We start from the raw sequence: 55,958 nt of genomic DNA, 5'->3' as shown, positions 1-55,958 counted from the left end.
CTCAACCTGAACATCAACGCCGCCTTCCGCTCGGTGCATGCCGTTCTGCCGCACATGGTCGAGCGCAAGACCGGAGACATCGTCCTGACGAGTTCCGTCGCCGGCATGGTCCCCGTCGTCTGGGAGCCGGTCTACACCGCCTCCAAACATGCGGTCCAGGCCTTCGTCCACACGCTCAGGCGGCAGGTGGCCAAACACGGTCTGCGCGTCGGCGCCGTCGCGCCGGGGCCCGTCGTCACTGCGCTTCTCAGCGATTGGCCGCAGGAAAAGCTGGATGAGGCGCTCGCCGCCGGCGGCCTGATGGAGCCGAAGGAAGTGGCCGAGGCCGTGCTCTTCATGCTGACGCGCCCGCGCAACGTCACCATCCGCGATCTCGTCATCCTGCCGCAGAGCACCGATATCTGAGAGGGATTTGCCAGCCCCCGCAACCGGACAAAGGAAACGGCCATGATCTTCGATAGATTTCGTCTGAACGGACAGGTGGCGCTGGTGACCGGCGGCACGCGCGGCATCGGGCTGGCGATCGCCGAAGCGCTCGGCGAGGCGGGCGCCAAGGTCGTCATCGCGGGACGAACACGCAATGAAGCCGCGGAGGAACGGCTCTCCAAGGCCGGAGTCGATTTCGAGTTCATCGCCGCGGATCTGGCAAAGGAGCGCGCTGCCGACGAACTCGTGGCTGAAACCCTTTCACGGGCCGGCCGGCTCGACATTCTCGTCAACAATGCCGGCATCGCCATTCATGGCGACAGCGGCGAATTCTCGGATGCCATCTGGCGCGAGATCATGACCGTCAATGTCGACGCCGTCTTCCGCGCCTGCCGGGCCGCACTCGCGCCCATGCGGCGACAGGGCGGCGGCGTCATTCTGAATATCGGCTCGATGTCCGGCATCGTTTCCAACATTCCGCAGAACCAGGTCGCCTACAACACCTCCAAGGCGGCGGTCCACATGATGACGAAGAGCCTCGCCAGCGAAGTCGCCGCCGAAAACATTCGCGTCAACGCCATTGCGCCGGGCTATATCGAGACCGATCTGTCGCGCGGCGGCATCGACAATCCCGACTGGTTTCCGACCTGGCGCAGCATGACGCCGATGGGCCGCGTCGGACAGCCGGAGGAGGTGGCGGGTGCTGCCCTGTTTCTCTGCTCGGCGGCGGCAAGTTACGTCACCGGCGAAGTGCTTGTCATCGACGGTGGTTATACGACGCGGTAAGGCTCGGAGAGGGGAGGGCGGGTTCCGCCCGAAGGCCAAGCCGGTCCTTCCCGTGGCATTCAAGGCGTCGTGCCGCAGGCGCTCTGGTAGTCGGCAAGCACGCGGTCGACTGCGGCAATCACTATAGTCTCGGGATCGCCGGCTTCGGCTGGCGAAAGCTGCGGCAGGAACTGATGCAGCAGCGTCTCCGGAATCGTCTTTCCGCGCAGGGTGGCGAGCAATCTCTCGAACGCCTTCTCCGCATCAGGCCTGTTCCAGTAATAGCGGATGCGATCGCTGTAGCTGTAGTGCCGCTGCAGGCGCAGGGCCGTCTCATCGCCGTGATAATGCGCCTGCCAGTCGCAGGGCGCTGATGACATCACCGCCTCCATCGTGGCTGCCAGCGGCCTGTCGCCGTAGCCGGGAACCATCTCGCTGGCGATCATGTCAAGCGCATAGGCGGCCTCGCGCAGCGCGAAGGTCAGGCCGGGGCCGACCTTGAGGATCGGGAAGCCATCCTGCACCAACCGCGTCAGGGCCTCCCGCGTCTGATAGTCGGTGGAATGGGCCTCGAAGACGAATTGCGGTTCCTCGTCGAGAAGCGCGGTCAATTCAGTCGCAAGCTCGGGCCTGTAGCCGATGACGTTCTCGCTGCCGAATTCGACGCCCGGCTGGACGACGAAGGCGATGACGCGGGAAAAGGCGTCCTGCAATCCCGCCCGCGAGAAGATTTCGCGATGAATGGCGATCGTTGCGCGAGCGGCCTCCGGCGCGGTCGGCCGGAGTTCTTCGAGCACATGATCGGCGCCGCCCGGCACCGGAACCTCGGTGCCGAGAATATAAAGCGGCATCGGCGCGCCGATCGCCTGCGCCGTCCTTTCGCTGATCTCTGCCAATCTCGCGGCGCGCTCAGCAATCGTCCGGTCGTCGAGCGCGGCCGGCTCGCCGGCGCAGCCCATCGAGGCGTCGAGATGGATCTTGCCGAACCCGGCCCTGACATAGGCTTCGACCATGAGCTCTGCCTGCTTGAGCGCGGTTACCGGCATCTCCTTGCGCCAGGGGTTGGGGCCGAGATGATCGCCGCCGAAAATCATCCGCGCGCGGTCGAGCCCTTCCTCGGCGGCAATGCGCTCGGCGAAGCGGATGAAGTCTTCCGGCGTCATGCCGGTATAACCGCCCAGATGGTTGACCTGGTTGCAGGTCGCTTCGATCAGGACCGATCCGCCTTCGCGCACCGCCCGCCGGATGGCGGCCCTGAGAACGAGGGGATGGGCGGAGCAGACCGAGGTGATGCCGAAGGGTCTGCCTTCACGCCGGGCGGCGGCAAGACGGGTCAATATCCGGTCCATCGTCTATCTCCTCGGGGTTTCGGCAATAAAAGCTTCGAGTTCGGCAAGGGTGGAGACGCCTTCCATGGGGCCAAGCCGGGTCACGTTGCGAGCACCGGCCGCATTGGCGTGGAGCAGGGCGGCATCCGGCGCCATGCCCTTGCGGCGGCAGGTGAGATAGGCCGCGCCGAAACAATCTCCGGCGCCGGTCGGATCGACCTCGTCAACCGCAAAGGCGGCGCAATCAATGCGCGGAAAGCCGCGGCCAAAGAAGGACGCGCCCTGTTCACCCCGCTTCAGCACGATCTCGCCGATGCCGCCCTCCAAAAGCTTGGCGACAGCCGCGGCTTCGTCCGTCCGGCCGGCGACGGTGAAAAGCTCCTCGCCGGAGGGCAGCAGCAGATCGGCTGTGGCAAGCACCTGGTTGAAGCTTTCCAGTGCACCGTCATCCGTCAGCAGTTCCTTACGGAGGTTGGGGTCCAGCGACACCGAACCGCCGCGGGCCTGCACCGTCTCGACGGCATAGAGGATCACCTCGCGGGCACCGGGAATGGTAAGAGCCGTTCCCATGACATGCACATGGCCGGCACGCCGGACGAGAGCCTCGGCGGCAGAGGTCAAGCCGATCTGGCCGGCCGCGGATCTGGCGATGTTGAAGACGAAATCACGGGCGCCATTCGGCCGGTAGCGAACGAAAGCACTGCCTGTCGGCCAGTCTTCGTGGATTGCGATGGCGGATACGTCGACGCCGTCGTGGCGCAGGCGATCGACGTTCAAGTGGCCGAAATCGTCATTGCCGACGGCGGCGATGATGCCGGCCGTTCCGCCCATGCGCGCAACCTGGTCGATGAAGATGGCCGGCGCACCGCTCGGATAAGGCCCCGTCAGGGATTGCGGCTCGAGGAAGCCCGCGCCGACCGTCGTCGCCATGATCTCCACCAGGATTTCGCCGACGGTGATCGTCGGCCCGAGCGCTTCCGGCGCAATCGCCCTTTGAGACAACGGCATCTGCAATCTCCTTCATGCGGGAAGCGTCTGCGCTCCGCGCACTCATCAAAAACTTCAATCCGCCCGTAACTTGCTTGCAAAGGCCAGTCAAGAATAATTTTTACGCGCGGTAATTTTAATATTGCGCTGCAACAAACAGGATCTATACGATTTCGCGCTGCAAAACTCAGTTCCGGTTTTCATAAATCCCAATTTCCACGCAAAACGATCGATATCTGGCCGATTGAACCTCCAAAACTTCCTTGACAACATCGGTCAAGATGGCAGATAAAACTTTACGCATGTAATTTTATGCGTGAACATCCGTAAAGGAGGAGCGGAGACCATGAGCAAGATCATTTGCATTCTGTCTGCATCCGTCGCCTGCCTCGCACTGACCGCCGGATTGGCGGGCGCCGAGGAACTGACGATCGCCACCGTCAACAATGGCGACATGATCATCATGCAGAAACTGTCGCCGGAATGGGAGAAGGAGACCGGCAACAAGGTGAACTGGGTGGTGCTCGAAGAAAACGTCCTGCGCCAGAAGGTGACGACCGACATCGCGACGAAGAGCGGCCAGTACGACATCATCACCATCGGCGGCTATGAGGCGCCGATCTGGGGCAAGCAGGGCTGGCTGGCGCCCGTTGACGATCTCGGCGCCGATTACGACTATGACGACCTGCTCGCCCCGATCAAGGCCGGCCTGACCGTCGACGGCAAGCTCTATGCCGTGCCCTTCTATACAGAAAGCTCGTTTACGCTCTACCGCAAGGACCTCTTCGATGCCGCCGGCATCAAGATGCCTGATGAGCCGACCTACGACCAGATCAAGGAATATGCGGCCAAGCTGACCGACAAATCGAAGGAACAGTACGGCCTATGCCTGCGCGGCAAGCCCGGCTGGGGCGAGAACATGGCGTTCCTCGGAACCATGATCAACGCCTATGGCGGGCGCTGGTTCGACATGGACTGGAAGCCGCAGATTAATTCCGAGCCCTGGAAGAAGGCGATTACCGACTATGTCGAGCTGATGACCAAATATGGTCCTCCAGGCGTGACTGCGAACGGCTTCAACGAAAACCAGGCGCTGTTTTCGACAGGCCATTGCGCGATGTGGATCGATGCCACGTCGGCTGCCGGCCGCGTCTACGACCCGAAGCAGAGCAAGGTCGCCGACAAGATCGCTTTCACGCGCGCGCCTATCGCCGTTACGGCGAACGGCTCGAGCTGGTCATGGTCCTGGAACCTGGCGATCCCGGCGACATCGACCAAGCTCGATGCGGCCAAATCCTTCCTGAAATGGGCGACCTCCAAGGAATACGTCAAGAAGGTCGGCGAGACGGAGAGCTGGGTCGCGGTGCCGCCCGGCACCAGAAAATCGACCTACGCCCTGCCGGAATATCAAAAGGCGGCCCCCTTTGCCGATACCGTGCTGAAGGCCATCCTCTCGGCCGACCCGTCCAAGCCGACCAAGGACCCCGTTCCCTATACCGGTGTTCAGTTTGTCGCCATTCCCGAGTTCCAGGGCATCGGCACGCTCGTCGGCCAGCAGATCGCCGCCGCCCTGTCCGGACAGCAATCGGTCGATGCCGCTCTCGACAGTGCCCAGAAGCAGGTCGAACGCGACATGAAGAAGGCCGGCTACCCGAAGTGAGCCTTTTCATCCTCGCGGCCTGCCCGCGAGTTCCTCCCGGAAAGGTCCCGGCAGCACGACTGCCGGGACCTTCTGGTCAGGCGGTTAGCCATCGTTTCGCACTACCGGCGTCTGCGCCGGCTGAACTGGAGAACGACATGAGACTGAAAGACAAGGTTGCCCTGATTACCGGCGGCGCGCGCGGCATCGGCCTCGGCTTTGCCGAGGCCTTCGTCAAGGAAGGCGCCAAGGTCGTCATCGCCGATATCGATATCGAACGGGCAACGAAATCCGCCGCCGCGATCGGCCCGGCGGCCAAGGCGATGAAGCTCGATGTCACCGATCTCACGGCGATCGACACGCTCGTCGCAGAGGTAGACAAGGAGTTCGGCGGGATCGACATCCTCGTCAACAATGCTGCCATTTTCGACATGGCCCCGGTCAATGAGATCAACGAGGCCAGCTACGACAAGGTCTTCTCGATCAACCTGAAGGGGCCGCTCTTCATGATGAAGGCCGTCTCCAACGTCATGATCAACCGGGGCAGGGGCGGCAAGATCATCAATATGGCCAGCCAGGCCGGGCGTCGCGGCGAGGCGCTGGTGCTTTTATACTGCGCTTCCAAGGCGGCTATCATCTCGGCGACGCAGTCGGCAGCGCTGGCCCTCGTCAAATACGGCATCAACGTCAATGCCATCGCCCCCGGCGTCGTCGACGGCGAGCATTGGGATATCGTCGATGCGCATTTTGCCAAATGGGAAGGACTGAAGCCCGGCGAGAAGAAGACCGCCGTCGCCAAATCCGTTCCGATCGGCCGCTTCGCCACACCCGACGACATCAAGGGGCTGGCCGTCTTCCTCGCCTCATCGGACAGCGATTACATCCTCGCCCAGACCTACAATGTCGACGGCGGCAACTGGATGAGCTGATCGCCTTTCCGCAAGAAATCTGGAGCCAGAGAGATGGAAGCCATCTGCTATACCGAGAAGGGCGTCGCGGTCACCAAGCCGCTGCCGCTGCCGGAGCTGCGGCCCGGCCATGCGCTGGTGCGCGTGCGCGCCGCCGGTCTTTGCCACACCGATATCGACGTCCTCCACGGCCGTTACGGCGAGGGCCGCTTCCCGCTCGTCCCCTGCCATGAATATGCCGGCGTGATCGAGGCCGTGGCCGGCGATGTCTCCGGTCTTGCCGTCGGCGCCCGTGTCGTCGTCGATCCCAATCTTCCCTGCGGAGAGTGTAGGGCCTGCCGCAAGGGACTGACCAATCTTTGCCGCGACCTGAAGGCCTATGGGGTCACGGAGAACGGCGGTTTTGCCGAATATAGCCTGGTCAGGACCGATCACCTGCACGAAATCGGCGATCTCGACTTCAATCTCGCCGCGCTCGCCGAGCCGCTCGCCTGCGTTTTGAACGGCCTTGGCAGCGCCGGCCTGCGGGCCGGTCCCGCGGCAACGGAAACGGCGCTCGTCTTCGGCGCCGGACCGATCGGACTGCTGCTCGCCCTCTCCCTGAAGGCCGAAGGCGTTTCGTCGGTGACGGTTGCCGATATCAACGAGGGCCGCCTGGCCTTTGCCGAACGGCTGGGACTGGAGACGGCCGTCTCCGGCTCCGAAGCGCTGGCCGGGCGCCGCCGCAGCTTCGATTTCGTTGCCGACGCAACCGGCATCGCCCGCGTCGTCGAAGGCATGATCGACTTCGCCGCCGATGGCGGCACGGTTCTGGTCTTCGGCGTCTGCGCGCCCGACCAGCGCATTTCCCTGGCGCCCTTCGAGATCTTCCGGCGCCAGATCCGCTTCGCCGGCTCCCACTCGCTGAACCGCAACATTCCTCAGGCGCTCGACATTCTAAGAAGGGATACCGGCGCCATGGCGCAGCTGGTGTCCCACCGGCTACCGCTTGGCGAGGTACTTCCCTTCATCACGAAAAAGTCCGCCGATCCGGCAACGATGAAGGTGCAGTTCTCCATAGACTAAAGCACGTCGCGATCTTTCAGATTCGCTCCCCGTGCTTTAGGTCTTTGTTTTTACGCGTGTCGTTATCGCAAAACCGCGCACACTTTTGCGCGACACGCTCTAGGTTCGGGTGATCGACAGGGCGGCTTTCCGTCCGGCGATGAGTCATCTAGAAACCGTCGGAGACGCCGCGTCAGGAGATCAGATGGTGGGAAAGACGATCAAAACCATGGAGGACTTTTCGGAGTTCGTCGGCCTGTCGCGTCCCACCGTCTCGAAATATTTCAGCGATCCGATGTCGGTGCGCCAGAAGACGCGGGAGACGATCGAGCAGGCCCTGAAGAAATCGGGGTTCCGGCCGAATATCTTCGCCGTCAATCTCAATCGGCGGCGCAGCAACATTCTCGGCGTCATCATCCCCAATTCCACCGACCCGTTCTATATGGCGCTCACCCGCCGCATCGAAATGATCGCCAACGAGACGGGCTTCCTCGCCTTCGTCCTGTCGTCGGACGGCAAGGCTGAAATGGAGGACCGGGCGATCAAGACGCTGAAATCGATGAATGTCGCAGGCGCAATCATCGCGCCGCTCGGCGTGGAATCCCACCACGCCACGCTCGACGAGCTCGGCCGCAGCGTACCGCTCATCTATGTCGATTCGCCGCTCGACGAGACATCCTCCTTCGTCGGCACGAACAATCGCCAGAGTTTCAGCCTGATCGTCGATTATCTCTGCCGCTCGGGCGAACCGCCCTGCTATTTCGGCATGCCGCACGTCAATACCAACGCCTTGACCCGCCAGACGGCCTATCTGGAAGCGATGGAGCAGTTCAAGATGGCGCCCAGCATCGTCGAGCTGACGGACAGCAAGAGCTGGGACTTCGAACGCTTCGGCTTCGAGGAGGCGACCCGCATCCTGACGTCGGGCCAGGGCTTTCCGACGCGCACCCTGCTCTGCGCCAACGACCGCGTCGCCTTCGGCGTCATCGCCGCCGCATTCCAGCTGGGCCTCAAGGTCGGCCATGGCGCCAATTACGACTTGCGGGTCGCGGGACATGACGATCACCCGCTGTCGCGATACGCCTGCCCTCCGATCACGACGGTGGCGCAGAATTATAACGAGATCGGCCGGCTTGCGATCGAAATGTTGCTCGGCAGGCTCGGCGAGGGCGAGGGGCCTGCCGCGACGCCGGCAGCCCGCATTCTTCTCAATGCCGAGCTGATGCTGCGGACCTCGGCGTGATATGGCGTCTCAGGCGCGGGGCAGTCCCGGCGGCCTTAAATGTTTCCTCAGCGCGGCAATCCTGAAGATGGCATTCGCGGCGCCATAGCCGCGATACCCGCGCCGCTCGACGATTTCGAAGAACAGCCCCTCGCCATAGGTTGGGCTGTAGAGCTGGAAATATTCGCCGGCCTCGTCGCGATCATAGAGGATGTTGTTGGCCTTGAGCCGATCGGCGAATTCGGCGTCGAGGCCGAAGCGGGCTTCGAGATCGTCATAATAGTTCGGCGAGATCGAAAGCGAGACGAAGCCGTTTGCGGCAAGGGCGGCGGCGGTCGCGAAGATGTCGTCGGTCCTGAAGGCAAGATGCTGGATGCCGGAACCGAAGGTTTCGGCAATGAAGCGGCCGGCGAGCGTATTGCGGTTTTCCGCGCCGTTCATGGTGATGCGCAAGGACCCTTCCGCATTCTCCACCACCTGGCTGCGGACGATGCCGGAGGGATCGACGATATCGACCATCGGCGTCTTCTCGGCCTCGACGAGCGAGGTGTAGAAGAGCAACCATGTCAGCAACTCCTCATATTTCATCGTCTGCGCCATATGGTCGATCGATTGCAGCCCGGCCGGCCGCGGCGCGGCATCGTCTTCGATCGCATCGAATTCGATCTCCCAGATGCGGGCAAGCTCGCTCTTGCGATCGAGGAAATAGAGGACGCCCCCACCGACGCCGCGCACGGCCGGCATCTCGATCTCGCCGGCATCGAGCGATTGCTCGAAGCGTTCCGCGCCAAGCGCCACGGCGCGCTGCAACGCGGCCTTGGCATCGTCAACCATCAGGCCTGCGGCATAGGCCGAGGTGCCATGGACGGCGTAGGAGGCGCTGGCAAAGCCCTTCTGCTCCGTGTTGATCACGAGATTGATCGCGCCCTGGCGGAAGACCGTCACGCGCTTGCTCTTGTGTCTGGCCGCCTTGCGGAAACCGAGGCTTTTAAACAGCGCTTCGAGCTCGGGCGCTTCGTCTTCATCCGCAGTGAACTCGACGAAGGCGATGCCCTCGACGGCGGCGCGCGGCGGCATGGCCGGCACCGGCAGCGCGCTCTCCGGCTGCTGCCGTTTCACCTGGTCGCCGAGATAGATCAGCGAACGGCGACCATCGACGGCGATCGCGCTCGGCGAACCGCCGCGGAACTGATCGTTGAAGATCTCCAGCGACAGATAGCCGTCATAGCCCGTTGCGGCGACGGCCTTCATGAAGTCGAGCACCGGCAGGTCGCCTTCCCCAGGCATGTTGCGGAAATGCCGGCTCCAATAGAGCAGATCCATGTCGATCAGCGGCGCGTCGGCAAGCTGGATGATGAAGATCTTCTCCTTCGGGATCGACCGGATCGAATTGACGTCGATCTTGCGCGACAGCGTATGAAAACTGTCGAGGATCAGGCCGATATTCGGATGATCGGCCCGCCGGACGATCTCCCAGGCGTCGCGGTGATCGTGAATGTGGCGGCCCCAGGCAAGCGCCTCATAGCCGACGCGCAGACCGCGCTTGGCCGCCCGTTCGCCGAGTTCGTGAAAATCCGCCGCCGCCCGGTCGAGGCCGCCGAGGGCAGCCGGCGAGACGTTCGAGCAGACCAGCACCAGATCGGTGCCCATCTCCTGCATGATGTCGAACTTGCGCTCCGCGCGGTCGAAAGTGCGGCTGCGCAACGGCTCCGGCATGCCTTCGAAATCGCGAAACGGCTGAAAAAGCGTGATCTCCATGCCGAGATCGCGCACCATCCGGCCAACCTCCTTCGGGCTCTCGTCGAAGATCAGGAAATCGTTCTCGAAGATCTCCACCCCGTCGAAGCCGGCCTTGGCGATCGCTTCCAGCTTGTCGCGGAGGTCGCCGCTCAGCGAAACAGTCGCAATCGATGTCTTCATCGGCGTGATCCTTCCTGCGTTGCGGCGTTTACGTCGTCATCGTCTTGAAATGCGCGAGCATGCGGCCGGCATCCGGCTCCCTGCCGGTGATCAGGCGAAAGGCGCCGACCGCCTGAAAGACCGCCATGCCGCCGCCATCGAGCGCCCGGCAGCCGCGCTGTCTCGCCTGCCGCAGAAGTTCGGTCTCCAGGGGGAAGTAGACGATCTCGGCGACCCAATGGCGCTTTTCCAGGAGTTCGGGCGGAAGCGGCGTGCCGGGATATTTGGCCATGCCGGTCGGTGTCGCGTGGACAAGACCCGATGCGCCGTTCATCGCTGCTTCCAGGTCACTTCCCGCAGTGACAGAGGCGCCGGGAAAGAGCGCGGACATCGTTTCGGCCAGATCGACGGCGCGCTCGTGCTCGCGGTCGAAGACCGTCAGCCGCTCGAGACCGAGCGTCAGGATCGCATAGGCGGTCGCCACACCCGCCCCGCCGGCGCCGAGCTGGACGGCGGAGGAAAGGTCTGCCTGCGGCAGCCCGCGCCGAAAACTCTCGGCAAAGCCCCACCAGTCGGTGTTGTGACCGAAGCGCCGGCCGTCCTTCAGGACGACGGTATTGACGGCGCCGAGCGCCCGGGCTTCGGGCGACAAATCGTCGAGCAGGGGGATGACGAGCTGCTTGCAGGGATGAGTGATATTCAGACCGGCAAGTCCACGTGCTTCGGCATCCCCGATCAGACGCGGAAGATCGGCCGGCGACGCATTCAGCTTGACGAGATCGATCAGCTCATAATCATAGTCCAGCCCCTGCGCCGCACCTTCTTTCATGTGCATGGCAGGCGTCAGCGAGGCCTGGATGCCGGAGCCGATCAGCCCGGCCTTCAACGGTTTCAGGAGTGTCTCGGCCATGCGCCAGTTCCTGTCTTGCTCGTGATGGGAAAGGCCCGCAGGGTCGCCCGCGGGCCCGATCTGCTTACTTGCCGCGAACCGTGTCGAGCTCCTTGAAGAGCTGTGTCACGGTCTCTGCACCGATCTGAGCCGCGAACTTGTCGACCAGCGGCTTGACGGCGTCGCGCAGCTTCTGCGTCTCTTCGGGGCTGAGTTCGGCGACTTCCATGCCGGTCTTCTTGATTTCCTCGATCGCCTTGGCGTCCAGCTCCCTGGAAACCTTGCGCTGATAGTCGCGGGCTTCGGTCGCGGCCGCCGCGAAGACTGCCTTTTCCTCGTCGTTCAGACCGTCCCAGAACTTCTTGCTGATCAGCACGATCTGCGGATTGTACTGGTGACGGGTGATCGTCATGTACTTCTGCACTTCGAAGAATTTGGCGTTGAGAATGTTGGCAGCCGGGTTTTCCTGGCCGTCGACGGTGCCGGTTTCGAGCGCCGTGTAGAGTTCCGTATAGGGCAGCGGCACCGCATTGGCGCCCAGGCTGTTGAAGAGCTCGATCGGGATCGGCGACTGGATGGTGCGGATCTTCAGGCCCTTGATGTCCTCAAGCTTGGTGACCGCATGACGGTTGTTGGTGAGGTTGCGGAAACCGAGCTCCCAGTAGGCGAGGCCGACGAGGCCGGTGTCGGGCAGGAGCTTCATCAGGCTGGTGCCGAACGCGCCGTCCATCACCTTGTCCGCCTCTTCGCCGCTGTTGAAGAGGAAGGGCAGGTCGACAGCGCCGAACTGCTTGACGTTGCTCGCGAGAATGCCGGCGTTGAGCACCGTCATCTCGATGACGCCGCCCTGCAGCGCCGACACCGTCTGCACGTCGCCGCCGAGCACGCCGCCCGGAAACAGCTTGACCTCGATCTTGCCGCCGCTCTTTTCCTTCACCAGTTCGGCGAACTTCTCCATGCCCATGACCTGGGGATGGCCCTTATTGTTGGCGGCAGCGAATTTGAGGCTGTGTTCGCGGATTTCGGCCATGGCCGGGCCGCTTGCCAAGAGGGCAATGGGCAGGGCCAGTCCCAGCGCCAGTTTCGTCAATCTATTCAGCATGTTTTCCTCCCAGGATAGAGCCGGCATCTCCCTCCGGCCGCGTTGAAATTCCATCGCCGTCATCGGCGACATCAGTGTCCGAACCAGGCGACCGGAGCGGTCACCAGCGCAGGGAAAAGGACGAGTAGAAGCAGAACGATCAGCTCGGCGATCATGAAGGGAATGACGCCCTTCATCAGATCCTCCATCGACAGCTTCGAAACGCCGCAAATGACGTTGAGCACCGTGCCGACCGGCGGCGTTATCAGCCCGATCGAATTGTTGATGATGAACAGCACGCCGAAATAGACCGGGTCGATCCCCGCCTGCTTGATGATCGGCATCAGCACCGGCGTCATCACCAGGATCGTCGGCGTCATGTCCATGGCGGTGCCGACGATGATGATCAGCAGCATGATGGCAAGCAGCAGCAGCGTCTGATTGTCCATCAGCGGCTCGACGAGGCCCGCAAGCTCGCCGGGCACATCGGCAACGGTGATCAGCCAGGCCGAGACGGCGGCACAGGCGACCAGGAACATCACCACCGAGGTGATCTTCGCGGCAGCGACGAAGACCTCGAACAGCCGCGACGGCGGCAGCTCGCGATAGACGACCATCGACACGAAGAGCGAATAGACCGCCGCGACGACGCCGGCCTCGGTCGGCGTGAACACGCCGAATTTCAGGCCGACGATGATGATGACGGGAAGCATCAGCGCCCAGATGCTTTCGACGAAGGCCTTCATCCGCACGGCGCCGCTCTGTTTCGGCGGCAGGGCGAATTGCTCCTTGCGCGCCACGATCAGCCAGGTGACGCAGAGAGCCGCCGCGATCAGCAGGCCGGGGACGATGCCGGCCAGGAACAGCTTGGTGATCGAAACTCCGCCGATGACGCCGTAGAGAATGAAGCCGATCGAGGGCGGGATGATCGGGCCGATGATCGAGGCCGAGGCGAGCAGGCCGCCGGCGCGGGCCGGATCATGACCCGATTTCAGCATCATCGGAAAAAGCAGGGCGCCAAGGGCGGCCGCATCGGCGACGGCCGATCCCGAAAGGCTGGACAATACGCAGGCCGCGAAGATCGCGACGAAGCCGAGACCGCCCCTGATATGGCCGACCATGGCCATGGCGAGATTGACGATGCGGCGCGAAAGACCGCCTGTGTTCATCACCTCGCCGGCGAGAAGGAAGAAGGGCACGGCCATCAGCGGAAAGCTGTCGGCGCCGTTCAGCACGTTCTGCGCGACGATCTGCGCATCGAACATGCCAAGATACATCATCAGCGCCACGCCGGTGATGATGAGGGCAAAGGCAATCGGCACGCCGAGCGCCATGGGGCCGAGAAGTGCGCCGAGGAAGATGGTGACGGTCATGGCGCGCTCCTCAGTGCTTCGGCTTCAGCACGGGAAAAGCCGTCTGGGCGGGATCTTCGAGTGCGGCCTGTTCCTCGCTGTCGCGCACGAGTGCGGCGGTCGTCACGTCGATGCGGCCGGTCGCGATTGCAAAGGCATCCCACAGAAGGATGAAAAAGGCCGGTACACCGAAGGCAAGGCCGGCGCCGTAGAAGACACCCATCGAAATGCCGGTTGCCGGAGCCGAAACATGCAGATTGATCAGCGTCTGGGCCCAGCTGCCGCTGATCATCAGCCATGTGGCTGCAAGCATCATGCCGTAACCGAGGAGGACAGCGAACTTGGCGACGGGCTTCGGCAGGCGCGTGATCAGGGAATCGACGCCGAGATGTGCGTGCTCGCGCATCGCGACGACGGCGCCGAGAAACGTCAGCCACACGAAAAAGATGCGCGAAAGCTCCTCCGAAGAAGTGATGCCCTGGTTGAAGGCGTAACGCAGCACGACATTGCCGAAAACCAGCACGACCATCGCTGCCAGCAGGAGCGCGATCGTCACCTTCAGCGCGAAGAAATAGAAATCGATGATACGGGTCATTCGCTCCTCCCAAGCGTGGCCTAGCCCCTACCGGCCGACCGTCGTCAGACCCGCCGGAGCGCGTCGTGACCGAGATATTGCCGTCGCGATCAATTCCTCCACTGTTCGCCTCTTCAAAATGTACTAACTAGTTCGTATGTCAAGTGGCATCTATTGAAACATCCGGTCAACGTGAATAAGACTGGCGAATACGGAAACAGAAACGCATGCTTCCAATGAAGCCGACGATCGAAATTCGAGATATAAAACAATAGATTGGAAAGCGCGGTAACGAGGCTCATGGCGGAACGGGGCGAAAACGGCCGGAAGAACGATCCACAGCAGACGAAGGAGGACATTCTCCTCGTCGCGACCGAAGAATTCTCGACCCATGGGCTCGCCGGCGCCCGCGTCGACTCGATCGCCGAGAAGACGCGCACCTCGAAGCGGATGATCTATTATTATTTCGGCAGCAAGGAGGGGCTCTATCTTGCCGTGCTGGAACAGTCCTACCGCAAGATCCGCTCGCTGGAATCCGATCTGCATCTGTCCAACCTCGAGCCGGAAGAGGCGCTGCGGACGCTGATCTCGACGACCTTCGACCATGACGAGGCCAATCCCGATTTCGTCCGGCTCGTCAGCATCGAGAACATTCATCATGCCGCGCACATGCTTCGCTCGGAGGCGATCCGCGATCTCAACGTCTCGGTCATCGAAACCATCGCCGGCATATTGGAGCGCGGCTTCGACCAGGGCGTCTTCCGGCGCAAGGCCGACCCGATCGACATCCATATGATGATCAGCGCCTTCTGCTTCTTTCGGGTGTCGAACCGCTACACCTTCGGCACGATCTTCCGGCGCAATCTCTCGGACGGAGAAACTATCGAACGCCACCGCGGAATGATCGCCGATGCCGTCGTCAGCTATCTGAAAAGCTGAAGGGGCAGGTCCTCGTCAACCGCGCGGGGATGACAAAGGTATCGCAATCTCGAATTCGGCGCCGGCACCTGTCGTCTGCCGAAGGTGGATCGTACCGCCATGGGAACTCAGCATGGCGTGGACGATGCCGAGGCCCATGCCGGTGCCGCCCTCTTCGCGGCGGGTCGAGAAGAACGGCTGAAAAATGCGGTCGCGGTTCGCTTGGGAAATACCGCTGCCGTCGTCACGCACGAGAATGAAGGCGCTTCGGGTATCGGCCGACACCGTGAATTCGAGCAGCGTGGCGCCATGCCGAAAGGCGTTGTCGGCAAGATTGGCGAAGACGATGACGGCCGCTTCCTGGGGAAGCGCGATCGATGTCTCCGCATCTCCCGCGCCTGAAATATCGAGCGCGGGAAACCGCTGGCGCAATGGGCTGATGATGCTCGCGACGCTGCTTCTGCCTTCGGCCATCGGCGTTTCCGCCTGTGCGAGTTCCCTCAGCCGCAGCAGCAAGGCGTCGAGCCGGACAGCGTCGGCAACGATGTTGTCCAGGAAGTGCAGGCGTTGCGCCTTCGTCATCGGCCTCTCGGCATCATCATCGCGCAAAAGCTCCGCCGCGCCGCGAATGGCCGTCAGCGGCGATTTCAATTCATGCGAGACATGCGCGGCAAAAGAGCGGACATATTCGGTGCGGTCGACCAGTTTTCCCGCGAGATCGAGGAAGCTCTGCGACAACACGGCAATCTCCCGCGTCCCATAACTTTCAAGCGGCCGGATCGCCGCCTTGCCGCCGCGGGCGATTTCCTCCGTCCGGGCGATCAGGGCGTCGATGGGACCGGTGATGGTGCGCGTCAGCACATAGGCGACGCCGAGCGTCAGGATCAGCACGACGACGAGGGCGACGATCTCCACCGGCTCCATCCGGTTCGCGCTCGCCTCGGTAGCGCGAAACCAGATGACGATCAGAACAGGCAGCGCCATCACGGTCAAAAGCACGGCATAGACGATCAGCGCCAGCGGCGGCCGCCATTTCGCCCTGATTTTCGGTGCCGGCATCAGGCCTTCCTCCCGATGTCACCGCCGAGCTTGAAGCCGATGCCGTGAACGGTGGCGATGACACCCGAGCCGCCGGCCGCTGCGAACTTCGCCCTTATGTTGCGGATATGGCTGTCGATCGTCCGATCCGAGACATAGGTGCCGGCGCCGTAGGCCGCTTCCATCAATTGTTCGCGGCTGAAGACCATGCCGGGACGCGACAGCAATGCGTCCAGGATTGCGAATTCGAGCGCCGTCGTTGCGATGGCGCTCTCGCCGAACATCACCGTCCTGCCATGGCGATCCAGGCTGATCTCGCCGGCGGCGAGGGTGGAATGGCTCCGGTCGGAGCCCGCTCCATTGCCGCTGCGCTTGAGGATCGCCTTCACCCGCGCGACGAGTTCGCGCGGGCTGAACGGCTTGGTCACATAGTCGTCCCCGCCGATTTCGAGGCCCAACACCCTGTCGATCTCCTCGTCGCGCGCCGAGAGAAACAGGATCGGCAATGCCGATGTCTTGCGGATCTGGCGGCAGACTTCCAGACCATCCATGCCGGGCATGCCGATATCGAGAATGATGAGGTCGATACTGCCGCGTCGGAAAGCCGCCATCGCCTCGGTACCGCTGCGGGCGGCCGTCGATGCCAGGTCGGCGCGCTCCAGGGCAAAGCAGATCACATCGCGAATGTGAGGTTCGTCATCGACGACGAGAATGCGGGGCGCCATCACCGGTCCTGTATCGGTTTGTCGTGCCTGTTGTCACCGTTCTCGTCCGATCTTGCAATGGCTGCGGGAGCCAGGAGATGGGCCTGCAGTCGCGCCGCGCGAAAATTCCAGCTGCGCCAGCCGCGCGGGCGCCACTCGAAATCCCTGACGAGATAAAACCGAATTGACAGCGCCTCATTCCGCTGGCCGACCATATGGTCCGGCAGCTTGGAAAGATAAAGGTCGAGCGCCGGAATGACGGAGGGACCGAGCAAGGAGAGATAAGCAAGGTCGAGCGGCGGGCCTTCCTGACTGATTTCGCGGCTGTGGGCGACATTGAAGCGGGCGATGAACGCCGAAAAATCGATGAAGGCGCTGATATAGAGCACCGCAATCAGGGAAACGAGGTTGGCGGCGATCAGCCACGTGTTGGACCGGTTGAGCAGAATGCGCAGCAGGATCAGAACAAGGCCGATGGCGACGAGGCCCATCCAGATGCCAGCGGCGACGCGCAGTTCCGTCAGCGAATAGACTTCGACATAAAGCCCGAGCCGCAGCATCGACGACAGGCAGAGAAGGACGTTCTGGCCGATCCAGGCGTGAACCAGGCCGCGGATAAGCGGACTATGATCGCCGGGGCCGCCGCGCCGCATGGCAACGAGGACGAAGCCGGCGGCAAGAAGTGCGGTCGCAATCAGCGGATAGGCGCCGCGATGCGCATATTCGGCATGGCTCATGTGAGCAGGCAAGTCCGCGCCGCCCCAGAGATAGACGAGATCGAGAAGCGTCTGCACCGCAAAGACCGCATTGAACAAAGCGAGTGACCGCAAGAGCGAGGCGTGGCCGAGCGGCGCATTCCTGGCGGGCACGATCATGAACGCGCGATCAGGCTGTGGCCGTACAGCACGCCGCTTCAGGCGCGGCCACAGCATCGCCCAGACCACGATGGCGATCATCATCCAGAAGCCGATCCGCCAAGGATCGAGGAGTTGCAGCAGAAGGCCGAAATCAATGCTTCGCAGTGCGATCTCGATAAGCGGGTTTGCGGTCGCAAAAAGAGACACGAAGACCGCGGCGAGGACGAGCGGCATGATCCAAAGGCCGATGCCTTGGCGGATGCCGGTGAAGGAGAACCGTCTGCCCGGTAACGCAAGATATTTCCTGATGCTCTCGGCAAGCCGCAGCGGAATGATGAGAGCGAAACGAACATAGATCAGGGGCAGGGCTGTGAACCGGCGAGGCATGAGCCGGGCGCTGACGAGGGCAACCGCCATCACGGCGCCGAGGCAAAGGGCAACGCCGATGAGCGAGGGCGCTTCCAGCAGCGGGGCTGAAGCCAGAGCCAGAAAGCCCAGCAGAAGAAATGCCTTTGAAGGCGATGGCGGCGTCCGGGCCGAGAACAGAATCCCGATGCAGACGGCCAAAGCAAAGAGGAAGAGATTTATCCCAGGCGCGTAGCCAAAGATCAGAAAGTCGGCAAGCGCCACCAGCGCAAGCAGCGCGGCGACCCGGATGCTGGCGCGCCTGATGGGCATTGGTGTTGTCAGGGTGTCGGTTGTGTCCATTGCTGCTCCTCTCGCAAATGCCGCTTTTCGGTCACGATGAGCCTATTTCCCGATGTCCCCTCGACAGAGAGCCTTTCGGTCAGCCACCACCCGTCCTTGCGGAGGCATTCCGGCACGGCCGGCGGCGTAATGAAGGGCGGGATGTCGTTCTTGCTCATGCCGGCAAGATGCCGCGCCGGATTGCAGATTTTGTGCAGAGAGTGAGGAGCAATTCAGGAAATCGCGCCGATCCGGGAGGTCACGAGGGTTCCCCAACTCGCAGCCGGTGTGACATTCACGAATCCCGCGAAGGGCGCTTCGCTCCGGCAGGCGAGGGGGCTGCGCTTTTTTCGGCAATCGGGGTCGAGGCAATCAGCCTGGCGAATGCTGCCTGTGATCGCACCCCCGTCTTGCCGAAGCATCGGCCGGTATGTGTTTTCACCGTGTTGGCGGAAATTCCAAGGGCCTTGGCGATTTCAGGCAGCGTCATTCCGCTGCCGATCAGCGCGGCCACCCGGGTCTCGGCTTCGGTCAGGCCGAAGATGCGCTGCAGCTGCTGCGCCTGCCGGCGGGCCTTCGCTTCCGGATCGACGATATGGATGAGCAGGCGCGCTCCGCTGTCGACCGCGTCCCATATGGACACCGCCGCCGGTGCAAGCGGCGTGATCATCATCAGATAAGGCGGCAAGCCCGACGGTCGGGAAATCGACAGCACTCCCTCGAAAGGTGTGTCTTCGCCATTGGCAATCAATAAAGCCTGGCGAATGGCGTTCGTCAGACGGATGGAGCTTTCGGAGATGTGGGCTGCAAGCGAAGGTCTCTCGGATCGGCTGAGGAAAATGCCGTCGGCCCGTTTGAACAGCGCTTCGGCCGCCGCATTCACGAGAAGAACCGCGCCTCGGCCGTCAAGCAGCATGGCGGCGTCGGCTATCGCGTCGATCAGCCGTTGCGGCAGTTCGGGAGCGCGGGCGATCCGGTTTACCTGAAAGGAAAGGTCGATTGCGCGCGTCATATGCGGGCTGAGCCGCTTCAGCCGAGCCGCCGCCTCGGCGACGTGCTCGTCCTGCCGCCTGGACAGGAAAAGCGCGACACCGCCAATGCCTCCGCGCTCGTGCAGGCTGGCATGCGGCAGGAAGAGCTGATTGAAAATGTCCTGAGGTTCGCAGATATCGGCATAAAAGGCGGAATGCCGGACAGCCTCGGCGTCGATCATCGTATTGCCGATTGCAATCTCGCCCGGCTTTACCTTCTCGAATGCACGGGCATAGGGATTGTCCGTGTAATGCTGGAGATAGAGCTTGTTCAAATCGTCCCGCATGCGGCCGGGGATCAGGAAGCTTCCGCGGCCATCGGCTGCCTGATAGACGATGTTCCCGCCGGTAGCGCCGACATAATCGGCGATCGAGCACAGCGTATCCGACCATAGTTCGGAGCGGACCGCAGCCTGATAGACGGCATCAATCACATCGACATGATCCATATCAGCGCTTCTCGTTTTCACGATGATGATTCCGCCAGTTGCGCGTCGATCGCCACATTTCGCTCGCTCCATAAATATCTAGGGGGAAGCAGGACGGCGAGCATCACCCGATCAGGTGATTCGCCTGCCGGTCTGGGGAGACCGGCAGGTCGAAATCGACGAAGGAAGCGTGACGTCTCGTCCGATCGGGCGAGTGAGGACATCTATCTGAATCGCGGCGCGCGCCTGGCATTGTGGAGCAGTTCGCAGGCCGTCGCGAATGGCCCGAAGAGCTTGAGCAACAGCGCTTGTTCCTCGGAATCTATCTGATGACGAGCGCAGAATTCGGTTACGGACCAGACTTTCGTCAGATCGTCCGTCTCGATTTGCTTGGGTTCGATGTGTTCGGTCAAGGGCGTGTCCTCCGAACATCGAGACTACGCCCACGCAGCTTTTATAAGAACTAGCTAAAAAGGGTTATATCCGCCGGGCATTGTGTCAGTGGCGGATATACGAAGACGCCCGCCGATTGCGCGGCGGGCGTTGTCTCTCAATGGTCTACTGCTACGGATCAAACGCCGACGCCGTCGGGATGAGCGTCCGTGCCGAGGATGTTGAGCGTCACCTTGGCAGTGTCCGTATGGCCTTCGCCGTCGGAGATCTTGTAGTAGCGCAGAACTTCCGTGTAGGTCACGCCTGCATCCAGATCGGCCGTCAGATCATAGGTGAAGGTGCCGTCGGCCTTGACGTGGAACGTGCCATAGGTGCCCTGAACGTCGGTAACGGCGTCATTGTGGGCGTCTACCTGCGTGCTCAGGAACTGACGCAGGAACATCTTGCCGTTGTCGCCGGCAATGTCGTTGTCGAGAACGTTGCCGCCGATCGGGCTGCCTTCGGTGAAGCTGTAGGTATCGTCGACGGCGATCGGCTTGACCTGGGTGACGCCCTGGATGTTCAGGGTGAACAGGCCGACGTCGGTGTGACCGCTGCCGTCGGAGATCTTGTAGGAGACCTTCTCCTGGTACGATTCGCCATTGGCGAAACCGATCTTGGCAGCGTCGCTCAGAACGTAGGTATAGCTGCCGTCCGGCTTGACGTAGAACGTGCCGTAGTCGCCCTGGATCTCGGTGATCTGGCTGTTGCCGCCCTTGGCGCCAACGGCAGCGCCGTCGAAGGCGCGCAGGAAGAGGTGGCCGTTATCGGAAGAGTCGTTGGAAAGCAGATTTCCGGAAATAACGTCAGTTTCTTGAAATGTTGCACTATCATCAGTTGCGTGTATCGGCGAAGCCATTGCTCTCTCCTTAGATTAATTATCGGCGGGTCATTTTGACCTTAGCGAGCGGCTCCTTTAACAACTTATTAATTGTACAAGTCAATGGGGTATTTAACGCAAGGTTAACATTCGCCTCAAACGTGTGTTATTGCCATTTTATCGACCAATACGTTCTCGACATCAGTCAAATTTGAAGAAATTGCGAATAATTTATGCGCGGTAAACTTGAAGGAACCTCCACGGTGACTATGCCGCCGCGGCGCTTTCATGGCGCCGCTCCATGCTGTCTGCACGCCATTGCAATCCTCGGCACCTGCACCTACCTTAGAACCAACCCGATCGGACCGAACGCTGAGGCAGTGCCCGCGTGTGAACAAACGTCCAAGGATCGGCGGCGCGTGCCGTTCCGGTGCGCAAGGGATGTTCCCAACAACCATCGATGATCCCGGCGACAGCCGGCAAGGATTTCTTTTGAACCATACCAATACCGCGACCGCGACTGCGGTCGTCAACCCGCGTGGGGGCGAACAGGCCACCCGCCAAACTTCCAGGATCTGGAAGCCGTCTCCATGCCTTCTCACCCGCCGCGAATTGCAGGCGCTCATCCTTGAGCAGCTCGGCTAAGGGCGATCAGCAACTAAACAAGGAGAACTCGAATGCAGGTACTCGTCAGAGACAACAACGTCGATCAGGCCCTGAGAGCCTTGAAGAAGAAAATGCAGCGCGAAGGCCTCTTCCGCGAGATGAAGGAACGGCGCGCCTACGAGAAGCCGTCGGAACGCCGCGTCCGGGAAAAAGCGCAGGCAATCAGCCGGCAGCGCAAGGCGGCACGCAAGAAGATGCAGCGCGAAGGCCTGCTTGTCGGGCGCAAGCGGACGGCCGCTCGCTAAAGCATGATGCCGAAAGTGTGAGCGGTTTTCGGGCGACGTCATGCTCTCACTCTTGAATGTAGAACAGGCTTCGGCCGTTACCTGAAAGGATAGACAATGGACGAATTGAATAGCCTCACCGTTTCGGAAGAACGCCTCGAGGATTGCCGTGACGTTGTTGAGCCGGATCTGCAGGACCTGATTCAACGCGCCTTGAAATCGGGCTTTTCCCGTGAGGAGATCCTCATCGCCGTCAGTGAACTGGTGGCCGAGGACTTCGCGATGGCCGTGGAAATCCCAAGCGTTCATTGAGGCGCGGACGCCGCAGCCGTGTCCAACAGCAAGCCCGATATGGGCGACAATGCCGAGGTCAAGCTTTGGCGCGGAGCGGCCCCGGCGGATTGTTCGAAGCCTTGACGAAATCGATGAAGGCGCGGAGCGGGGCGGGCACCAGGCGGCGGCCGGGATAGTAGAGGAACGGGCCGGAAAAGCGCTGCCACCATGGTTCGAGGATCGGCTCGAGCGCGCCGCTTTCGAGATGCGGGCGCAGCCAGTCCTCGAAGACGCAGATGATCCCGATGCCCGATATCGCCGCATCGACGGAAAGGTCGGTCGCCCCGCCGACCCTGACGATCAACGGTCCCGAAGGCTCGACCCGGACCACCTCGCCGTCCCGCTCGAATTCCCACGGCGTCGTCAGCGCGCCGCTGGCGAAGCGGCCCAGCAGGCAGGCATGGCCGAGCAGTTCGCTCGGATGCTGCGGCCGGCCGTGGCGGTCGAGATAATCAGGGGAGGCGGCGGTGGCGAACCGCTGCACGCGCGGTCCGATCGGCACTGCGATCATATCCTGCTCCAGCCGCTCGTCGTAGCGGATGCCGGCATCGCAGCCGGCGGCGAGCACATCGACGAAGCTCTCCTCGGTGACCACCTCCAGCCGGATATCAGGATAGGCGGCCAGGAACCGCGGAATGATGGCCGGCAGCACCAGCCGCGCCGCGCTGACCGGCACATTGAGACGCAGCGAACCGGCCGGCTTGTCGCGAAAACCATTGACGACGTCGAGGGCAGACTCCACCTCCGTCAGGGCAGGGCCGAGCCGTTCCAGCAAGCCTTTGCCCGCCTCGGTCGGAACGACGCTGCGCGTCGTGCGATTGAGCAGCCTGACCCCGAGCTCGGCCTCCAGGCGGCGCACCGCCTCGCTGAGGAAGGAGGCGCTGCTGCCGCTGACGCGCGCGCCCTCGCGAAAACCGCCGGCCCGTGCCACCGCGAGAAAGGCATTCAGATCTCCCAGATCGACCTTCACTGTTCGCCACTCCGCACAACCTGTATGGATTATGCCTCATTTTCATACGGCCGGACAACGCCTAACTTCGTGTCATCTCGCGAAAGGAGTTAGATCATGTCCATTATCGACCAATCCGGAACATTCCCTATCGGCGACCGCCGCGTCAGACGGCTCGGCTACGGCGCCATGCAGCTTGCAGGTCCCGGCGTGTTCGGTCCGCCTCGGGATCATGATGCGGCGCTGTCGGTGCTGCGCGAAGCCGTTGCATCAGGCGTCAACCACATCGACACCAGCGACTTCTACGGCCCGCATGTCACCAACCGGCTCATTCGTGAAGCGCTTCACCCTTATCGCGACGATCTCGTCATCGTCACCAAGATCGGCGCACGGCGCGGCGCGGATGGCTCGTGGATCCCGGCCTTCTCACCGGAGGAACTGACCCAGGCCGTGCACGACAACCTCCGCAATCTCGGCGTCGATGTGCTCGACGTCGTCAATCTCAGGATCGCCTTCGACCTGCATCGTCCTGCGGAAGGATCGATCGAAGCGCCCCTGACGGTGCTTGCCGATCTTCAGCGGCAGGGTCTCGTCCGTCACGTGGGTTTGAGCAACGCCACCGCGAGGCAGATCGCCGAAGGTCGGGGGATCACCGAGATCGTCTGCGTGCAGAACCAGTACAATCTGGCGCATCGGGCCAACGATGCCCTCATCGGTGATCTCGCGCGCGAAGGCACGGCCTATGTCCCGTTCTTTCCGCTCGGCGGATTCACGCCGCTGCAGTCGTCTACGCTCTCCGGCGTCGCTGCGCGCCTTGGAGCCACGCCCATGCAGGTGGCGCTTGCCTGGCTGCTGCGCCGCGCGCCGAATATCCTGCTGATCCCCGGCACTTCGTCCGTCGGTCATCTCAGGGAGAATCTCGCCGCCGCAGGGCTTACGCTGCCAGAGGATGCGATCCGCGAGCTGAACCATATGGCTGACGTAGAAGGCTGAGACCGCGTGGGCCCGCTGCCCCTCATCTTCACGTGGCGCAGCCGCGCCACGTGAAGAGTTGGTTTTCAGCTGTCATCGCTCGATAGGTCCATGCCTTCAATAGCGTTCCGGCACGTGCATTTCGGGCGGAACCGGCGCCCTGTTGTAATCGGCATGGCGGATACGGTCCGGCAGCTGGATTTCCGGCTTCGGAACATCCTCGTACGGAATCTGCTCGAGAAGATGGGCGATGCAGTTCAGCCGCGCCCTTTTCTTGTCCACCGCCTGCACCACCCACCAGGGCGCTTCCTTGGTGTGCGTGCGCGCCAGCATTTCTTCCTTGGCCTTGGTATATTCTTCCCAGTGGATACGGCTTTCCATATCCATCGGCGAAAGCTTCCATTGCTTCAGCGGATCGTGGATGCGCATCTTGAAGCGGAATTCCTGTTCCTCGTCGGTGATCGAAAACCAGTATTTGATCAGGACGATTCCGGAGCGCACGAGCATGCGTTCGAATTCCGGCACCGAGCGGAAGAATTCCTCGAGTTCGTCGGGCGTGCAGAACCCCATCACGCGCTCGACACCGGCGCGGTTGTACCAGCTGCGGTCGAAGAGCACGATCTCGCCAGCGGTTGGAAGATGCGGGACATAGCGCTGGAAATACCATTGATGGCGTTCGCGCTCGGTGGGCGCGGGCAGCGCGACCGTGCGGCAGACGCGCGGATTGAGCCTCTGGGTCACGCGCTTGATCGCGCCGCCCTTGCCGGCGGAATCCCGTCCTTCGAAAAGCACGACCACTTTCAATTGCTTGTGCTGGACCCAATCCTGAAGCCGCACCAGTTCGTGCTGCAGCCGAAAGAGTTCCCGGAAATAGCTCTTTCGCTCGAGCGTCTGCTCGGCCGGTTCCGACATTCCCTCGGCGACCAGATCGTCCAGCCGGTCCTCCTCCATCTGCATTTCCAGCTCCTCATCGAAGCTGTCGGCGATTTCGGCCTTTATCCGGCTGAGCTGGTCCTGATGTGTTTGCGACATGGGTTTTTCCTTCCTGCTTTTGTTGACAGGAGCATGTCAGTGCGAAGCTTATATGACAGCCACTGATCGAAGCTGAAACGGTTACCCCAGCCTGTCGTTCCAAGAGCCTCAGAGCTGCCCCGCCCGGTACTGATCGACGAGGTTGCGGCAGGCGCGGGTGGTCAGCGCCATGACGGTCAGCGTCGTGCCGGCGATGCCGCTGCCGGGAAAGGCGCTGGCGTCGGTGACGATCAGGTTCGGTGCATCCCAGAGCTGATTGTAGGGGTTGAGCACCGAAGCCTCCGGGCTTTCGCCCATGCGCGCACCGCCGGTTTCATGAATGGCCGCGCCCATGCACATGGTCTTGCGGAACCAAGTGCGGAACATGAAGCGGCTGAAGGCATCGGCCTCGGGGAAGGCGCCTCTGCCCATCTCCTTGAGGCCGGTGGGCGAGCCGATGAATTCGAGCTCGCCGCCGACCTCTTTCACCATGGCGATCAGCGTTTCCTCCTGCCGGCGCAAGAGCGCCTGCTCCTCCTGCTGCATGACGCATCGGATATGCGGCACGGGAATGTTCCAGGCGTCCTTGCGCCTGGTATCGAGCGTGATGCGGTTATCGGCATAGGGCAGCATGCGGCCGAAGCCGAAGAAGGCGAGACGCGCGTCGGTGTCGGCGGAGACCGGGGCGCGGCCGATGCTGCCCTGATAGTCAAAATCGCCGCGGGCGGCGTCGCCCTCGCCGAAGCGGGGAATGAAGATCCCGCCGGACGGATTGTAGAACGGGTCGGTCGGGGCGGATTCGTCGGACGCCCAGCCTTTCGCTTTCGAAAAGGAACCGAAGGCGAGGCAGGGAAGCTGGTCCATGAAATAGCGGCCGAGCGCGCCCGAACTGTTGCCGAGCCCATCGGGATGACGTGCCGAAGCAGAATTCAGGAGCAGCCGTACGCTCTCGATCGGCGAGGCCGAGAGGACCACCGTCGCGGCACGCGCCGTCGATACTTGCCCCGTATTGCGATCGATGAATTCCGCGCCGGTGGCGCGGCCGGTTTTTTCATCCGTGGTGATGCGGCGGACGACGGCGTCGTAGCGGACCGTCAGCCGGCCGGTGGCCTTTGCCTCCCTGAGCGGCCGCGGCATGCGGTCGGCATCGGGCGCGATGTAGCGCCAGGAGACGACGCGCCTTTCCGGCCAGCGACTTTCGACAGCCTGCTTGAAGGTCTGTTCGGCGGGCGTCAGGCTTGCCGGTTTGGCATAGATGCCGTCCGGCAGGGTCGGCACGTCGTCCTTGTTGCCGTAGAGCCCGAGATAGGTCTCCACCTCGTCGTAGAACGGCGCAAGCTCGTCATAGGAAACCGGCCAGTCCACACCCTTTCCCGTGCGCGACCGGATCTTGAAATCGTCGTCGGTCCAGCGCAGCAGCACGCGGCCGAAGCTGTGCAGACGCCCGCCGCCCTGGCGGCCGCGAATCCAGAGGAAGGGCTCGCCCCTCGGTGTCGTATAGGGGTTCTTGCGGTCGTTGACGAAGAAGTGGCTGAAGCGCTCGGTAAAAAATGCCGCCCGCGCCTGGATCGGCTGACCCTTGATGGTTGCGCGGGCTCGCTCCCAGATATTGATGCTGCTTGCCGGCGCTTTCTTGCGCGCAGGGTCGAAATCTTTCGGCCCGACGGCGGGGCCGGCTTCGAGAAGCAGCACCGACAGCCCCTGTGCCGTCAGTTCCTTGACCGCGAAGGAACCCGCCGCGCCGGAGCCGATCACCAGCGCATCATAGACGATCTCAGACATGTCTTTCCAAATCCTGTCCTGGGCAATTGCTCAAAACGGCGCGCAGCGCGCCGGCAATCGCGAGAAAACAAAGTGAAGCCGCGTCACAGCCGCGATCCGTCGGCGCCGAAGAGCGACGCCTTGGCGACATTGAGCCCGGGCGCCAGGGCATCGCCGGGCTGCAGGGTGACATCGCCCATCAGTCTCAGCGAGAGGCTTTGATCTGCCCAGTCGAACCAGACCACCGCATCCGAACCCATCGGCTCGACGACGGAAACGCGGCCGGGAATGGTGGGCAGGGCGCTTGCCGCCCCGTCGAACACGAGATGCTCCGGGCGAAAGCCGAGCGTTGCCGGTCCCTCAGCCGCAGCGACGCTGAAGGAATAGCCGGAGAGATCAACGGTAAGCCCCTTGCTCCGGAAGACCGCCGATCCGCCGCTGCGCTCGATCCGCCCCTCGATGAAATTCATCGCCGGCGCACCGATGAAGCCGGCGACGAAGAGATTGGCCGGGCGGCGGTAGATCTCGGCCGGCGAGGCGAGCTGCTGGATCACGCCCTCCCGCATGATGGCGATGCGGTCGGCAAGGGTCAAAGCCTCGACCTGATCGTGGGTCACGTAGATCATCGTGTTGCCGAGGTCCTGATGCAGCTTCTTGATCTCAACCCGCAATTCGTTGCGCAGTTTGGCGTCAAGGTTCGACAGCGGCTCGTCGAAGAGGAAGACATCGACTTCGCGCACCAGCGCCCGGCCGATGGCGACACGCTGGCGTTGGCCGCCGGAAAGCTCCGCGGGGCGCCTGTCGAGCAGCGCGTCGAGATGGAGGAGGGCGGCCGTGCGGGCGACGCGCGTCTCGATCTCGGCCTTCGGCAGGCCGGCAACGCGAAGCCCGAAGGAAAGATTCTTGCGCACCGACATGCGCGGGTAGAGCGCATAGGACTGGAAGACCATGCCGATGCCGCGGTCCTTGGGCTCCTCCCAGCTGACGTTCTTGCCCGATATCCAGACTTCGCCTGATGTGATGTCCTGCAGGCCGGCAATGGCGTTCAGAAGCGTGGACTTACCGCAGCCGGAAGGGCCGAGCAGCACCAGGAATTCGCGGGGCGCGATGTCGATCGACATTTTCTCGATCACCGTATGATCGCCATAGGCGATCTTCAGATCCTTGACGGAAACGGCTGATTGCATGGAAGCGTTACCCCTTGACGGCGCCGGCCGCGATGCCGCGCACGAACCAGCGGCCTGACAGGAAATAGATGGCGAGAGGAACGATGGCGGTCAGGATCGTCGCCGCCATGTTCACATTGTAGGTGCGCTCGCCCATCGTGGTGTTGACAATATTGTTGAGCTGCACGGTCATCGGCAGGTTGTCGCGGCCGGCGAAGACGAGGCCGAGCAGGAAGTCGTTCCAGATGCCGGTGAACTGCAGCATGGAGACCACGACCACCATCGGCACGGCGATCGGCAGCATGATCTCGAAGAAGATGCGCCAGAAGCCGGCGCCATCGACGCGCGCGGCCTTGCAGAGCTCCTCCGGCACGCTGATGAAATAGTTGCGGAAGAGCAGCGTCACCAGCGGCAGGCCGAAGATGACGTGGACGAGAATGATGCCGGCAAGCGAATTATAGAGACCGATATTGGCCATGGCCCGGACCATCGGATAGAGGAAGATCTGGTAGGGGATGAGGCCGCCGGCCATCAGCAGGCCGAAGAGCGCATTTGCCCCGCGCGGCCGCCAGAGCGACAGCGCATAGCCATTGACCGCACCGATGAAGACCGAGAGCGCGACGGCGGGAACGGTGATCGCCACCGAATTCCAGAAGCCGCTGCGGATGCCGACGCAGACAGTTCCCATGCAGGCGCCCGACCAGGCGGTCACCCAGGCGGAAAAGTCGAGCCTTGCCGGCAGAGCGAAGATCTGCCCGAGCCGGATCTCGTCCATCGATTTCAGCGAGGTGACGACCATGGTGTAGAGCGGAAGCAGGAAGAACAGCGCGGCAACGACGAGGAAGGCATAGAGGCCGATGCGCCCTGCCGTGATCCGCGCCGGCTTCGGCCCGTTCGGATGAGGCTTGATCATCACGCCGCTCCCTTTGTCCGGTTGCGCATGTGCATCGCATAACGGAACGGCGCGACTGCGATGATGACCCCGAGGACCAGCACGGTCGCGCCCGCCGTTGCGAGGCCGAGGTTCTGGCGGCCGAAGAGGTTGTCCATGATGAATTTCGCCGGCACCTCGGTCGCGTTGCCAGGGCCGCCATTGGTCATGGCGACGACGATGTCGTAGGTCTTGATGACGCCCATGGCGAGCAGCATGCCGGCCGCCGCCAGCGCCGGCCCAAGCTGCGGCAGGATGATCGAGACATAGATGCGCCAGACGGGGATGCCGTCGATGCGCGCCGCCTTCCATTGCTCGGCTTCGATGCCGCGTATGCCGGCGAGCGCGATGACCATGACCAGCCCCGCACCCTGCCATACGCCGGCGAGCACCAGCGCATAGATCGCCATGTCGCGATTGACGACCCAGTCGAGGACGAAGCTTTCCCATCCGAGCGAACGCACGCTCGCCTGGATGCCGAGCGTCGGATTGAGCATCCATTGCCAGATCAGCCCCGTCACCACGAAGGACATGGCGTAGGGATAGAGGAAGATCGTCCTGAAGGCGCTTTCGAAGCGGATCTTGCGGTCGAGCGCTGCGGCCAGCAGGAAGCCGAGCAGCAGGCAGCCCGCCACGTAGAGGACGCCGAAGATCAGGACGTTCTGCAGGGAGGCAAGCCATTTGGCGGAGGCGAAGAGCTTCGAATACTGCGCGAAGCCGACATAGGTCGAGGATGGAAAGAGCGTCGAATTGGTGAAGGACAGCCGGATCGACCAGGCCATGGTGCCGATGAAGACCACGATCGCGGCAAACCATGTCGGCAGCAGGGCGATGGTCGCGGAGAGATTGCGCTTGCGTTTGACGGACATCGGCCAGCTCTTTGACGGATGGAGACGGAACACGCGCCGCGGCGCCGGATCAGCCCGGCGCCATCGGCACGATCCTACTCGAAGATGGCGAAGAAGTTCTCGGCCGCGGAGCCTGCGTCGCTCGAGCCGCCGCTCCAGTATTCGTCGACGAAATCGTCGAGCGCGCCGACCTGCTGCGGTGTCAGAACGATCGCCTGGTCCGGCACGATCGCGCCGGCGGCCATCAGCTCGACACCCTTCTGGGCACAAACATCGAGCTTCGACTTGTCGACGTCGGAGCGCATCGGGATAGCGCCCTTCTTGAGAGCGAATTCGACCTGGACCGCCGGGTCCATGACGACTTCGGCGAGAAGCTTCTGCGCCTTGTCGGTTCCGGCATTGTTGGTCTTGGGGAACCAGAGGGAGTCGGCGATATAGACCATGCCCTTGGATTCCGGCACGATCATGCAGCCATAATCCTTGCCCGGCTCCTTGCCGGCGACGGTGAATTCGCCCTTGGCCCAGTCGCCCATGAACTGCACGCCGGCCTTGGCAGTGATCAGCATGGCGGTCGCATCGTTCCAGTTGCGGCCGGCAGCTCCGGCATCGACATAGCCGCGCAGCTTGCCGAGGATGTCGAGAGTTTTCTTCACGCCCTCGACGGATGCTTCGCTCTTGTCCTTGTCGACGTAGATCTTCAGGAAACCATCGATCCCGACTTGCGAAAGCAGGATCATGTTGAAGACCTTGGTCTGCTGCCAGGGCTGCCCACCCCAGGCGACCGGCACGAGACCCGCGGCCTTCAGCTTGTCGAGATCGGCAAAGAATTCGTCCCAGCTCTTGGGCTCCTGCGTAATGCCGGCCTTTGCGAAAGCCTCCTTGGAATAGAAGGCCCAGCTTTCGCCATGGGCGCCGGTCGGCGAAAGATAGACCTTACCGTCATAGGAGATGAGGTCATGGATCGATTTCGGCAGGGCATCCGCCCATTTGCCGGCCGCGGCCACGTCGTCGATCGGATTGAACAGGCCCTGGCTGACGAAATCCGCGGCTGCGAGGCCGATGACGCCCTGCTTGGCGCCGGGAGGATCCCCCGCGACCAGACGGTTTTGGAAGGCCGCATCGGCCGCGCCGAAGCCGGCGATCGAGGAATCCTTCCAGACGCCGCCGCGCTTTTCGAATTCGCTCCTGATAACGTTGAGAGCCGCCGCCTCGCCGCCCGACGTCCAGGACGACATGATCTCGATCGTCGGCTTGTCCTCGGCCTCAGCCGAGGCGAACAGGCCGGCGAATGCCGCGCCGGCAAGTAAAAGCTTCATCATGGTCTTCATTGGTTCCACCTCTTGAAAATGCCCTCTTGGCGGGGCGTTTGTCGTCTTCGGAATTGTGTCAGCGATAGATCGGCAGGAGCGCCTGCCGCACGAGCGTCAGCCCGTTGGCGATGTCGCGGACGGGATCCGGCGCGGCATCGAGTTCGAGGATCGCCCAGCCTTCATAGGCCCGGTCGCGCAGCAGCCGGATCCAGGCCGGCCAATCGACCCTTCCGAGGCCGAAGCCGCAGAAATAGGGCTGGTGGCGTTCGTGAATGTGTTTGTCGATCGGGGTGTCGGCAGGCATCGGACCGATCGCATCCTTCCAGTGAGCGATGATCATGCGTTCGTGATGGCGGTCGACAAGCTGGACCGGATCGGAGCCGGCAACGATGATATGGGCCGTATCGGGGCACATGTGGACATAGGCCGGGTCGGTCAGAAGCATCAGCAGATCGACGTCGCGCGCGGCGGCAAAGATCGAATGCGCCTCGGTGTGCAGCGCCAGCCGCACGCCTCTCGCATAAAGGATCGCGCCGAGCCGGTTCAGGAAATCGGCGATCGCCTTCGCACGGTCGAAATCGTGGAACTGCACCGGCTGGGCGCCGAGCGTCTGGCGGAGCGGCGCGCCGATCACCATGATGTCGCTGCCGCAGGCCTTCAGGAAATCGGCATAGCGTTCCGCCTTGTCGATCAGCGCACGCTGCGCCCCGGGCTCGGTGAAGTCCCCCGCCGCTTCCAGCTCCGCGAAGAAGCCGCTGCACAGCGTCAGGCCGCGCCTTGCCAGCTCGGCGGCAAAGGCATCGATCGAACCATAGGTTTTGATCGCGTCCTGCCAGTTGAAGGGAGAGAAGGTCAGCTCGACGCCGGTGACGCCGGAAGCCTGGACGCGGTCGAGGATCTTGTCCCAGAAAGCGCGCGGCGCGGCCCGCGCATGGTCGACGATCGCATCATGGCTGTCGACGCCCCAGAAGCCGGGATGGAAGAATGTCACGAGATCGACGCCGAAGCGGAGCCTGTCGCCAGAAGCCATAAGCTGTCCATTTCTCAAGGCATGGCTTGCCCGCATGCAGAAAGGCAATTTCCACATCCAAAAGCCATGAATTTTCAACACATTATGAAATGGCAATCGTTTGCCATAGAGAGATGATAACCAAGCTGGTTTTTTTGGCAAGCGATTTTTGGCAAACGTTTGCTATAAGGCATCGCCTATCTTAAAGTTGCGGATCGAAGCATCCGAGGAAAGAAGCAAACGTGAACAAAAACAAGGATGTGGCAGGAGAGGAACAATCGGGCGCATTGATGGCCGATGTCGCGCGGCTTGCCGGCGTTGCCATCTCGACCGTCAGCCGAGCGCTTGCCAATCCCGGCCGGGTGAATGAAAAGACGCGCGCCAAGATCAACGCGGCCGCCAAGCAGCTCGGCTACACGCCGAATGCGATGGCGCGCGGCCTCAGGGTCGGCAAATCCAATACGATCATGATCATCTTGCCGGGATCGCCTTACTACGGCGCGTCGCAGATCATCCCGCAGGTCCTGCAGAGCATCAACAAGTCCCTGATCCAGGCGGGATACAACCTGATGATCGCCAATCTCGATCGCGAGGAAGCCTCCGAACGGCACATCCTCAATCTCGCCTTTGGCGGAACGGTCCGGGGCGCTATCATCTTCTCCTCGAAACTTCCGGAAGTCGACGGGCGTTCCCCTGCCGATTCCGGGCTGCCGATCGTCTCGATGCTTTTCGACATGAGTGAAGCCGGGTTGCCGAGCGTCGTGACCAACGACCGCGAGGCGATACGCGACGCGACGGCGGAGCTGATCCGCCTGGGCCACCGGCGGTTCCTCTATATTGCCGGCCCCAGGGGCAACTACCATGACGTCGAGCGCTACGGCGGCGTCCTCGAGGCGCTGCGGGCAACGGGCCTCACCGAGGAGGCCGTCTCGATATCCGGCGGCGACCTCGAATACCAGCACGGTTTCGAAATCGGCATTCGCGCGGTCGACGATTTCATGAGGCTCCCCGCCAGACCGACAGCCGTGATCGCGACGAGCGACGACATGGCGATCTCCTTCATGAGCCGCATTCAGCATGCGGGCCTTGCGGTACCCCGCGACCTCTCCATCGTCTCTTTCGACGGCTCTCCCGTCTGCGAATTCTGCTCTCCACCGCTCTCGACGATCAAGCAGCCGGTGGAAGAGATGGGACGCGCAGCGGTGGATCTGCTGCTCGACGCCACCGCCGGCGCACAAAATGCAGCGGCGACGCGCACCGTCATCCCCAGCAGCCTTATCCTCAGGGAGAGCATCGCTCCTGCGAAGAGCTGACGACAACAGAAACGTTGCGCATCCTCTACGGAAGCGCCGCGCCGTCGTTCCGCGCTATTCCGGAAAGTTCTTGCGGCCAAGAGGGAGATTTTAGTTGTCAGTAATATAATCGTCCGGCAACATTACTGACTGGCTGCTAGAATTGAGAAGTATTGCCACCAGCGCGTTGGGGAGACGGGCATGTGCGCAGAGCTTGTTGAACGTCGGCTGGCGGCCATTCTGGCTGCCGATGTGGTGGGCTACAGCCGCCTGCTGGAAGCCAACGAGGAGGAGACGCTCAACGCTCTCCGTCAGCATCGCCGGGAGCTCTTCGATCCTGCTGTCGCAACCCATGGCGGACATATCATCAAGGTCATGGGCGACGGCTTCCTGGTCGAGTTCGGCAGCGTGCTGAGCGCCGCACGCTGCGCGGTCGAAATCCAGCGCGGCATGCTGGAGCGCAATATCGGGATTCCGGCGGACAGGCATTTTGCGTTCCGGATAGGCCTGAATCTCGGCGACATCGTCTTCGATGAGGACGACTTCCATGGCGACGGCATCAATGTGGCGGTCCGGCTGCAAGCTCTTGCAGCTCCCGGCGGCATTGCCTGTTCGGCGGCCGTGCGCCACGAAGTCGCCAACAAGCTCGGTCTCGATTTCGCAGACCAGGGTGCCATGACCGTCAAGAATATTTCCCGTCCGGTCCATGTCTATTTTGCCGATTGGGGCAATGCCGCCTCCGGCGAGCAGGTTCCGCTTACCGCAGGCGGGCACACGCGGGCACCCGTCAGCAAGCCGTCAGTCGCAATCCTGCCATTCGCTAACATCAGCACCGATCCCGGTCAGGATTTTTTCAGCGACGGCATCACCGAAGATCTCATCACCGACCTGTCGAATGTCTCCGGCCTGTTCGTGCTGAGCCGCAACACCGTCTTCGCCTGGAAAGGCCGGAGCGAAAACCTGCAGCGCATCGCAGGCGAACTCGGCGTCGCCTATATCGTGGAGGGCAGCGTCCGGAAGGCGGGCAACCATGTCAGGATCAATGCCGAATTGATCGAGGCGGCCAATGACGGCCATGTCTGGGCCGCGCGTTACGACCGCGACCTCACCGACATCTTCGAAGTGCAGGACGAGATCGCCAAGGCGATCGTCGAGCAGCTCAAGGTCAAGCTGCTGCCGGAGGAGAAGAAGGCGATCGAGCAGGCGCCGACGGGCAACGTCGAAGCCTATACGCACTTCCTCAGGGGGCGCGAATACTACCATATCGCCTCCCGCTCCAACCATCTCATGGCCAGGCAGAGCTTCGCCAGGGCCATCGAATTGGACCCCGGCTATGCCCGCGCCTATGCCGGTATCGCGGTCTGCGACGCGCGCCTGCGGTCTCAGTTCGGGGCGGAAATTTCGGTGGAGGATATTCTTGCCAACACGGCGAGAGCGCTCGTCATCGATCCCAATCTGGCGGAGGCACATGCGGCCAGGGGTTTTGCATTGGCCGTCGCCGGCAGTCGCGCCGAGGCGGTGTCTGCCTTCGTGCAGGCTTTGTCGCTCGACGCCAATTGCCACGAGGCCAACAGATACTATGCCGAATTCTGCGTCACCGAAGGTCAGTTCGAACTCGCGGCGACGTATTTTCAGCGCGCCATGGAAATCAAGCCTGGCGATTATGGCGCGCCGATCATGCTCGTGAACGTCCTTCGCTCGCTTGGGCAAATAGACAAAGCCAGCAGCTATGCCCGGATCGCATTGAAAAGGGCGGAGGAAGAACTGCGGCTGCATCCGGAAAATGCCAATGTTGCCTGCCTGGGAGCGACCGCGCTCGCTTTTCTCGGTCTCCGCGACATGGCGCTGGAATGGTTGGCGCGTTCCCTGGCGACGGATCCCAGCGACATCAACATTCAATACAATGCCGCCTGCACTTATGCCCTGCTTGGCGAAATCGACCGGGCGATAGACCTGCTCGAGGTCTGGATGCCGCAGGTCGGCATCGAAATGCGGCTGTGGTTCAAGAACGATTCCGACCTCGATCCCATTCGCAGCCACCCCCGCTATCGGAAATTGATTGAACTGTCCGAATAACGCCCGGCCATCCGTCAGCTTGGCACTAATGCTATTTCATTACTTGCTAAACTTCTTCGCGACGCCGAAGATCAACTTAAAATGGCACCATAAAAGTCTTGTGAGGGGGGATGCTGATGGGCACCCGGTTCAGACTTTTTGTACAGCCTCCATTCGAAGATGCTCGGTCCAGTCCCGAGGTCGTTGAAGTATCGTCTCCGTCGGGCAGCCTGGCCGCCGGTCCGGCCGACGACCGCATGTTTGTCGTGGAGCCGGTCGGCAAGACAGGTCCTTACGGCGTGAACCGCGGGCCGCTCGGAACGCCGTATATGCTTCTGCCGCCCTGGACCGGAAAAATTCTAGAGCCGGCCGCCCCCGACGAGCGCGGCAATTTCGACTATCTCCGACCATCGATGCCTGGTTTCGAAGCCGCCCATGTTTTCGGCTGCGTACGCTTCACCCTGGATGTATGGGAGCGCTATCTCGGCCAGCCGCTGACCTGGCATTTTCGCGATCATTATGATCGCTTGGAAATCTCCATTCTGCCGCGATGGAACAATGCTCAGTACGGCTACGGCTTCCTCGAGGTCGGCAGCCAGTTCGAGAAGGATGGACGCATCCTTCCCTTCAGCCTGGATTTCGACGTCATCGCGCATGAGGTGGGGCACGCGATCATCTTCAGCGTCCTCGGCGTGCCGCGCCCTGGAACCGAGTACCCGGAGTATCTTGGTTTCCAGGAGGCTTTCTCCGACTGCGTGTCGCTGATCGCGGCCATGCATTTTCCATCCGTGATCGACAATGTTCTTGCGGAAACACGCGGCAACCTCCACCGCGCAAATCGCCTCTCGCGCTTTTCGGAGTTCTCGCCGCATCGACAGATACGCTCGGCAAACAACAAAAGGACGATGCGCGAGTTCGCGCACGGCTGGAAGGATGAGCATGAGCTCTCCCAGCCGCTCACCGGTGCGATATTCGATATACTCGTCGATATCTTTCATGAGAGTCTGGTGGCGCGCGGCCTGATCTCGCGGGCCGTTGAAGATCTCGCAGATATTGCCGAGTTCGATCCAGCCGCCGAGGCATCCGTACAGCATGCCTTTGACCGCGCTTTTGCACTGAATTCGGATGGATTTGTCGAAGCGCTGCTCGATGCACGGGACATTGCCGGCACATATCTGGCGGAAACCCTGTGGGCTCTCGCTCCTGATTTTCTCGACTATGGCGACGTTGCCGAAACGATGCTTGCCATCGATCGGCATGAAAGCGGCGGCCAGTTCGCGGGCATCATCACCGGAAATTTCAAGCAACGGGCGATCGGCAAGCTACATGCCGGGGCGCACCTCAAGGGCGGCGAGCATCGCAGCCATGTTCACTCTGCGCGGATCCTGCTGCCGATAGATCATCTGGATCTTCCCAAGATGAGCTATCGCGAGAGAGTTCTGCTGTCGAGATCAGGCATCGGTCAATAATCAGCTAGATGGAGGCAGACGTGGCACACCAAGAAAATCTACTCAGTATATCATCTGTGTATTTGTTTGGACGTGAACTTCAAGACGTTCTTCTTAGAGGCGGCACTTCCGGACCTTTAGGCCCACGTCAAGCAGGTGCGAACAATTTCCTGAGGAACCAACTCGCTGAGCCGGGCGCGACGCTCGCGCGAATCTACGCTTTTTCTTTCGAGGGAGCTTTTATTGAACTGGCTAGGCCAGCAATCTTCCTTGTCCACGGCGGCGGCATGGATCCTGACAACTCTCCTCCAAGAAACGCCGACGGTGATATCGAATACGAAAGACTATACCGATCTCCTAGTGCAAGTGCACTAACGGGCCTCGGCTCTCAAATTGGAGCTCTCGCCGAGGACATTAGAGTCTGGATCTATGAGAAGGGCGATCTCTCGATGAGGCTCGATGCCCAAACAGGAACCTTTGAACAAATCCTGCTCTCGGCTGAGGTCTCTGCTGATCCCAGAGGAATGGCAAGTGGAATGTCCAGGTCGGGCGGAGCCTTGTCCCGCTCCGGCGGGGTAATGTCGCGGTCGGGCGGATTCATACCTCGCAGGTCGAGCGATAGTGATTGATTTGCGGATACGGACGAACAAGGAGGTTAACATGCCTGCAAAGTCTGGTGACCAACACGAAATTGACATTAAGTATCTGAGCGACAAGCTTGTGAAAGCTGCAACCGACAAAAGTACTCGTTTTTCACTTGGAGGCACTGGCTTCATTTCGGGTATGGTTGTGTATATAGCGCGCAATTCGGACGGCACGGATGAGGTTGAAGTGGAAATATGCCCTGATACGGATGCTGTAAGTACCAGCAAGTTATGGCCGGTTATTGCCAAACCTGCGCATGGCTTAAAGCCGACCGACCCCGAAAATCCATTATGGGTTGCCATAAAACTGAACAATCAGTTTAAGGACGCCTACCAGGGATTCTTGGTGGTCTGATTTCTCGAAAGATCATATAAATCCGAGCCGGTGATCTACGGCTTGGCCGGCCGCCGTCTTCATGCGCAGTCTGCTATCGGGCGCGCCGTCTGATGGGCGCGCCCGGCAGACTGACCGGTAGAGAAGCGGGTGCGATGAACTCTGTCATTTCAGACCAAGGCGCCGCTTCCAAGGACGCTTTGCTCGTCAGTAAATTCTATTGGTCTCGCCGGCGCGCGGGAGCAAGTCAGTCGCGCACAGCCAAGCGAATTTCCCCTCGGAGCGTTTACCGATGCTTGCTCCAAAGATCGGTCTGGACACTATTATGGACGCGTGTTCTATAAAGTGGACAGACTCGACGGGAGCGCAGCATGCATCTTTCCATGTGGACTTACCCCTGGGACATTCAGGACCAGGGGCTTGAGGCGATTGCAGCCGAGCTCCGGGACCGGGCCGGGCTCAACACCGTCAGCATGGCGACCTCCTACCATGCCGGCCGCTTCCTGCAGCCGCGGAGCCCGAAGCAGAAGGCCTATTTCCCTGAGGACGGGACGGTCTACTTCCGGCCGGACGAAAGCCTCTGGCAGGATAGGGTGATCCGGCCGCTGATGGCCGGCAATGTCGGCGAGCGCGGCGACATGCTGGAGGCGCTCGTCAGCGAACGTGAGAAGACAGGCCTCAAGATTTCCTGCTGGACCGTCTGCCTTCACAATAGCCGCCTCGGCATGCTGCATCCCGATCACGTGACGCGCAACGCCTTCGGCAATGCCAATTATTACAATCTCTGCCCCTCCAGCCCGGCGGCAAGGGACTACGTCGTCACCCTCGTTCGCGACATAACGACGAAATACCGGCCCGACATGGTGGAGCTGGAGAGCCCGAACTTCATGGGCTTCGCGCACGAATATCATCACGAGAAAGACGGCGTCGGCCTGAATGCCGAAGACGACTTCCTGTTGTCCCTGTGTTTCTGCGACCATTGCACGGCGCGCGCCGGAAAGGTCGGGGTGCCAATCGAGGGCGCCCGCCGAACGGTCGCGCACTTCATTGCGGAGCTTTGCGAACGGGCCGTCCCTGAACGGCAGTTCCCGGATTTCCCGGCCGCCGGCATCGATGCCTTCCGCGACCATCCCGAGCTGCATGCCTTTCTCGCATGGCGCAGCGAGCCGGTGACCAGCCTGATCGGCGAGATCACGGCCGCGGCCGATCCGGCGAGCCGCATCGTGCTCATCGACCTGAAGGACGGCTGGCTCGGCGGCGTCGATCTCGCAGCCGCCGGCAAGCTCTGCGACGGGGTGCTCCTCTGCTGCTACGACATGCCGCCGGATGCCGTCGGCGATGTCATCCGCACCGGCCGGGCAGCGATCGGGCCGGAAAAATTCCTCGGGGTCGGGCTTCGCGTCTTCTATCCCGAGGTCGGCGGACCGGCGATCCTTGCGGCGCGCGCCAAGGCGGCCGTCGATGCCGGTGCTGACGGCGTGAACTTCTACAATTACGGGCTCATCCCAGCAAAGCGGCTGGACTGGGTAAGGGCGGCCGTCGATGCGATCGGCTAAGCCGCGATGGGTTCGGCAACCTGGATCAGGCAGTCGCCGGCCTGGCTGTCGCAATGCAGCCTGTGGGAGATGACGATGCCGCTCTCGGCGAAGCGCAATTCTTCCTCGGGTTGCTCCGGGCGTTCCAGATCATGATACCACCCGGCGAGATCGCCGGCGGAAACGGCGGCACCAAGTGCGGCGGCCGGCTCGAACCAGCCTCTGCGGTTTGCATAGATGCCCTGGCTGTGGCGGGACAGCGACAGCAGCTGCGACGGTCTGGGCTCGGAGAGCGGCACGCGCGACAGGACCGGTCGCCCGACGATCCCGAGCGCCAGGAGCAGCCGGTCGATCGCCGCCGCCGTAAACGCCATCGTCTCTGATGTCACCGTGCCGCCGCCGCCGAACTCGCCGGAAAGGCCGATGGTTCCGGACCGCGCAGCGGCGCCCATGGAGGTCGGCGCCGCCGGCCCGTTGTCGGCGATGAAGGCATGCGAGGCGCCGAGCGCGCGCATCAGCGAGACGGACCGCTCGAAACGGGCGGTATCCGCCTGCCGCTCGATCAGCGTGCAGGGCAGGTGGGCCATCGAGGTGCCGCCCGAATGCAGGTCGAGCATGACATCGTGCCGTGGAAAAAGCCCGTGTTCGAGGAAATGCGCCATGCGCGCGGTTGGCGATCCCATGGGATCGCCGGGAAAGGCGCGGTTGAGGTTGCCGCCGTCGAAGGGCGAGCAGCGCCTGGCCGCCATCACCGCCGGGAGGTTCGCCATCGGCAGGATGGTGACGGCGCCGCGGATTTCGTTGACATCAAGCAGGCGCATCAGCCGGGCGAGCTGCAGCTCGCCCTCGTATTCGTCGCCATGATTGCCCGCCATCAGCAGCAGCGACGGCCCTTCGCCATTTTTCAGGCGAAGGATCGGAATGCGGATCTGATAATAGGGCGAACGGTCGATCGAATAGGGAATGGCGAGGTGGCCGGCCTGCCGGCCCTCGCGGGAAAAATCGATCGGATTGACGAGGCCGCTGTGCATGATGTCTCCAATGCGGGCTGTCAGAGGGCCGCGACCGCCGTCATCTCGACGCGCAGATCAGGATCGGCGAGACGGGCTTCGGTGCAGGCGCGAGCCGGCGGGTTTTCGATGTCGATCCAGCTGTCGTAAACGCCGTTCATCGCCTCGAAATCGGTGATGGCAGGCAGGAACACGTTGACGGCGAGGAGGCGGGAACGGTCGGTGCCGGCTTGCTGCAAAAGCGCGTCGATCTTGCCGAGCACGTCGCGGGTCTGCTCCTCGATATCAGCCTTTCGATTTTCCGCCACCTGGCCGGCGATGTAGACGAGCCCGCCATAGCTGACCGCCTGGCTCATGCGCGAGCCTTTCTGGTAACGCTGGATCATGCAGGTTTTCCTTTTCTTAGCTTTGGAGGGAAAGTTCAGCCGAAGCTGGTGAGATAGGCCGCCGTCACCGAATGATCGGGGTCGAGGCCGTAAAGGATGGCATGCCGGTCGAGGCAGGTGCAGGGGTGCGAAATGCCGAACTCGATGACATCGCCGACCGAGACGTCGCTGCCCTCGGCAAGCGCGATAAATGCGTGCTGATCGTTGAGGCGAAAAACCTCGGTGCTATCGAGACCGGCGAGACGGACGCCATTGCGATAGAGCGCCAGGGGCCGCGGCAGGCCCTGGTCCATCGCCACATCGCGCATGCCCATGCCTGCAATCGCAAGCCCCGGTTCCGGCCGGGAGAGAACCTCGGCCCAGAGCCTGAGCGCCGGGCGGAAACCTGATGCGGCGGACACCGTCTTGCCGCCGATGCGCAAACCGCCGCGCGCATCGAGACCGGCAAGGCCGCGCTCGTAAATGCCGTGATCGTGAAAGAAGATCGCGCCGCTGCGCAGCACGAGCCGGCAGGCAGGATCGACCGCGACCACGGCTGAAAGCCGCGCGACAACGATGTCGAAAAACACCGAGCCGCCTGCTGTGACGAGGAGAGGCCGTTCATTGCCGATGCGGGCGCGCACCTTGGGCAGGAAACCTGATGTCATCGCCATCAGCGCGTCGATGCGCAGCCCCGTCTCTTCCGGATCGGCCGTGGCGGCCGCGCCCTCATAGGCGGCGATACCGGTCAGCCGGAAGACCGGCGTCTCCGCGGCAAGGATCGCGTCGAGAATGGCCGCTGCGGCTTCCACGCTGCGCAGACCGGCGCGGCCGGCGCCGAACTCCACCAGCAGGCCGAGAGGCGGCAGGTCTTCGCGTTCCTGCCATGCCGACCGGAGAGCTTCGACGAGCGCCGTCGAATCTACGAAAACATGCAGTTCCGCATCGGGATAATGGCCGACGAGCGCCGCAAGCCGGCGGGCGGCGGCAAGCCCGCCGATCTCGTTGGCAAGGATCAGCCGGCGCTGTCCCGCTTTGAGCAGGACCGCGGCCTGGCGGATATCGGCGACGGTCGTACCCCAGGCGCCGGCCGCCAGCAGCGCGTCCGCCAGCGCCGTCGACATCGGCGTCTTGGCGTGCGGGGCGATTTCGACGCCATGGCTTTTCACATAGGCCATCATCAGCTCGACATTGCCTGCGAAGGCTTGCCGGTCGAGCGAGATCAGCGGCAGCGCCATCCTGCCGTCATAGGGCTTCCATCCCTGCATTCCCACGGCCGCGAGCGGCAGCGGCGGATGGCCCGGCGGAAAGCCGCGTACCCGTTCGTCGATCAATCCATTTTCCGCGACATGAAGGTCAGACATGGCGGCCTCTCAGATCCTCGACCGCGTCTGTGATGGCGAGGCGATAAGTGTCGTTGGCGGTGGCAAAGAAGAGCGCTCGCTGCTCGTCGTAAGAGAGCTCAGCGGCGACGGTGCGAAAAACCTGATAGATCTCGTCGAAGGAGGCGTGCAGGCCGGCGACCGGAAAATCGCTCGCGAACATGGCGCGCGCCGGGCCGAAACAATCGAGGCAATGGTCGATCACCGGCCGCAGGCTTTCGAGCGTCCAGTCGTTGTCATAGGCGACCAGGTCGGAAATCTTCAGCCGCACATTCGGCTCGCCGCCGAGCGCCCGCAGGCCGCGGCGCCAGAGGGCCATGCCGTCCTCGGTGCGTTCGGCGGGGCTGCCGCCGTGATTGAGCACGAAAAGCGTTTGCGGAAAGGCGCGCACGAGGTCGAGCGCCTCGTCCATCTGCCAGGGATAGAGCATCAGATCGAAGACCAGCCCGAGCCGCGCGACCTCGGCGAGGCCCGCCCGCCAGGCAGGATCGTCTATCCGGCCGGCGCGCGCCGCGAAGCTCTTCGCCGGTTCGGGGTGCCAGCTGACGATATCGCGGATACCGACGACGTTGGGATTTTCTGCTTCCGCCTCGAGCAGATTCATGGCCTCCGGTCCGTCGAGAGGAACGCGCGCGATATACCGGTGCGCCACGCCGGACGTGCGGTCGAGGCCATCCAGCCAACGGCTCTCTTCGAGCGGATGCGCATCGGACCAGCCGGCCTCCACATGCACGGTCGCAACCACGTTCTGACGCGCGGCATCGGCACGATAGTCGTCAATGCCGTAGTCGCGCAGGATCGGCGCCAAGCTTCCGAACACCATCTCCTCGCCTGAAGCCCGTGCTTTCTGAAGCCAGGGATGGCGCTGCAGGCTGAGGTCCCAGAGATGGTGATGCGGGTCGATCACCGGCCCGTCATAGCGCTCCGTCATCTTCGCGCCTCGCGGCCGGATACGAGCAGGAGCGCAAGGATCAGCGTGCCGAACATGATCGACCGCCAGCCAGGCGAGGCGTTGACGACGGTGATCAGCGCCGTCGTCGTCACGAGCAGGATCGCCCCCGGGATGGTTCCGGCATAGGTGCCGCGACCGCCGAGGATCGAGGTGCCGCCGAGCACGACGGCGGCAATCGACGTCAGCAGATAGGGGTCGCCGATGCCGACATAACCTTGCCGGTTCATCCCCAGCACGAGAATGCCGGTAAGCCCGGCAAAAAAGCCGGACAGCGTATGGACGATCAGCGTGTTGCGCGTGACGCTGACGCCGGAAAGCCGGGCGGCGAGCGGGTTCGCGCCGAGCGCCAGGAAGCGCGCGCCAATCGGCATGCGGTGGACGAGCAGCAGGACGACGGCCGAGACGACGAGCCAGAGGATGATGCCGGCCGGGATGCCGAGCGGCCGCGACTGTCCGAGCAGAATGACCGCCGGATTGCTGACGGTGACCGCGCTGCCGCCGGCGACGATGACGAGCAGGCCCTGCAGGAAGGTCGCCATGGCGAGCGTCATGATGATCGGCGGGACGCGGAGATAGGCGGCCCCCGCACCGTTCAGGAACCCGATGCCGGTGGCGATGGCAAGGGCCGCCGCGATGCCGGTGAGGCCGGTCGGGTCCCATGCGGGCGAAATCAGCGGCAGCAGGATCGCCGTGACTGTGATGACCGCACCGACGGAAAGGTCGATGCCACCCATCAGGATGACGAGCGTCTGGCCGGCAGCGACGATGCCGATGACCGCGGCGAGTTCCAGCAGGTAGCGCAGGTGGCCGTAAGCGCCGAAACCGCGCAGCGTGAAGCTTGCGACGATCCAGACGAGCGCGACCAGAAGGAAGGTCAGAAGCGGCGGATTGCGGAACGCGGATCTGACGATGTTCATCGCCTTGCCCTCCACTGTGCGAGAAGTTCCGGAACGGCGACCGCGCCGACGATGATCAACCCTTGCGCGACATATTGCGCAACCGGCGGGAAGCCCAGGAAGAACATGACGTTGATCATGACCGAAAGCAGCAGGCTGCCGCAGATCGCGCCGCGCATCGTGCCCTTGCCGCCGAGAAAGCCGACACCGCCGAGCACGGCGGCGGCGATCGAGTTCAGCGTGAAAGGCGTGCCGATGACAGGGTCGCCCGAGCCGGTCTGCGCGGCGACGAAGAGACCGGTCAGCGCCGCGAGAAGGCCGGAGAGCGCGAAGGCTGCGACCTTCACCCGCTCGACCGGCACACCGGAGCGGAACGCGCCGACCGGATTGTCGCCGGCCGCATAGATGCCGAGGCCGAGCGGCGTGGCCAGAAAGGCTTTCCAGAGCGCCAGGATCACGACAAGCAGCAGAAAGGCGACGGGCGTGTGGCCGGCGAGCGTGGTCGACAGCCAATCGGGAATGGCCCCGCCCGGTCGCGGCAGCAGGATGAGCGCGACGCCGCTGATGATGAAGGAACCGGCCAGCGTGACGATGATCGCCGGCAATCTCAGATGCGTGACGATGACGCCGATCATGGCACCGATCGCAAGACCGGCGGCAGCAACCGCCAGAATGCCGCCAGCCACGCCGAGCGCCCCTTCCATGGTCGTCGCGGCGATCACCGCGCCGAGACTGACGAGCGGACCGATCGCCAGCGTGATGCCGCCGTTCAGCATCAGCAGCGCCTGCGCCATGGTGACGAGCGCGAGCGGAAACCAGTTCTGCGTGAACTTGGAAAAGCCGCCGATCGAAAGGATGCCGGGAAAGAGCACGGCATAGAGGATAAGAAAAGCCGCGACGACGAGGTAGAGGCCGCCGAGGCCGTGGTTGCGGCGAAGCTGGATCGAGCCGTAGAGCCGGCCGGAAGACGAAATCGTGCTCATGCCGCCTCTCCCTGTGTCGCGGTCAGAATGCCCATGGCTGCGCCGACGATCGCCCCTTCGCTGACTGAGTCACCCGACAGCGTGGCGGCAACGCGCCCTTCGCGCAGAACCACGACGCGGTCGCAGAGATGGACGAGTTCCGGCGTGTCGGAACTGGCGAGAATGACGAGCCGCCCCTCGGCGGCGAAGGCGCGCAGCATGAGGTAGATTTCCCGCTTGGTCTCGATGTCGACGCCGCGCGTCGGATCGTTGAGGAGCAGAACGGAGGGATCGAGCGGCAGCCATTTGGCGAGCGCCACCTTCTGCTGGTTGCCGCCGGAAAGCGCCTGCACCGGGCGGGCCGTATCGCCCTTGATCGTCAGGCGGCGCGCGAGATTGGCGACCAGGCCGGTTTCCGCCGGCCGGTCACGCAAACCCTTGCGGGCGAGCCGCCCGAGCGAGGGCAGGATCAGATTGGAGGCGATGGAATGCGGCAGCACCAGCCCTTCGTGCTTTCGGTCGGCCGGGACATAGACGATGCCCGCCGCATTCGCTTCGCCGACATGGGCGGGCAGGCCGGGCTTGCCTGATATCTCCGCTTGGGCGGCGGAGGCAGGGATCGCGCCGTAAAGGCCGAGCAGCAGGTCTTCCTGCCCTTGTCCCACAAGTCCGCCGATGCCGACGATCTCGCCGGCGCGGGCGGAAAAACCGATCTGGCGCACCATGCCGGCGGAGAAATCCTCGACGCTGATGCGCGTCGCCCCGGGCTTGGCGGCGACACGCGGCGGAAACAGATCGCCGGTCTCGCGGCCGACCATGAGGCGCACCAGCCCTTCGCCATCGATGCCGAAGAGCGACTGATCCGCCGTGACGCCGCCGTCCTTCAGCACCGTGACATGCGAGCAGAGCGCCTGCACCTCGTTGAGGCGATGGGAAATATAAAGAAGCGCGGTACCGCGGTCCTTCAGCGTACCGATCAGGCCGGCAAGAATACCGGCCTCATGCGCGGAGAGGGACGAGGTCGGCTCGTCCAGAATGAGCACGCGCGGCTTGCGGAACAGCGCCTTGGCGATCTCCACCATCTGGCGGCGGCCGAGCGCGAGATCGGCGACCGGCATGTCGAGCGGCTCGGTGAGCCCCACCATGTCGCAGACCTCCCGCACGCCGCGATGCAGCGCTTTGTAATCGATCAGGCCGAACCGGCGCGGAAAGGCGCCGAGCCCGATGTTTTCGGCAATCGACAGGTTGGCCGTCAGGCTCAGCTCCTGCTGAACCACGGCGATGCCGGCCGCGCGCGCCGCCGCCGGGCTGAAGCGCCCGGCGGGCTTACCATCGATGAGAATGGAACCGCTGTCGGGCTGGAGGGCGCCGGACAGCAGGTTGATCAGCGTCGATTTGCCGGCGCCGTTCTCGCCGAGCAGGGCGTGAACCCTGCCCGGCAGAAGGGCGATGTCGACGCCCTTCAGAACGGGATTGCCGAAAAATCCCTTGAACACCTGCCGGGCTTCCAGCAGGGGCTTTTGTTCCGTCATGACGGCATCCCTCAATCCGGATTACTTGGTGGCAAGCAGCTTGTCGAAGAGCGCCTTGTCGTAATCCGAGTAGATATAGCCGTCGGCCGGGAACTTGTCGGCGCGGGCGAGATAGCTGCCGATGGTGCTGTCGTCGATGACGGGCAACGGCACCTTGACGAAGGCGGGGACATCCTTGCCCTGCAGCGCCTGCACGGCGGTATAGACGGAAAGCGCGCCCAGCCAGTTGGGCTGCATGGTCGCCCAGCCCTTCAGGCCCTTCTCTTTCCACAGCTCCAGGAACTGCCGGGCATTTTCGCCCGTCGTCGGCACCTGGTCGCGGCCCTGGCGCTCGAAGGCGAGGACGGAGCCGGCCGACAGCGCGCCGCCGAGCGACAGCACGCCATCGATTTCGGGATTGGCGAAGAGCAGGCTGGTCATCGCCTCCTGTGCCGGTGCGACGTTATATTCCGTGTTCGTCTCGGTGATGACCTGCAGGCCCGGATTGGCGTCGAGCACCGGCTGTGCGCCCTTGCGGCGATCATCGCTGACCGAGATGCCGGCCGGGCCGTTCATGATGATGATCTTGCCCTTGCCGCCGAGCTGGCTGACCATCCACTTCGCGGCGGTCGCGCCCCATTCGTTGGAATCGGTGTTGATCTTCGCCGTTACCTTGTCGGTATTGACGAGGCTGTCGAAGTTCACGACCGCGATGCCCTTGTCGCAGGCATCTGAAATGACGCGGTCGAGCGCGTTGGAGGAGCCGGCGATGACGACGATGGCGTCGACATTGGCGTCGATCATCGACTGGATATGCTGGATCTGCGTCTGGGCGTTGCCCTGCGCGTCGGTGATCATCAGATCCTTCACCAGGCCGGCCTTCTTCAGCTCCTCCACCTCGGCGGTGATGGTGCCTTCGGTCTGCTTCATCCAGGTCGGCACCGAATAGATGTTCGCCCAGCCGATCGTGTAGGGCGCTTTCCTGTCACCCTTGATGCAATTGGCGGCGGCCGATGCCGTGCCGGCCGAAAAGGCGAGCAGGGCCGCAGCGGCGGCAGCGCCCGCCAGAAGGCGGCGGCGTAACGAGGCGGAAATGCTGTTTTCAAGATTCTTCATGTCGATCCCCTTTTTCTATGCGGCAGCGCTGACGGCTTGCCATCTCCCAATTGTCCAATATAATGTACATATGATCTAAATACCGGACGCGCTGATCTTATGCCGATTTTTCCGCCTCGCAAGAGGGGTGAAAAAATTTCGTTCGCCGGGAAGACGGGATCGGTTGACAGATGCGGCAGAGGGTTTGAAAAGCTTGGCCGGACAGGAACAGGGCCCAACAGGAACGGGATTGACAGCAATGGACGCAATTCAGGACGAAGCAGTCGGCAAGCGCGCCCGCGGGCTCGACCGCGCCTTCGAGATCCTCGATTTCCTGCGCCAGAAGCGGCAGGCCCTGAAGCCGAATGAAATTGCCGCGCAGATCGGTGCGCCGCGTTCGTCGGTCTATGAGCTCGTCAACCTGCTCTTGAGCAACGGCATTCTCGAATTCACCGGCGGCGAGGGCCGCGTCTATCTGGGCCGCAAGCTCTATTTCCTCGGCGCCGCCTACGAGAACCACTTCGATTTCACCCGCGAATGCGAAGCGGCGCTGGAACAGCTTGCCGACGAGACGCGGGAGACCGCGCAGTTCTGCATGCTCGACGGGAACAAATATACTGTCGTGCGCATGCGCGAGGGCGCGCGGCCGTTCCGCATTTCGACGGATATCGGCCAGTCGGTGCCGATTCCGTGGACGGCGTCGGGCCGTCTGCTCGTCGCGCATCTGTCGGATGAGGAAATCCTGAACTTCATTCCGCCGCAGGATTTCCGCCTGCCGAGCGGCGAATGGCTCGACCCGCAGACCTTCATCGCCGAGGTGCGTCAGGCCGAGCGCGAAGGTCTCTTCACCTTCAACAGTATCGTCGACAGCTTCACGCACTGTTTTGCCGTACCGGTCAGGGACGAGGAAGGCCATGCCGCCGCCACGCTCTGCCTCGTCACCCCCCGCGACGACGGCATCGCCAACCGCGACCGCTACCTGGACTGCCTGAAGAAAGCCGCCGCGGGTCTCGACCATGCGCCGGCGCGGCCGAAGCGTGGCTGATCCACCGAGCAGAGCTCGGTATCGGCATTCTGATGGTACCGACATTCACGCTTAGGCCGGCATTCAGCTGCATGCCCTGTTAAACCCGTATCACCTCCGCCCGGCGCTTTGCCGGACTTGCGGCTGCTTGTCCTAGCCGGAATACCTGCCGCAGGACGATATATCTCCTGATGCCTCTCCGGCCGTTGATTTCCGGTTTCGCGCCAATCCCGAAAATCTATTCACTCTTCCTCCCAAACTACGGAATGAAGTTTCTCTATAAATTTTATGGAGAACGTATCTTAACTTTCCGACAGCCGATAACTGCACCTTGGCCTTGGGCAAGGCCGGGCTCTCGGCGGCAAACGGATAGGACGCGAAATGACACGGAAAATCAGGCTTGGGGCATTTCTGCCCGGTGGCGGACAGCATGTTGCATCCTGGCGGCATCCCGACCAGCCGGTCGATGGCGCGACCAGTTTCGCGTTCCACAAGCAGCTCGCTTTGACGGCCGAGCGCGGGCTCTTCGACGCCTATTTCCTGGCCGACGGCCTGGCTATCGGTTTCGGCGGAGCGCGCGAAGGCGGCAATGCCCGGGTGGCCGGCTTCGAACCGGTGACGCTGTTTTCCGCGCTGGCGCCTCTGACAACCCATCTCGGCTTTATCGCCACGTCCTCGACCACTTATGAGGAGCCCTACACCACCGCCCGCAAGTTCGCCTCGCTGGATCTGATCTCCCAAGGCCGCGCCGGCTGGAACGTCGTGACCACGACGGGCGACCTCACCGCGCAAAACTTCAACCGCGAAACGCAGCTGCCGCATGCCGAGCGTTATCGCCGCGCCGCCGAGCATGTCGACGTCGTCCGCAAACTCTGGGAGAGCTTCGAGGACGACGCGTTCATCCGCGACAAGGAGAGCGGCGTCTTCTTCGACCCCGCGAAGCTGCACGATACCGACCATCGCGGCGAGCATTTCAGCGTGCGCGGTCCGCTCAATGTCTCACGTTCACCGCAGGGCCATCCCGTCATCGTGCAGGCCGGACAGTCCGAAGACGGACGCGGGCTTGCCGCGGCGACGGCCGAGGTCATCTTCACCGCCCATCAGCACATCGAAACCGCCCAGGAATTCTATCGGGACATCAAGGCGCGCGCCCGCGGTCTCGGCCGCAATCCCGATCACATCCTCGTCATGCCCGGCGTCTCCGCCTTCGTCGGCAGGACCGAAGCCGAGGCGCGGGAGAAATACGACCGTCTGACCTCGCTCATCCTTGAGGAAGACGGGATCGGTCTTCTCAACGGCCTGACCGGCGGCACGCTCGACCTGCATGGTTACGATCTCGATGGGCCGCTTCCGCCTGCGCCGCCGACAGAGGGCATGAAGAGCCGCCAGGCGCTGATCCGCCAGATCGCCGACGAGAACAACTTCACCATCCGCCAGCTCTATCAGTGGATCGCTTCCGCCCGCGGTCATTTCACCATCGTCGGAACGGCCGAGCAGATCGCCGATACGCTGCAGACATGGTTCGAAAACGAAGCGGCCGACGGCTTCAACATTCTGCCGCCGTGGCTTCCGACGGCACTCGACGATTTCGTCGATCTAGTCATTCCGGAACTCCAGCGCCGCGGCCTGTTCCGAACTGCCTATGAAGGCAAGACGCTACGGGAAAACCTCGGCCTGCCTTTCCCGACCAATCGATGGGCTGCGGGGCGCGCAGCCCTCCAGGCAGCAGAGTGAGGAGCGATCTATGACTTATGAAATCAACCAGACTCTCCCGAGAAGCTTCGGCCGCCTGAAGAGCGGCGAAAGCAATACGCCCACTTTCGCGTCGCATGTGCGCGGCGTGCTCGCATCGCTTTTGCCGCGCTACGGCCTGCTCATCGCCTTTCTCGTGCTCTGGCAGGTGTCGAGCACCAGGGGCTGGGTCAATCCCGCCGTCTTTCCGCCCTTGAACGTGATCCTGTCGGCTCTTTGGACCAACCTCGCCAACGGCGCGCTGCTCGATGACATCGCCGTCAGCCTGCAGCGATCGGGAACAGCCTTTGCCTTTGCCGTCGTGGTCGGCATTCCGCTCGGCCTGTTCATGGGCCAGTTTCGTGCGGTCGAGCAGGCGCTCGACCCGATCCTGCAGCTCTTCCGCCAGACCTCGGCGCTGGCGCTCTATCCGGTCTTCATCCTGCTGCTCGGTCTCGGTGAAACGTCCAAAATCTTCGTCATCTTCTGGGCGACGCTGTTTCCGGTGCTGCTCGCCACGATCGGCGGCGTCAAGGAAGTGGACAAGAAGCTCATCGAGATGGCGCGGACCTACGGCGCCGGACCGCTCACCGTCTTCCGCCGCGTCATCCTGCCGGCCTCGGTGCCTGCGATCTTCGTCGGCCTGCGTCTCTCGGCCACAACCGCGCTTCTGCTGCTGATCGCCGCCGAGATGATCGGCGCCAACAAGGGCATCGGCTTCCAGGTCATGAACGCCCAGTACAATTTCCAGATCCCGCTGATGTTTGCGGCGATCCTTCTTCTCGCCTTTCTTGGCCTTGCCGCCAATGCCCTGCTGGTTCTCCTGCAGCGCCGTCTCTGCCGCTGGTCTCAGCCGAGCGCCTGACCGCTTCCACCAATTCTCTCTTCCGAAAGGACATCCCATGACCTTCCACCCCCGTAATCTTCTCCTGCCGGCCGTGATTGCGCTCGGTCTTGCCACGCCGGCCGCAGCCGCCGACGCAGTGAAGCTGCGCTACCTCGCGAGCCAGGGCGGTCTTGCCGCCCATGAACTCGCCGACGCGCTCGGCTATTTCAAAGACACCGGCATCACGTTTGAGAATGTCGGCTATGCCCAGGGCGGCCCGGCCTCTCTCATCGCTCTCGCATCCGGCGACGTCGAGATCGGCAGCGCCGCCACATCAGCCGTGCTGAATTCGATCATCGGCGGCAATGATTTCGTCGCCGCCTATCCCTCGAACGGCATCAATGACGAGGTGCAGTCGACCTTCTACGTGCTGGAGGACAGCCCGATCAAAAGCATCAAGGACATTGCCGGCAAGAGCATCGCGGTCAACACGCTCGGCGCCCATCTCGATTACACCATCCGCGAAGCCCTGCATTCCGTCGACCTTCCGAGCGACTCCGCCAACCAGGTCGTCGTTCCCGGTCCGCAGCTCGAGCAGGTATTGCGCTCCAAGCAGGTCGATATCGCCGCCTTCGGCTACTGGCAGACGACCTTCGAGGGTGCAGCGCTGAAGAACGGCGGCCTGCGTGCGGTCTTCGACGATACCGACGTGCTCGGCGACATCGCCGGCGGCTTCGTGGTCCTGCGCCGTGACTTCATTCAGCAGCACCCCGAGGCCGCGAAGATCTTCGTCGAGCAGTCGGCCCGCGCCCTCGATTATGCCCGCGAACATCCTGAGGAAACCAAGAAAATCCTCGCCAAAGCTCTGGCCGAACGCGGTGAGAACCCTGATATCGCCCAGTATTTCCGCGGCTACGGCGTGCGCGCCGGCGGCCTGCCTGTCGAGCGCGACATCCAGTTCTGGATCGACGTCCTGGTTCGCGAAGGCAAGCTGAAGCAGGGTCAGCTGGCGGCCAAGGACATTCTCTTTAACGCCGACACCAAGCCGGCCAGCAACTGAGGAACCGTGATGAGCGTCGCCCAGGACATTCGCCGCGGAGAGGTGACGATCCGTCACCTCTCCAAATCCTACAAGCTGAACGGCAGCCGCCTGCAGGTTCTTAGGGATATCAACCTCCACATCCGCTCCGGCGAAAGCCTCGCCATCGTCGGCGCCAGCGGTTCGGGCAAGACGACCTTGCTGCGGGTCCTGGCCGGCCTAGAGGAATCGGATACAGGCGAAGTACAGGTCGACGGCAAGACGATACGCGGCGTCGGCGCGGAACGCGCCGTCATCTTCCAGGAGCCACGCCTTCTTCCCTGGCTTGACGTCCTCGACAACGTCGCCTTCGGGCTGGAAACCAGAGGTCTCAGCCGCGAGCAGGCGCGGGCGCGGGCGCGTCACTACGTCAAGCTCGTCGGCCTGCAGCAATTCGAGGCGGCCTATCCCCGGCAGTTGTCCGGCGGCATGGCGCAGCGCGTTGGCATCGCGCGGGCGCTTGCCGTCCAGCCTGAGATCCTACTGCTCGACGAACCGCTCGGCGCGCTCGATGCGATGACCAAGATCGGCATGCAGCAGGAACTCGCCCGGATCTGGCGGGATGAGGATGTGACGACCATTCTCGTCACCCATGATCTCGAGGAGGCGATCTATCTCGCCGACCGGATCCTGATCCTGCCGCGGGAAAAAGGAGGCGAGCCGCGCCTGATCGACATCGATCTGCCGCGTCCCCGCGACCGCAGCGCACCGGAATTCGTCCGGCACCGGGAAGAACTGCTCAACCTGTTCGGGCTGCATTGAAAGTTGTGACCATGCCTTCCAGGACTACACGGTCCAGGGATCGACGAGCTCGATCCCGAACCCCTCGAAATCTCTGGTGTTGCGGGTAGCCAGGGTGAGATCGTAAGCAATTGCGGTTGCAGCGATCAGGCCGTCCATCGACGACAGACCGCGGCCGCTCCGTTTCGCGCGGCCCATGAGATCGCCCCAGGACAAGGCAACCGGCTCGTCCACCGGGATGATGCGGCCCTCGAAGCGTTGCGGCAGGTCCCGAGCAAGCCATTCGCCCAGCGCGTCGCGTTTCCGCCCGTTGTCCAGCAGGGCAACACCGCGCCGAATCTCCGCGATCGACACAATGCTGATGAAGGAGCGATCCTCGTCGAGCTGATCCAGCCACGCCAAGACGCGCATGTCTGGGTTCGGCTTCGTCACCTCCGACAGGACGTTGGTGTCCAGCAGAAGCCTCACAGTTCGGGATCACGCGGTTCGTCGCGTTGACGATCGAGATCCAGATCAGCGCCGCGCAGCGGCGAACTCATCAGAAATTCGACAAGCGTACCCTTGCGCACAGTCTTGCGCTGCCATTCCTCGGCGGAGACGACGACGACGCTCGGCTTGCCATTCCGGGTAATCGTCTGCGGCGCGAATTGGGCGCGTTCGATAACCTCGGAAAGCTTCGCCTTTGCGCTGGCGACGGTCCAGCTTTCATCGCCTTGTCGCGAGGGCTGCATGCTCAACTCCTGACTAGAATAACCATGATGACTATATAAGCCACGGCCGGAGGAGTGGCAAGCGGCATGGCTATCACGGTTTGCTTCTCGCTCCCGCGGTCAGATAGGGCCGCCGGTCCAGTTCCGCGGACCGCAAGGAACTGCGCAGCCGCAGCAGATCCTTGCGGGCGATCAGGCCGCACAGTCTGCCCGATGCCGGATCGACGATCGGGATACGGCCGTTGTCCGTCGACAGCATCAGGTCGGCGATGAAGGCGACGGTATCGTCAGGATGCCCGACGGGAACGGAATCATCCGCGACGGTTTCGCCAAGCGTCTGGGCGGCGAGGCCGGGCTTGCCTTGCCAGAGCAAGGCATCGGCCCGCGAGACGATGCCGGCGAACTTGCCCGCAGTATCGACCAGCGGGTAGATCCGGTGCGTCTTCTGCTGCGAGGCGAAGAAATCGCAGGCTTCACCGACCGTCATGTCGACAGGAAGCGTGTCGACATCGTTGATCATGATTTCCCTTGCCCGGGAAAGCTCGAACGGATCGACGCCGTATTCGCGGGTGATGTGCTGCCCGCGGCGCGCGATCTTCTCGGTGAGGATCGAGCGGCGCAGCAAAAGGACCGTGACGGCATAGGCGACCACCGTTGCCGCGAGCAGGGGAACGAGCGTGCTGACGTCGCCGGTGATCTCCATCGCGAAGAAGGTCCCCGTCAGCGGCGCGCGCATGGTTCCGCCCATCATCGCCGCCATTCCGAGCAGCGCCCAGAAACCGGGATCGTTGCCGGGCATGACCAGCCCGACCAGCCATCCGAGAGCGCCGCCGAAGATCAGGAGCGGAGCGAGCACGCCGCCCGAAGTGCCCGACGACAGGGCGAACAGCCAGATGATGGTCTTCACCAGCAGGATCGACAGGACCGCCGGCGCAAGCAGCCGGTTGTTGAGCAGGCCGTCGATGATGTCGTAGCCGACGCCCATTGCCCTGGGTTCGATCAGGCCGCCGAGGCCGATGACGAGACCGCCGAGCATCGGCCACCACATCCAGTGGATCGGCAGTGCCTCGAACAGGTCTTCGATCCGGTAGAGCAGCGTCGTCAGCAGTCCGGATTGCAGCCCCGATAGGATGCCCATCGCCGCACAGGCGAAAATCCCCCACCAGGGCAATGTCACCTGGAAATGAGTCGGGAACAGCGGGCCTACTCCGAAGAGCAGCGGGCGCCAGCAGATCGATACGCAAGCGGCAACCGCAACGGGGATGAAACTGCGCGGCTTCCATTCGAACAGTAAGAGTTCGACGGCCAGCATGACGGCGGCGATCGGCGAACCGAAGATCGCCGTCATGCCTGCGGCAGCACCCGCGACGAGCAGCGTCTTCCGCTCGGCCGCGCTCATGTGAAAGAACTGCGCGAAGAGCGATCCGATCGCCCCGCCGGTCATGATGATCGGCCCCTCGGCGCCGAACGGGCCGCCCGTTCCGATCGAGATTGCCGATGACAGCGGCTTCAGCACAGCGACTTTCGGCGACATCCGGCTGCCGCCGATCAGAATGGCCTCGATTGCTTCCGGAATGCCGTGGCCGCGGATCTTCTCCGATCCAAAGCGGGCCATCAGGCCGATGGCAAGCCCGCCGAGCGGCGGCACCAGCACCACCCACAGCGAACGCGGCACGGCGGCCAGAGAGGCGGGCTCGATGCCGATCTCTCCGAACCAGACGACATTGGTCACCAGCGAGATCAGGCTGACGAGACACCAGGCCGCAAAGGCGCCTGACGTGCCGATGACGACGGCCATTCCGACAAGCAGGAGGACCCGCCTGTCTGTGGTGAAATCGCCGGCCTCGCGCCGGGAAAGGCCGCCGGTGAAATCATGCGGCCGGTTGCTTGGTTGATGCTGCGCCATGGAAGCCTCTGCTACGCGGAAACGGTCTGTTTGAGCGGCGTCATTATATCGTAATACGATATAAATCAATGGACGAAAGCAAGAAGGCGAAAATGTCTCGGAAGGTGCCTCACTTGACCGGCCGGCGGCTGCGCATCTATTCGAAATCGGGGAACAGTCCGCGCGCGCAAACCGCGGCCGCTTCGCGTGGGCGGCAGAGGAGAATGAGCTTGAAGAAATCCGCACCGCCGCTGAGACAGGAGGATTACGAAG

The 55,958-nt window shown here is 62.7% G+C and carries 55 protein-coding genes (2 of these 55 running past the window's edge); 23 read left to right on the top strand and 32 right to left on the bottom strand.

The features are described from left to right. Positions 1–405 carry the 3' portion of an SDR family oxidoreductase gene (locus tag CO670_RS06425; protein WP_097589492.1) on the top strand. Its footprint begins 324 nt before the window's first position, so 405 of the gene's 729 nt are visible here — the last part of the coding sequence; its start codon lies beyond the left edge, outside the window; it ends in the stop codon at positions 403–405. Between the two features lie 42 nt (positions 406–447). Further along, on the top strand, positions 448–1,212 hold the full coding sequence (locus CO670_RS06420) for an SDR family NAD(P)-dependent oxidoreductase (RefSeq protein ID WP_097589491.1): 765 nt from the start codon (positions 448–450) through the stop codon (positions 1,210–1,212). A gap of 59 nt (positions 1,213–1,271) precedes the next feature. Here CO670_RS06420 and CO670_RS06415 read toward each other — a convergent pair whose 3' ends face one another. Then, positions 1,272–2,540, bottom strand: a complete 1,269-nt coding sequence (locus tag CO670_RS06415) for a D-tagatose-bisphosphate aldolase, class II, non-catalytic subunit (RefSeq protein ID WP_097589490.1) — start codon at positions 2,538–2,540, stop codon at positions 1,272–1,274. Between the two features lie 3 nt (positions 2,541–2,543). Beyond that, positions 2,544–3,527: a sugar kinase gene (locus tag CO670_RS06410; protein ID WP_097589489.1), complete on the bottom strand. Its 984-nt coding sequence runs from the start codon at positions 3,525–3,527 to the stop codon at positions 2,544–2,546. Positions 3,528–3,852: 325 nt separating this feature from the next. Between CO670_RS06410 and CO670_RS06405 the strand changes: the two genes are divergently transcribed. The 4 genes from CO670_RS06405 (at position 3,853) to CO670_RS06390 (ending at position 8,340) form a co-directional block, all read left to right on the top strand. Then, positions 3,853–5,166, top strand: a complete 1,314-nt coding sequence (locus tag CO670_RS06405; RefSeq protein ID WP_176538876.1) for a sugar ABC transporter substrate-binding protein — start codon at positions 3,853–3,855, stop codon at positions 5,164–5,166. Between the two features lie 137 nt (positions 5,167–5,303). Beyond that, positions 5,304–6,074 carry an L-iditol 2-dehydrogenase gene (locus CO670_RS06400; RefSeq protein ID WP_097589488.1) on the top strand — a complete coding sequence of 257 codons (771 nt, stop codon included), beginning with the start codon at positions 5,304–5,306 and terminating at the stop codon, positions 6,072–6,074. A gap of 33 nt (positions 6,075–6,107) precedes the next feature. Then, on the top strand, positions 6,108–7,118 hold the full coding sequence (locus CO670_RS06395) for a zinc-dependent alcohol dehydrogenase family protein (protein WP_097589487.1): 1,011 nt from the start codon (positions 6,108–6,110) through the stop codon (positions 7,116–7,118). A 208-nt stretch (positions 7,119–7,326) separates the two neighbouring features. Next, positions 7,327–8,340: a LacI family DNA-binding transcriptional regulator gene (locus tag CO670_RS06390; RefSeq protein ID WP_176538879.1), complete on the top strand. Its 1,014-nt coding sequence runs from the start codon at positions 7,327–7,329 to the stop codon at positions 8,338–8,340. Positions 8,341–8,349: 9 nt separating this feature from the next. On the opposite strand, the gene CO670_RS06385 is transcribed toward CO670_RS06390, so the two are convergent. The 5 genes from CO670_RS06385 to CO670_RS06365 all read right to left on the bottom strand — a co-directional run bounded on the left by CO670_RS06385 (position 8,350) and on the right by CO670_RS06365 (position 14,135). Beyond that, positions 8,350–10,239 (bottom strand): sugar phosphate isomerase/epimerase and 4-hydroxyphenylpyruvate domain-containing protein, encoded by a 1,890-nt coding sequence (locus tag CO670_RS06385; protein WP_097589485.1) that lies wholly within the window; start codon positions 10,237–10,239, stop codon positions 8,350–8,352. 28 nt (positions 10,240–10,267) lie between these two features. Continuing rightward, positions 10,268–11,128, bottom strand: coding sequence for a shikimate dehydrogenase (locus CO670_RS06380; RefSeq protein WP_097589484.1), 861 nt, complete (start codon positions 11,126–11,128; stop codon positions 10,268–10,270). 64 nt (positions 11,129–11,192) lie between these two features. Further along, complete coding sequence (locus CO670_RS06375) at positions 11,193–12,209, bottom strand: TRAP transporter substrate-binding protein (protein WP_097589483.1); 1,017 nt, start codon at positions 12,207–12,209, stop codon at positions 11,193–11,195. 71 nt (positions 12,210–12,280) lie between these two features. Further along, positions 12,281–13,561, bottom strand: coding sequence for a TRAP transporter large permease subunit (locus CO670_RS06370; RefSeq protein WP_097589482.1), 1,281 nt, complete (start codon positions 13,559–13,561; stop codon positions 12,281–12,283). A 10-nt stretch (positions 13,562–13,571) separates the two neighbouring features. Further along, positions 13,572–14,135: a TRAP transporter small permease gene (locus tag CO670_RS06365; protein WP_097589481.1), complete on the bottom strand. Its 564-nt coding sequence runs from the start codon at positions 14,133–14,135 to the stop codon at positions 13,572–13,574. 279 nt (positions 14,136–14,414) lie between these two features. On the opposite strand from CO670_RS06365, the gene CO670_RS06360 reads away from it, so the two are divergent. Next, the gene (locus tag CO670_RS06360) at positions 14,415–15,053 is read left to right on the top strand and encodes a TetR/AcrR family transcriptional regulator (RefSeq protein ID WP_088673964.1); all 639 of its coding nucleotides are present in this window, start codon (positions 14,415–14,417) and stop codon (positions 15,051–15,053) included. Positions 15,054–15,068: 15 nt separating this feature from the next. Here the strand turns inward: CO670_RS06360 and CO670_RS06355 are convergent, their stop codons facing one another. From CO670_RS06355 to CO670_RS06325, 6 genes are all read right to left on the bottom strand, one after another. After that, entirely contained in the window at positions 15,069–16,091 is a 1,023-nt protein-coding gene (locus CO670_RS06355; protein ID WP_097589480.1) for a HAMP domain-containing sensor histidine kinase, read from the bottom strand. Continuing rightward, complete coding sequence (locus CO670_RS06350) at positions 16,091–16,795, bottom strand: response regulator transcription factor (RefSeq protein ID WP_097589479.1); 705 nt, start codon at positions 16,793–16,795, stop codon at positions 16,091–16,093. Before CO670_RS06350 ends, CO670_RS06355 begins: the two co-directional genes overlap by 1 nt. Beyond that, positions 16,795–18,339, bottom strand: a complete 1,545-nt coding sequence (locus CO670_RS06345) for a DUF4153 domain-containing protein (protein WP_097589478.1) — start codon at positions 18,337–18,339, stop codon at positions 16,795–16,797. Before CO670_RS06345 ends, CO670_RS06350 begins: the two co-directional genes overlap by 1 nt. Before the next feature lie 274 nt (positions 18,340–18,613). Further along, entirely contained in the window at positions 18,614–19,819 is a 1,206-nt protein-coding gene (locus CO670_RS06335; RefSeq protein ID WP_245425759.1) for a helix-turn-helix transcriptional regulator, read from the bottom strand. Positions 19,820–20,001: 182 nt separating this feature from the next. After that, on the bottom strand, positions 20,002–20,190 hold the full coding sequence (locus CO670_RS06330; RefSeq protein ID WP_097589475.1) for a hypothetical protein: 189 nt from the start codon (positions 20,188–20,190) through the stop codon (positions 20,002–20,004). A gap of 158 nt (positions 20,191–20,348) precedes the next feature. After that, complete coding sequence (locus CO670_RS06325; RefSeq protein ID WP_097589474.1) at positions 20,349–21,068, bottom strand: Ig-like domain-containing protein; 720 nt, start codon at positions 21,066–21,068, stop codon at positions 20,349–20,351. 351 nt (positions 21,069–21,419) lie between these two features. Between CO670_RS06325 and CO670_RS06320 the strand changes: the two genes are divergently transcribed. The 3 genes from CO670_RS06320 to CO670_RS06310 all read left to right on the top strand — a co-directional run bounded on the left by CO670_RS06320 (position 21,420) and on the right by CO670_RS06310 (position 22,231). Then, positions 21,420–21,674, top strand: a complete 255-nt coding sequence (locus CO670_RS06320) for a hypothetical protein (protein ID WP_141502238.1) — start codon at positions 21,420–21,422, stop codon at positions 21,672–21,674. Between the two features lie 32 nt (positions 21,675–21,706). After that, on the top strand, positions 21,707–21,940 hold the full coding sequence (gene rpsU / locus CO670_RS06315; RefSeq protein WP_011427834.1) for a 30S ribosomal protein S21: 234 nt from the start codon (positions 21,707–21,709) through the stop codon (positions 21,938–21,940). Positions 21,941–22,036: 96 nt separating this feature from the next. After that, the gene (locus CO670_RS06310; protein ID WP_088690349.1) at positions 22,037–22,231 is read left to right on the top strand and encodes a hypothetical protein; all 195 of its coding nucleotides are present in this window, start codon (positions 22,037–22,039) and stop codon (positions 22,229–22,231) included. 58 nt (positions 22,232–22,289) lie between these two features. On the opposite strand, the gene CO670_RS06305 is transcribed toward CO670_RS06310, so the two are convergent. Continuing rightward, the gene (locus CO670_RS06305) at positions 22,290–23,222 is read right to left on the bottom strand and encodes a LysR family transcriptional regulator (RefSeq protein WP_097589472.1); all 933 of its coding nucleotides are present in this window, start codon (positions 23,220–23,222) and stop codon (positions 22,290–22,292) included. Positions 23,223–23,318: 96 nt separating this feature from the next. On the opposite strand from CO670_RS06305, the gene CO670_RS06300 reads away from it, so the two are divergent. Further along, entirely contained in the window at positions 23,319–24,194 is an 876-nt protein-coding gene (locus CO670_RS06300) for an aldo/keto reductase family oxidoreductase (protein WP_097589471.1), read from the top strand. A gap of 96 nt (positions 24,195–24,290) precedes the next feature. Here CO670_RS06300 and ppk2 read toward each other — a convergent pair whose 3' ends face one another. The 7 genes from ppk2 to CO670_RS06265 form a co-directional block, all read right to left on the bottom strand. After that, positions 24,291–25,205 carry a polyphosphate kinase 2 gene (ppk2, locus tag CO670_RS06295; RefSeq protein WP_097589470.1) on the bottom strand — a complete coding sequence of 305 codons (915 nt, stop codon included), beginning with the start codon at positions 25,203–25,205 and terminating at the stop codon, positions 24,291–24,293. A 108-nt stretch (positions 25,206–25,313) separates the two neighbouring features. Then, complete coding sequence (locus CO670_RS06290) at positions 25,314–26,966, bottom strand: GMC family oxidoreductase (RefSeq protein WP_097589469.1); 1,653 nt, start codon at positions 26,964–26,966, stop codon at positions 25,314–25,316. Between the two features lie 83 nt (positions 26,967–27,049). Continuing rightward, entirely contained in the window at positions 27,050–28,132 is a 1,083-nt protein-coding gene (ugpC, locus tag CO670_RS06285) for a sn-glycerol-3-phosphate ABC transporter ATP-binding protein UgpC (RefSeq protein WP_097589468.1), read from the bottom strand. 7 nt (positions 28,133–28,139) lie between these two features. Then, on the bottom strand, positions 28,140–29,024 hold the full coding sequence (locus tag CO670_RS06280; protein ID WP_097589467.1) for a carbohydrate ABC transporter permease: 885 nt from the start codon (positions 29,022–29,024) through the stop codon (positions 28,140–28,142). Further along, positions 29,024–29,911, bottom strand: coding sequence for a sugar ABC transporter permease (locus CO670_RS06275; protein ID WP_097589466.1), 888 nt, complete (start codon positions 29,909–29,911; stop codon positions 29,024–29,026). The genes CO670_RS06280 and CO670_RS06275 overlap by 1 nt, the downstream gene beginning before the upstream one ends. A gap of 74 nt (positions 29,912–29,985) precedes the next feature. Then, positions 29,986–31,218, bottom strand: coding sequence for an ABC transporter substrate-binding protein (locus CO670_RS06270; RefSeq protein ID WP_097589465.1), 1,233 nt, complete (start codon positions 31,216–31,218; stop codon positions 29,986–29,988). Positions 31,219–31,276: 58 nt separating this feature from the next. Then, positions 31,277–32,230 carry a sugar phosphate isomerase/epimerase gene (locus CO670_RS06265; RefSeq protein WP_097589464.1) on the bottom strand — a complete coding sequence of 318 codons (954 nt, stop codon included), beginning with the start codon at positions 32,228–32,230 and terminating at the stop codon, positions 31,277–31,279. 221 nt (positions 32,231–32,451) lie between these two features. On the opposite strand from CO670_RS06265, the gene CO670_RS06260 reads away from it, so the two are divergent. The 6 genes from CO670_RS06260 (at position 32,452) to CO670_RS06235 (ending at position 39,538) form a co-directional block, all read left to right on the top strand. Beyond that, complete coding sequence (locus CO670_RS06260) at positions 32,452–33,522, top strand: LacI family DNA-binding transcriptional regulator (RefSeq protein WP_097589463.1); 1,071 nt, start codon at positions 32,452–32,454, stop codon at positions 33,520–33,522. 180 nt (positions 33,523–33,702) lie between these two features. Continuing rightward, on the top strand, positions 33,703–35,577 hold the full coding sequence (locus CO670_RS06255) for an adenylate/guanylate cyclase domain-containing protein (RefSeq protein ID WP_097589462.1): 1,875 nt from the start codon (positions 33,703–33,705) through the stop codon (positions 35,575–35,577). Positions 35,578–35,693: 116 nt separating this feature from the next. Next, positions 35,694–37,025, top strand: a complete 1,332-nt coding sequence (locus tag CO670_RS06250; RefSeq protein WP_097589505.1) for a hypothetical protein — start codon at positions 35,694–35,696, stop codon at positions 37,023–37,025. Between the two features lie 20 nt (positions 37,026–37,045). Then, the gene (locus tag CO670_RS06245) at positions 37,046–37,633 is read left to right on the top strand and encodes a hypothetical protein (RefSeq protein ID WP_245425755.1); all 588 of its coding nucleotides are present in this window, start codon (positions 37,046–37,048) and stop codon (positions 37,631–37,633) included. Between the two features lie 31 nt (positions 37,634–37,664). Continuing rightward, positions 37,665–38,003, top strand: a complete 339-nt coding sequence (locus CO670_RS06240) for a hypothetical protein (protein WP_097589460.1) — start codon at positions 37,665–37,667, stop codon at positions 38,001–38,003. Positions 38,004–38,353: 350 nt separating this feature from the next. Next, on the top strand, positions 38,354–39,538 hold the full coding sequence (locus CO670_RS06235) for a hypothetical protein (RefSeq protein WP_097589459.1): 1,185 nt from the start codon (positions 38,354–38,356) through the stop codon (positions 39,536–39,538). Here the strand turns inward: CO670_RS06235 and CO670_RS06230 are convergent. The 8 genes from CO670_RS06230 to CO670_RS06195 are packed head-to-tail and all read right to left on the bottom strand — an operon-like array spanning position 39,535 to position 47,711. Next, on the bottom strand, positions 39,535–40,548 hold the full coding sequence (locus CO670_RS06230; protein WP_097589458.1) for a succinylglutamate desuccinylase/aspartoacylase family protein: 1,014 nt from the start codon (positions 40,546–40,548) through the stop codon (positions 39,535–39,537). The genes CO670_RS06235 and CO670_RS06230 overlap by 4 nt on opposite strands. Before the next feature lie 20 nt (positions 40,549–40,568). Next, the gene (locus CO670_RS06225; protein WP_088673942.1) at positions 40,569–40,913 is read right to left on the bottom strand and encodes a RidA family protein; all 345 of its coding nucleotides are present in this window, start codon (positions 40,911–40,913) and stop codon (positions 40,569–40,571) included. Positions 40,914–40,948: 35 nt separating this feature from the next. Next, positions 40,949–42,256 carry an alanine racemase gene (locus CO670_RS06220; RefSeq protein ID WP_097589457.1) on the bottom strand — a complete coding sequence of 436 codons (1,308 nt, stop codon included), beginning with the start codon at positions 42,254–42,256 and terminating at the stop codon, positions 40,949–40,951. Then, positions 42,249–43,205 carry an amidohydrolase family protein gene (locus CO670_RS06215; RefSeq protein ID WP_097589456.1) on the bottom strand — a complete coding sequence of 319 codons (957 nt, stop codon included), beginning with the start codon at positions 43,203–43,205 and terminating at the stop codon, positions 42,249–42,251. The genes CO670_RS06220 and CO670_RS06215 overlap by 8 nt, the downstream gene beginning before the upstream one ends. Further along, the gene (locus tag CO670_RS06210; protein ID WP_097589504.1) at positions 43,202–44,143 is read right to left on the bottom strand and encodes an ABC transporter permease; all 942 of its coding nucleotides are present in this window, start codon (positions 44,141–44,143) and stop codon (positions 43,202–43,204) included. Before CO670_RS06210 ends, CO670_RS06215 begins: the two co-directional genes overlap by 4 nt. Then, a complete protein-coding gene (locus CO670_RS06205; RefSeq protein WP_097589455.1) occupies positions 44,140–45,105 on the bottom strand; it encodes an ABC transporter permease in 966 nt (321 codons plus the stop codon). The genes CO670_RS06210 and CO670_RS06205 overlap by 4 nt, the downstream gene beginning before the upstream one ends. Further along, the gene (locus CO670_RS06200; RefSeq protein ID WP_097589454.1) at positions 45,102–46,616 is read right to left on the bottom strand and encodes a sugar ABC transporter ATP-binding protein; all 1,515 of its coding nucleotides are present in this window, start codon (positions 46,614–46,616) and stop codon (positions 45,102–45,104) included. The genes CO670_RS06205 and CO670_RS06200 overlap by 4 nt, the downstream gene beginning before the upstream one ends. Before the next feature lie 21 nt (positions 46,617–46,637). Continuing rightward, positions 46,638–47,711, bottom strand: a complete 1,074-nt coding sequence (locus CO670_RS06195; RefSeq protein WP_088673937.1) for an ABC transporter substrate-binding protein — start codon at positions 47,709–47,711, stop codon at positions 46,638–46,640. A 238-nt stretch (positions 47,712–47,949) separates the two neighbouring features. Here CO670_RS06195 and CO670_RS06190 point away from each other — a divergent pair, with 238 nt between their 5' ends. The 5 genes from CO670_RS06190 to CO670_RS06170 all read left to right on the top strand — a co-directional run bounded on the left by CO670_RS06190 (position 47,950) and on the right by CO670_RS06170 (position 53,111). Continuing rightward, a complete protein-coding gene (locus CO670_RS06190) occupies positions 47,950–48,735 on the top strand; it encodes an IclR family transcriptional regulator (RefSeq protein ID WP_088673936.1) in 786 nt (261 codons plus the stop codon). A gap of 360 nt (positions 48,736–49,095) precedes the next feature. Next, positions 49,096–50,448 (top strand): LLM class flavin-dependent oxidoreductase, encoded by a 1,353-nt coding sequence (locus tag CO670_RS06185; RefSeq protein WP_097589453.1) that lies wholly within the window; start codon positions 49,096–49,098, stop codon positions 50,446–50,448. 10 nt (positions 50,449–50,458) lie between these two features. Continuing rightward, positions 50,459–51,310: an ABC transporter permease gene (locus CO670_RS06180; protein WP_097589452.1), complete on the top strand. Its 852-nt coding sequence runs from the start codon at positions 50,459–50,461 to the stop codon at positions 51,308–51,310. 37 nt (positions 51,311–51,347) lie between these two features. Beyond that, on the top strand, positions 51,348–52,331 hold the full coding sequence (locus tag CO670_RS06175) for an ABC transporter substrate-binding protein (protein WP_097589451.1): 984 nt from the start codon (positions 51,348–51,350) through the stop codon (positions 52,329–52,331). Positions 52,332–52,340: 9 nt separating this feature from the next. Continuing rightward, the gene (locus tag CO670_RS06170; protein ID WP_097589450.1) at positions 52,341–53,111 is read left to right on the top strand and encodes an ABC transporter ATP-binding protein; all 771 of its coding nucleotides are present in this window, start codon (positions 52,341–52,343) and stop codon (positions 53,109–53,111) included. A 24-nt stretch (positions 53,112–53,135) separates the two neighbouring features. Here the strand turns inward: CO670_RS06170 and CO670_RS06165 are convergent, their stop codons facing one another. The 3 genes from CO670_RS06165 to CO670_RS06155 all read right to left on the bottom strand — a co-directional run bounded on the left by CO670_RS06165 (position 53,136) and on the right by CO670_RS06155 (position 55,706). Then, positions 53,136–53,558 carry a type II toxin-antitoxin system VapC family toxin gene (locus CO670_RS06165; protein ID WP_097589449.1) on the bottom strand — a complete coding sequence of 141 codons (423 nt, stop codon included), beginning with the start codon at positions 53,556–53,558 and terminating at the stop codon, positions 53,136–53,138. Next, positions 53,555–53,821, bottom strand: coding sequence for a type II toxin-antitoxin system Phd/YefM family antitoxin (locus CO670_RS06160; protein ID WP_097589448.1), 267 nt, complete (start codon positions 53,819–53,821; stop codon positions 53,555–53,557). The genes CO670_RS06165 and CO670_RS06160 overlap by 4 nt, the downstream gene beginning before the upstream one ends. A 73-nt stretch (positions 53,822–53,894) precedes the next feature. Then, positions 53,895–55,706, bottom strand: a complete 1,812-nt coding sequence (locus CO670_RS06155; protein WP_097589447.1) for a chloride channel protein — start codon at positions 55,704–55,706, stop codon at positions 53,895–53,897. 209 nt (positions 55,707–55,915) lie between these two features. Between CO670_RS06155 and CO670_RS06150 the strand changes: the two genes are divergently transcribed. Continuing rightward, positions 55,916–55,958, top strand: the 5' portion of a protein-coding gene (locus tag CO670_RS06150) for a MarR family transcriptional regulator (protein WP_097589446.1). Its footprint extends 395 nt past the window's final position; the window shows 43 of its 438 coding nt (coding positions 1–43); it begins with the start codon at positions 55,916–55,918; its stop codon lies off the right edge, out of view.

Origin of the sequence: Rhizobium sp. J15 (genome assembly GCF_002531825.1) — a bacterium.
In the GTDB taxonomy this organism is placed as follows: domain Bacteria; phylum Pseudomonadota; class Alphaproteobacteria; order Rhizobiales; family Rhizobiaceae; genus Rhizobium.
The sequence above is the reverse complement of the archived record's forward strand: the minus strand, read 5'-3'. Positions and strand labels throughout refer to the sequence as shown.

What these genes read in the sequence shown, in the direction of transcription:
- CO670_RS06420 (WP_097589491.1), top strand. Translation starts at nt 448, where the DNA reads ATGATCTTCGATAGATTTCGTCTGAACGGACAGGTGGCGCTGGTGACC.
- CO670_RS06415 (WP_097589490.1), bottom strand. Translation starts at nt 2,540, where the DNA reads ATGGACCGGATATTGACCCGTCTTGCCGCCGCCCGGCGTGAAGGCAGA.
- CO670_RS06410 (WP_097589489.1), bottom strand. Translation starts at nt 3,527, where the DNA reads ATGCCGTTGTCTCAAAGGGCGATTGCGCCGGAAGCGCTCGGGCCGACG.
- CO670_RS06405 (WP_176538876.1), top strand. Translation starts at nt 3,853, where the DNA reads ATGAGCAAGATCATTTGCATTCTGTCTGCATCCGTCGCCTGCCTCGCA.
- CO670_RS06400 (WP_097589488.1), top strand. Translation starts at nt 5,304, where the DNA reads ATGAGACTGAAAGACAAGGTTGCCCTGATTACCGGCGGCGCGCGCGGC.
- CO670_RS06395 (WP_097589487.1), top strand. Translation starts at nt 6,108, where the DNA reads ATGGAAGCCATCTGCTATACCGAGAAGGGCGTCGCGGTCACCAAGCCG.
- CO670_RS06390 (WP_176538879.1), top strand. Translation starts at nt 7,327, where the DNA reads ATGGAGGACTTTTCGGAGTTCGTCGGCCTGTCGCGTCCCACCGTCTCG.
- CO670_RS06385 (WP_097589485.1), bottom strand. Translation starts at nt 10,239, where the DNA reads ATGAAGACATCGATTGCGACTGTTTCGCTGAGCGGCGACCTCCGCGAC.
- CO670_RS06380 (WP_097589484.1), bottom strand. Translation starts at nt 11,128, where the DNA reads ATGGCCGAGACACTCCTGAAACCGTTGAAGGCCGGGCTGATCGGCTCC.
- CO670_RS06375 (WP_097589483.1), bottom strand. Translation starts at nt 12,209, where the DNA reads ATGCTGAATAGATTGACGAAACTGGCGCTGGGACTGGCCCTGCCCATT.
- CO670_RS06370 (WP_097589482.1), bottom strand. Translation starts at nt 13,561, where the DNA reads ATGACCGTCACCATCTTCCTCGGCGCACTTCTCGGCCCCATGGCGCTC.
- CO670_RS06365 (WP_097589481.1), bottom strand. Translation starts at nt 14,135, where the DNA reads ATGACCCGTATCATCGATTTCTATTTCTTCGCGCTGAAGGTGACGATC.
- CO670_RS06360 (WP_088673964.1), top strand. Translation starts at nt 14,415, where the DNA reads ATGGCGGAACGGGGCGAAAACGGCCGGAAGAACGATCCACAGCAGACG.
- CO670_RS06355 (WP_097589480.1), bottom strand. Translation starts at nt 16,091, where the DNA reads ATGCCGGCACCGAAAATCAGGGCGAAATGGCGGCCGCCGCTGGCGCTG.
- CO670_RS06350 (WP_097589479.1), bottom strand. Translation starts at nt 16,795, where the DNA reads ATGGCGCCCCGCATTCTCGTCGTCGATGACGAACCTCACATTCGCGAT.
- CO670_RS06345 (WP_097589478.1), bottom strand. Translation starts at nt 18,339, where the DNA reads ATGGACACAACCGACACCCTGACAACACCAATGCCCATCAGGCGCGCC.
- CO670_RS06325 (WP_097589474.1), bottom strand. Translation starts at nt 21,068, where the DNA reads ATGGCTTCGCCGATACACGCAACTGATGATAGTGCAACATTTCAAGAA.
- rpsU (WP_011427834.1), top strand. Translation starts at nt 21,707, where the DNA reads ATGCAGGTACTCGTCAGAGACAACAACGTCGATCAGGCCCTGAGAGCC.
- CO670_RS06310 (WP_088690349.1), top strand. Translation starts at nt 22,037, where the DNA reads ATGGACGAATTGAATAGCCTCACCGTTTCGGAAGAACGCCTCGAGGAT.
- CO670_RS06300 (WP_097589471.1), top strand. Translation starts at nt 23,319, where the DNA reads ATGTCCATTATCGACCAATCCGGAACATTCCCTATCGGCGACCGCCGC.
- ppk2 (WP_097589470.1), bottom strand. Translation starts at nt 25,205, where the DNA reads ATGTCGCAAACACATCAGGACCAGCTCAGCCGGATAAAGGCCGAAATC.
- CO670_RS06290 (WP_097589469.1), bottom strand. Translation starts at nt 26,966, where the DNA reads ATGTCTGAGATCGTCTATGATGCGCTGGTGATCGGCTCCGGCGCGGCG.
- ugpC (WP_097589468.1), bottom strand. Translation starts at nt 28,132, where the DNA reads ATGCAATCAGCCGTTTCCGTCAAGGATCTGAAGATCGCCTATGGCGAT.
- CO670_RS06280 (WP_097589467.1), bottom strand. Translation starts at nt 29,024, where the DNA reads ATGATCAAGCCTCATCCGAACGGGCCGAAGCCGGCGCGGATCACGGCA.
- CO670_RS06275 (WP_097589466.1), bottom strand. Translation starts at nt 29,911, where the DNA reads ATGTCCGTCAAACGCAAGCGCAATCTCTCCGCGACCATCGCCCTGCTG.
- CO670_RS06270 (WP_097589465.1), bottom strand. Translation starts at nt 31,218, where the DNA reads ATGAAGACCATGATGAAGCTTTTACTTGCCGGCGCGGCATTCGCCGGC.
- CO670_RS06265 (WP_097589464.1), bottom strand. Translation starts at nt 32,230, where the DNA reads ATGGCTTCTGGCGACAGGCTCCGCTTCGGCGTCGATCTCGTGACATTC.
- CO670_RS06255 (WP_097589462.1), top strand. Translation starts at nt 33,703, where the DNA reads ATGTGCGCAGAGCTTGTTGAACGTCGGCTGGCGGCCATTCTGGCTGCC.
- CO670_RS06250 (WP_097589505.1), top strand. Translation starts at nt 35,694, where the DNA reads ATGGGCACCCGGTTCAGACTTTTTGTACAGCCTCCATTCGAAGATGCT.
- CO670_RS06240 (WP_097589460.1), top strand. Translation starts at nt 37,665, where the DNA reads ATGCCTGCAAAGTCTGGTGACCAACACGAAATTGACATTAAGTATCTG.
- CO670_RS06235 (WP_097589459.1), top strand. Translation starts at nt 38,354, where the DNA reads ATGCATCTTTCCATGTGGACTTACCCCTGGGACATTCAGGACCAGGGG.
- CO670_RS06230 (WP_097589458.1), bottom strand. Translation starts at nt 40,548, where the DNA reads ATGCACAGCGGCCTCGTCAATCCGATCGATTTTTCCCGCGAGGGCCGG.
- CO670_RS06225 (WP_088673942.1), bottom strand. Translation starts at nt 40,913, where the DNA reads ATGATCCAGCGTTACCAGAAAGGCTCGCGCATGAGCCAGGCGGTCAGC.
- CO670_RS06220 (WP_097589457.1), bottom strand. Translation starts at nt 42,256, where the DNA reads ATGTCTGACCTTCATGTCGCGGAAAATGGATTGATCGACGAACGGGTA.
- CO670_RS06215 (WP_097589456.1), bottom strand. Translation starts at nt 43,205, where the DNA reads ATGACGGAGCGCTATGACGGGCCGGTGATCGACCCGCATCACCATCTC.
- CO670_RS06210 (WP_097589504.1), bottom strand. Translation starts at nt 44,143, where the DNA reads ATGAACATCGTCAGATCCGCGTTCCGCAATCCGCCGCTTCTGACCTTC.
- CO670_RS06205 (WP_097589455.1), bottom strand. Translation starts at nt 45,105, where the DNA reads ATGAGCACGATTTCGTCTTCCGGCCGGCTCTACGGCTCGATCCAGCTT.
- CO670_RS06200 (WP_097589454.1), bottom strand. Translation starts at nt 46,616, where the DNA reads ATGACGGAACAAAAGCCCCTGCTGGAAGCCCGGCAGGTGTTCAAGGGA.
- CO670_RS06195 (WP_088673937.1), bottom strand. Translation starts at nt 47,711, where the DNA reads ATGAAGAATCTTGAAAACAGCATTTCCGCCTCGTTACGCCGCCGCCTT.
- CO670_RS06190 (WP_088673936.1), top strand. Translation starts at nt 47,950, where the DNA reads ATGGACGCAATTCAGGACGAAGCAGTCGGCAAGCGCGCCCGCGGGCTC.
- CO670_RS06185 (WP_097589453.1), top strand. Translation starts at nt 49,096, where the DNA reads ATGACACGGAAAATCAGGCTTGGGGCATTTCTGCCCGGTGGCGGACAG.
- CO670_RS06180 (WP_097589452.1), top strand. Translation starts at nt 50,459, where the DNA reads ATGACTTATGAAATCAACCAGACTCTCCCGAGAAGCTTCGGCCGCCTG.
- CO670_RS06175 (WP_097589451.1), top strand. Translation starts at nt 51,348, where the DNA reads ATGACCTTCCACCCCCGTAATCTTCTCCTGCCGGCCGTGATTGCGCTC.
- CO670_RS06170 (WP_097589450.1), top strand. Translation starts at nt 52,341, where the DNA reads ATGAGCGTCGCCCAGGACATTCGCCGCGGAGAGGTGACGATCCGTCAC.
- CO670_RS06160 (WP_097589448.1), bottom strand. Translation starts at nt 53,821, where the DNA reads ATGCAGCCCTCGCGACAAGGCGATGAAAGCTGGACCGTCGCCAGCGCA.
- CO670_RS06155 (WP_097589447.1), bottom strand. Translation starts at nt 55,706, where the DNA reads ATGGCGCAGCATCAACCAAGCAACCGGCCGCATGATTTCACCGGCGGC.